General features: G+C 61.6%; 56 protein-coding genes and 1 riboswitch (1 of these 57 cut by a window edge). Of the genes, 46 read left to right on the top strand and 10 right to left on the bottom strand.

From position 1 onward, the window contains the following. The 5 genes from DXC99_RS03000 to DXC99_RS02980 form a co-directional block, all read left to right on the top strand. Nucleotides 1–513: the 3' portion of a PTS sugar transporter subunit IIC gene (locus DXC99_RS03000; protein ID WP_117563755.1), read on the top strand. The gene continues 273 nt to the left of window position 1, outside the view; 513 of the gene's 786 nt are visible here — the last part of the coding sequence; the start codon falls outside the window, past its left edge; it ends in the stop codon at nt 511–513. Nucleotides 514–515: 2 nt separating this feature from the next. Then, nucleotides 516–1,349 (top strand): PTS system mannose/fructose/sorbose family transporter subunit IID, encoded by an 834-nt coding sequence (locus DXC99_RS02995; RefSeq protein WP_117563754.1) that lies wholly within the window; start codon nt 516–518, stop codon nt 1,347–1,349. Between the two features lie 26 nt (nt 1,350–1,375). Next, a complete protein-coding gene (locus DXC99_RS02990; protein ID WP_117629220.1) occupies nt 1,376–1,774 on the top strand; it encodes a PTS sugar transporter subunit IIA in 399 nt (132 codons plus the stop codon). A 12-nt stretch (nt 1,775–1,786) separates the two neighbouring features. After that, on the top strand, nt 1,787–2,911 hold the full coding sequence (locus DXC99_RS02985) for a glycoside hydrolase family 172 protein (RefSeq protein ID WP_172676343.1): 1,125 nt from the start codon (nt 1,787–1,789) through the stop codon (nt 2,909–2,911). A gap of 79 nt (nt 2,912–2,990) precedes the next feature. Then, nucleotides 2,991–3,875, top strand: coding sequence for an ROK family protein (locus DXC99_RS02980; RefSeq protein ID WP_199408853.1), 885 nt, complete (start codon nt 2,991–2,993; stop codon nt 3,873–3,875). Nucleotides 3,876–3,991: 116 nt separating this feature from the next. Here the strand turns inward: DXC99_RS02980 and DXC99_RS02975 are convergent, their stop codons facing one another. Continuing rightward, nucleotides 3,992–4,228 carry a hypothetical protein gene (locus tag DXC99_RS02975; RefSeq protein WP_117629219.1) on the bottom strand — a complete coding sequence of 79 codons (237 nt, stop codon included), beginning with the start codon at nt 4,226–4,228 and terminating at the stop codon, nt 3,992–3,994. Between the two features lie 665 nt (nt 4,229–4,893). On the opposite strand from DXC99_RS02975, the gene DXC99_RS02970 reads away from it, so the two are divergent. Then, nucleotides 4,894–5,973: a Gfo/Idh/MocA family protein gene (locus DXC99_RS02970; protein WP_117629218.1), complete on the top strand. Its 1,080-nt coding sequence runs from the start codon at nt 4,894–4,896 to the stop codon at nt 5,971–5,973. A gap of 3 nt (nt 5,974–5,976) precedes the next feature. Further along, on the top strand, nt 5,977–6,723 hold the full coding sequence (locus DXC99_RS02965) for a DeoR/GlpR family DNA-binding transcription regulator (RefSeq protein WP_117629217.1): 747 nt from the start codon (nt 5,977–5,979) through the stop codon (nt 6,721–6,723). 117 nt (nt 6,724–6,840) lie between these two features. Here DXC99_RS02965 and DXC99_RS02960 read toward each other — a convergent pair whose 3' ends face one another. After that, a complete protein-coding gene (locus tag DXC99_RS02960) occupies nt 6,841–7,500 on the bottom strand; it encodes an RluA family pseudouridine synthase (RefSeq protein ID WP_233502584.1) in 660 nt (219 codons plus the stop codon). Nucleotides 7,501–7,515: 15 nt separating this feature from the next. Beyond that, complete coding sequence (locus tag DXC99_RS02955) at nt 7,516–10,011, bottom strand: U32 family peptidase (protein WP_117629216.1); 2,496 nt, start codon at nt 10,009–10,011, stop codon at nt 7,516–7,518. A 298-nt stretch (nt 10,012–10,309) separates the two neighbouring features. Here DXC99_RS02955 and DXC99_RS02950 point away from each other — a divergent pair, with 298 nt between their 5' ends. After that, nucleotides 10,310–10,687 (top strand): Rid family detoxifying hydrolase, encoded by a 378-nt coding sequence (locus DXC99_RS02950; protein WP_117629215.1) that lies wholly within the window; start codon nt 10,310–10,312, stop codon nt 10,685–10,687. 122 nt (nt 10,688–10,809) lie between these two features. Here DXC99_RS02950 and DXC99_RS02945 read toward each other — a convergent pair whose 3' ends face one another. Continuing rightward, complete coding sequence (locus tag DXC99_RS02945; protein WP_233505654.1) at nt 10,810–11,466, bottom strand: transcriptional regulator; 657 nt, start codon at nt 11,464–11,466, stop codon at nt 10,810–10,812. 351 nt (nt 11,467–11,817) lie between these two features. Here DXC99_RS02945 and DXC99_RS02940 point away from each other — a divergent pair, with 351 nt between their 5' ends. From DXC99_RS02940 to DXC99_RS02910, 7 genes are all read left to right on the top strand, one after another. Further along, on the top strand, nt 11,818–13,212 hold the full coding sequence (locus DXC99_RS02940) for a uracil-xanthine permease family protein (RefSeq protein WP_055285183.1): 1,395 nt from the start codon (nt 11,818–11,820) through the stop codon (nt 13,210–13,212). 195 nt (nt 13,213–13,407) lie between these two features. Beyond that, on the top strand, nt 13,408–14,763 hold the full coding sequence (gene ssnA, locus DXC99_RS02935) for a putative aminohydrolase SsnA (RefSeq protein ID WP_117583057.1): 1,356 nt from the start codon (nt 13,408–13,410) through the stop codon (nt 14,761–14,763). Nucleotides 14,764–14,911: 148 nt separating this feature from the next. Then, nucleotides 14,912–17,911 (top strand): putative selenate reductase subunit YgfK, encoded by a 3,000-nt coding sequence (gene ygfK, locus DXC99_RS02930; protein ID WP_117629214.1) that lies wholly within the window; start codon nt 14,912–14,914, stop codon nt 17,909–17,911. Between the two features lie 11 nt (nt 17,912–17,922). Then, the gene (locus DXC99_RS02925; protein WP_117629213.1) at nt 17,923–18,402 is read left to right on the top strand and encodes a 4Fe-4S binding protein; all 480 of its coding nucleotides are present in this window, start codon (nt 17,923–17,925) and stop codon (nt 18,400–18,402) included. Nucleotides 18,403–18,414: 12 nt separating this feature from the next. Further along, nucleotides 18,415–21,192 carry a selenium-dependent xanthine dehydrogenase gene (gene xdh / locus DXC99_RS02920; RefSeq protein ID WP_117629212.1) on the top strand — a complete coding sequence of 926 codons (2,778 nt, stop codon included), beginning with the start codon at nt 18,415–18,417 and terminating at the stop codon, nt 21,190–21,192. A 334-nt stretch (nt 21,193–21,526) separates the two neighbouring features. Then, nucleotides 21,527–22,138, top strand: a complete 612-nt coding sequence (locus DXC99_RS02915) for an ATP-binding protein (protein ID WP_233505653.1) — start codon at nt 21,527–21,529, stop codon at nt 22,136–22,138. 458 nt (nt 22,139–22,596) lie between these two features. Beyond that, a complete protein-coding gene (locus tag DXC99_RS02910) occupies nt 22,597–23,331 on the top strand; it encodes a 3'-5' exonuclease (protein ID WP_158551621.1) in 735 nt (244 codons plus the stop codon). A gap of 110 nt (nt 23,332–23,441) precedes the next feature. Here DXC99_RS02910 and DXC99_RS02905 read toward each other — a convergent pair whose 3' ends face one another. Continuing rightward, nucleotides 23,442–23,864, bottom strand: coding sequence for a hypothetical protein (locus tag DXC99_RS02905; RefSeq protein WP_117629210.1), 423 nt, complete (start codon nt 23,862–23,864; stop codon nt 23,442–23,444). Between the two features lie 8 nt (nt 23,865–23,872). After that, nucleotides 23,873–23,963, bottom strand: a riboswitch (SAM riboswitch). Between the two features lie 268 nt (nt 23,964–24,231). Here DXC99_RS02905 and DXC99_RS02900 point away from each other — a divergent pair. Beyond that, nucleotides 24,232–25,554: an ATP-binding protein gene (locus DXC99_RS02900; RefSeq protein WP_117629209.1), complete on the top strand. Its 1,323-nt coding sequence runs from the start codon at nt 24,232–24,234 to the stop codon at nt 25,552–25,554. Between the two features lie 37 nt (nt 25,555–25,591). On the opposite strand, the gene DXC99_RS02895 is transcribed toward DXC99_RS02900, so the two are convergent. Then, nucleotides 25,592–26,578 carry a hypothetical protein gene (locus DXC99_RS02895; RefSeq protein ID WP_117629208.1) on the bottom strand — a complete coding sequence of 329 codons (987 nt, stop codon included), beginning with the start codon at nt 26,576–26,578 and terminating at the stop codon, nt 25,592–25,594. A 123-nt stretch (nt 26,579–26,701) separates the two neighbouring features. Further along, complete coding sequence (locus tag DXC99_RS02890; RefSeq protein ID WP_117629207.1) at nt 26,702–27,355, bottom strand: transcriptional regulator; 654 nt, start codon at nt 27,353–27,355, stop codon at nt 26,702–26,704. Nucleotides 27,356–27,632: 277 nt separating this feature from the next. On the opposite strand from DXC99_RS02890, the gene dpaL reads away from it, so the two are divergent. The 5 genes from dpaL to hydA all read left to right on the top strand — a co-directional run bounded on the left by dpaL (nt 27,633) and on the right by hydA (nt 34,016). Next, nucleotides 27,633–28,847, top strand: coding sequence for a diaminopropionate ammonia-lyase (dpaL, locus tag DXC99_RS02885; protein WP_055252227.1), 1,215 nt, complete (start codon nt 27,633–27,635; stop codon nt 28,845–28,847). A 237-nt stretch (nt 28,848–29,084) separates the two neighbouring features. Continuing rightward, complete coding sequence (locus DXC99_RS02880; protein ID WP_099432046.1) at nt 29,085–30,470, top strand: YgeY family selenium metabolism-linked hydrolase; 1,386 nt, start codon at nt 29,085–29,087, stop codon at nt 30,468–30,470. 201 nt (nt 30,471–30,671) lie between these two features. Next, the gene (gene ygeW, locus DXC99_RS02875) at nt 30,672–31,874 is read left to right on the top strand and encodes a knotted carbamoyltransferase YgeW (protein WP_055252229.1); all 1,203 of its coding nucleotides are present in this window, start codon (nt 30,672–30,674) and stop codon (nt 31,872–31,874) included. A gap of 150 nt (nt 31,875–32,024) precedes the next feature. Continuing rightward, entirely contained in the window at nt 32,025–32,639 is a 615-nt protein-coding gene (locus DXC99_RS02870; protein ID WP_158551618.1) for a nucleotidyltransferase family protein, read from the top strand. Nucleotides 32,640–32,648: 9 nt separating this feature from the next. Next, complete coding sequence (gene hydA, locus DXC99_RS02865) at nt 32,649–34,016, top strand: dihydropyrimidinase (RefSeq protein ID WP_117583044.1); 1,368 nt, start codon at nt 32,649–32,651, stop codon at nt 34,014–34,016. A 79-nt stretch (nt 34,017–34,095) separates the two neighbouring features. Here hydA and yqeC read toward each other — a convergent pair whose 3' ends face one another. Further along, nucleotides 34,096–34,833, bottom strand: a complete 738-nt coding sequence (gene yqeC / locus DXC99_RS02860; RefSeq protein ID WP_117583043.1) for a selenium cofactor biosynthesis protein YqeC — start codon at nt 34,831–34,833, stop codon at nt 34,096–34,098. Nucleotides 34,834–34,935: 102 nt separating this feature from the next. Here yqeC and yqeB point away from each other — a divergent pair, with 102 nt between their 5' ends. The 23 genes from yqeB to DXC99_RS02745 all read left to right on the top strand — a co-directional run bounded on the left by yqeB (nt 34,936) and on the right by DXC99_RS02745 (nt 49,566). After that, nucleotides 34,936–35,730, top strand: a complete 795-nt coding sequence (gene yqeB, locus DXC99_RS02855) for a selenium-dependent molybdenum cofactor biosynthesis protein YqeB (protein WP_117583042.1) — start codon at nt 34,936–34,938, stop codon at nt 35,728–35,730. 9 nt (nt 35,731–35,739) lie between these two features. Continuing rightward, nucleotides 35,740–36,783, top strand: a complete 1,044-nt coding sequence (locus DXC99_RS02850) for an XdhC family protein (RefSeq protein ID WP_117583041.1) — start codon at nt 35,740–35,742, stop codon at nt 36,781–36,783. Between the two features lie 325 nt (nt 36,784–37,108). Continuing rightward, nucleotides 37,109–37,666, top strand: coding sequence for a 50S ribosomal protein L5 (gene rplE, locus DXC99_RS02845; RefSeq protein ID WP_006235260.1), 558 nt, complete (start codon nt 37,109–37,111; stop codon nt 37,664–37,666). 79 nt (nt 37,667–37,745) lie between these two features. Continuing rightward, complete coding sequence (locus DXC99_RS02840) at nt 37,746–37,931, top strand: type Z 30S ribosomal protein S14 (protein ID WP_022094280.1); 186 nt, start codon at nt 37,746–37,748, stop codon at nt 37,929–37,931. Between the two features lie 119 nt (nt 37,932–38,050). Further along, nucleotides 38,051–38,449, top strand: coding sequence for a 30S ribosomal protein S8 (gene rpsH, locus DXC99_RS02835; RefSeq protein ID WP_006235262.1), 399 nt, complete (start codon nt 38,051–38,053; stop codon nt 38,447–38,449). A gap of 33 nt (nt 38,450–38,482) precedes the next feature. Then, nucleotides 38,483–39,019, top strand: a complete 537-nt coding sequence (gene rplF, locus DXC99_RS02830; protein ID WP_006235263.1) for a 50S ribosomal protein L6 — start codon at nt 38,483–38,485, stop codon at nt 39,017–39,019. A 75-nt stretch (nt 39,020–39,094) separates the two neighbouring features. Further along, on the top strand, nt 39,095–39,463 hold the full coding sequence (rplR, locus tag DXC99_RS02825; RefSeq protein ID WP_006235264.1) for a 50S ribosomal protein L18: 369 nt from the start codon (nt 39,095–39,097) through the stop codon (nt 39,461–39,463). 14 nt (nt 39,464–39,477) lie between these two features. Beyond that, nucleotides 39,478–40,002 carry a 30S ribosomal protein S5 gene (rpsE, locus tag DXC99_RS02820; RefSeq protein WP_055252236.1) on the top strand — a complete coding sequence of 175 codons (525 nt, stop codon included), beginning with the start codon at nt 39,478–39,480 and terminating at the stop codon, nt 40,000–40,002. Between the two features lie 2 nt (nt 40,003–40,004). Further along, a complete protein-coding gene (gene rpmD, locus DXC99_RS02815) occupies nt 40,005–40,187 on the top strand; it encodes a 50S ribosomal protein L30 (protein WP_006235266.1) in 183 nt (60 codons plus the stop codon). Between the two features lie 3 nt (nt 40,188–40,190). Next, nucleotides 40,191–40,640: a 50S ribosomal protein L15 gene (rplO, locus tag DXC99_RS02810; RefSeq protein WP_006235267.1), complete on the top strand. Its 450-nt coding sequence runs from the start codon at nt 40,191–40,193 to the stop codon at nt 40,638–40,640. Next, nucleotides 40,634–41,920: a preprotein translocase subunit SecY gene (gene secY / locus DXC99_RS02805; RefSeq protein WP_035137447.1), complete on the top strand. Its 1,287-nt coding sequence runs from the start codon at nt 40,634–40,636 to the stop codon at nt 41,918–41,920. Before rplO ends, secY begins: the two co-directional genes overlap by 7 nt. Before the next feature lie 18 nt (nt 41,921–41,938). After that, complete coding sequence (locus tag DXC99_RS02800) at nt 41,939–42,565, top strand: adenylate kinase (RefSeq protein ID WP_055252238.1); 627 nt, start codon at nt 41,939–41,941, stop codon at nt 42,563–42,565. Continuing rightward, nucleotides 42,562–43,350 carry a type I methionyl aminopeptidase gene (map, locus tag DXC99_RS02795; protein ID WP_006235270.1) on the top strand — a complete coding sequence of 263 codons (789 nt, stop codon included), beginning with the start codon at nt 42,562–42,564 and terminating at the stop codon, nt 43,348–43,350. Before DXC99_RS02800 ends, map begins: the two co-directional genes overlap by 4 nt. A 148-nt stretch (nt 43,351–43,498) precedes the next feature. After that, the gene (gene infA / locus DXC99_RS02790) at nt 43,499–43,717 is read left to right on the top strand and encodes a translation initiation factor IF-1 (RefSeq protein WP_035137443.1); all 219 of its coding nucleotides are present in this window, start codon (nt 43,499–43,501) and stop codon (nt 43,715–43,717) included. A 150-nt stretch (nt 43,718–43,867) separates the two neighbouring features. Then, a complete protein-coding gene (gene rpmJ, locus DXC99_RS02785; protein ID WP_006363204.1) occupies nt 43,868–43,981 on the top strand; it encodes a 50S ribosomal protein L36 in 114 nt (37 codons plus the stop codon). A gap of 14 nt (nt 43,982–43,995) precedes the next feature. After that, on the top strand, nt 43,996–44,370 hold the full coding sequence (rpsM, locus tag DXC99_RS02780) for a 30S ribosomal protein S13 (RefSeq protein WP_022094275.1): 375 nt from the start codon (nt 43,996–43,998) through the stop codon (nt 44,368–44,370). Between the two features lie 14 nt (nt 44,371–44,384). Continuing rightward, on the top strand, nt 44,385–44,789 hold the full coding sequence (rpsK, locus tag DXC99_RS02775; protein ID WP_006235274.1) for a 30S ribosomal protein S11: 405 nt from the start codon (nt 44,385–44,387) through the stop codon (nt 44,787–44,789). Between the two features lie 19 nt (nt 44,790–44,808). Continuing rightward, nucleotides 44,809–45,405 (top strand): 30S ribosomal protein S4, encoded by a 597-nt coding sequence (gene rpsD / locus DXC99_RS02770; RefSeq protein WP_006235275.1) that lies wholly within the window; start codon nt 44,809–44,811, stop codon nt 45,403–45,405. 32 nt (nt 45,406–45,437) lie between these two features. After that, on the top strand, nt 45,438–46,379 hold the full coding sequence (locus DXC99_RS02765) for a DNA-directed RNA polymerase subunit alpha (protein ID WP_006235276.1): 942 nt from the start codon (nt 45,438–45,440) through the stop codon (nt 46,377–46,379). 30 nt (nt 46,380–46,409) lie between these two features. Further along, nucleotides 46,410–46,877: a 50S ribosomal protein L17 gene (gene rplQ / locus DXC99_RS02760; protein WP_006235277.1), complete on the top strand. Its 468-nt coding sequence runs from the start codon at nt 46,410–46,412 to the stop codon at nt 46,875–46,877. Nucleotides 46,878–46,969: 92 nt separating this feature from the next. Beyond that, a complete protein-coding gene (gene truA / locus DXC99_RS02755; protein WP_117629206.1) occupies nt 46,970–47,794 on the top strand; it encodes a tRNA pseudouridine(38-40) synthase TruA in 825 nt (274 codons plus the stop codon). A gap of 203 nt (nt 47,795–47,997) precedes the next feature. Beyond that, entirely contained in the window at nt 47,998–48,996 is a 999-nt protein-coding gene (locus tag DXC99_RS02750; RefSeq protein WP_158549267.1) for a glycosyltransferase, read from the top strand. Between the two features lie 132 nt (nt 48,997–49,128). After that, a complete protein-coding gene (locus DXC99_RS02745; RefSeq protein WP_006235280.1) occupies nt 49,129–49,566 on the top strand; it encodes an arginine repressor in 438 nt (145 codons plus the stop codon). A gap of 184 nt (nt 49,567–49,750) precedes the next feature. Here DXC99_RS02745 and DXC99_RS02740 read toward each other — a convergent pair whose 3' ends face one another. After that, the gene (locus tag DXC99_RS02740) at nt 49,751–51,967 is read right to left on the bottom strand and encodes a transglycosylase domain-containing protein (protein ID WP_117629204.1); all 2,217 of its coding nucleotides are present in this window, start codon (nt 51,965–51,967) and stop codon (nt 49,751–49,753) included. A 162-nt stretch (nt 51,968–52,129) separates the two neighbouring features. On the opposite strand from DXC99_RS02740, the gene DXC99_RS02735 reads away from it, so the two are divergent. Together DXC99_RS02735 and tyrS are read left to right on the top strand one after the other, a co-directional pair. Next, nucleotides 52,130–54,106, top strand: a complete 1,977-nt coding sequence (locus DXC99_RS02735; RefSeq protein ID WP_158551615.1) for a U32 family peptidase — start codon at nt 52,130–52,132, stop codon at nt 54,104–54,106. Between the two features lie 97 nt (nt 54,107–54,203). Further along, entirely contained in the window at nt 54,204–55,415 is a 1,212-nt protein-coding gene (gene tyrS, locus DXC99_RS02730) for a tyrosine--tRNA ligase (RefSeq protein WP_117629202.1), read from the top strand. A 416-nt stretch (nt 55,416–55,831) separates the two neighbouring features. Here tyrS and DXC99_RS02725 read toward each other — a convergent pair whose 3' ends face one another. Beyond that, nucleotides 55,832–56,959 carry an IS110 family transposase gene (locus DXC99_RS02725; RefSeq protein WP_117629201.1) on the bottom strand — a complete coding sequence of 376 codons (1,128 nt, stop codon included), beginning with the start codon at nt 56,957–56,959 and terminating at the stop codon, nt 55,832–55,834. Nucleotides 56,960–57,109: the final 150 nt, after the last annotated feature.

Below are 57,109 nucleotides of genomic sequence, written 5' to 3'. Positions count from 1 at the left end.
GCGGACACGGGCCTCGCCATCGGCCTGCCGGTCGGCATGCTCGGCATCCAGCTCGACGTCATCGTCAAGATCCTCAACGGCTTCGTCGTCGAGAAGTCCCAGAAGTTCTGCGACGAGGGCAAGTTCAAGCAGATGAACGCCATCCTGTGGGTCTGCCCCGTGCTCTTCGGCCTGTGCGCCGCCCTGCCCGTCTTTGTCTCCGTGACCCTCGGCCAGCCCGCCGTCAACTGGCTCCTCGAGGTTATGCCCCAGTGGTTCCTTTCCGGCCTCACCCTCGCCGGCAAGATGCTCCCGGCCGTCGGAATCGCGATGCTGCTGCGTTACATGCCCACCGGCAAGTACTTCCAGTACCTGCTCGCCGGCTTCTTCCTCTCGGCCTTCCTGAACGTGCCCATCATCGGCGCCGCCATCGTCGGCTTTGCCCTCGCGATCGCGTTCTACCAGCGCGCCGAGAGGGACACCGAGCTCGCCGCCCACGCTTCCGCAGACGCCTTCATCGGAGAGGATGAGTAACCATGGAAAACGAGAACATCACCGCCGTCGCCAAGGGCAAGCCCTCCGGCTACAAGGTCACCAAGAAGGACCTGCGCAACGCGAACTGGCGCTGGCTCATGAGCGTGTGCACCTTCAACTACCAGACCCAGCAGGGCGCCTCAGTCGCCTACGCCCTCTCGCCGGTCCTGAGGAAGATCTACACGAACGACGAGGACTATAAGCAAGCGCTCAACAACCACTTCCGCTACTACAACACCCAGCCTTGGCTCGCCGCCATCATCCTTGGCGCCTGCGTGGCCATGGAGGAGCGCGACGGCCTAGCGGCGGCGGACGCCGTCCAAGACCTGAAGATCGGCACCATGGGACCGCTCGCCGGCGTCGGCGACTCCCTGCTCATGACCATGATCCCGACCATCATGGGCTCCATCGCCGCCTACATGGCCATCGAGGGCAACCCCGTGGGAGCCGGCATCTGGTTCGCGCTCATCCTGGCCATCTTCTGGGTCCGCATGCACGCCCTCGAGTTCGGCTACAAGCAGGGCGTGAAGCTCGTCACCGACTTCAGCGAGAAGCTTCCCAACCTCACTGCCGCCGCCTCCGTGCTCGGCCTCACCGTGGTCGGCTGCCTCATCGCCTCGGTCATCGGCGTCACCTGCCCGATTAGCTTCAGCTTCGGCGACGTCGCGATGGAGATCCAGCCGCTGCTCGACAAGATCCTGCCTGCCATGATCCCCGCCGCCATCACGGGAAGCGCGTATTACCTTCTTACCAAGAAGAACGCGAGCATGACGGCCCTCATCCTCGTGGTGATTGTCCTCGCGATGGTCGCCTCCGCCGCCGGCATCCTCGCTTAGCTTCGACCCAAGAGATTGGTGAATCAATGAGAAAGATAGTTGTGGCGAGCCATTCCCTTCTCGCCCAGGGCTTCAAGGACACCCTCGAGTTCCTTACGGGTAAGGGCGACGCCGTCAACGCCGTGTGCGCCTACGTGAACGACAACGGCGAGGGGCTCGACGCGGCGGTCGAGGCGGCTCTTTCGGGCACTGACGAGGTCGTCGTCCTTACCGACGCGTTCGGCGGCAGCGTGAACCAGCGCTTCTCCCGCTTCGCCTCCGACCGGATCCACGTGATCGCGGGTGTCAACCTCCCGCTCGCCATGACGGTCGCGCTCGCGCGCCCCGACGAGAAGCTCGACTTCGATGCCCTCGTCAACGAGGCGCGCCAGCAGATCATCTACGTGAACGGTGTCAGTTCTGCCGAGTGCGACGACGACGAATAGAGGAGGTCGACGATGAGAGAGTTCCTTAAGGACGTGTGGATGCACGGCGGTGAGGAAAGCCGCGCCATCACCCCCGAGAACATCACGGGCGAGAAGGGCCGCGCCGCCATGTCGGCCAGCCACCTCGGCGTCGGCCGCAAGGGCTCGTGCTGCGTGCCCCTTGAGTCCGGCGAGACCATCACGCTCGCGGACATCGAGGGCCCCGGCATCATCCGCCACATCTGGATGACCGTCCCCGACAAGACCGCCGCCGGCAGCTTCGTCATGCGCGACCTCGTGCTGCGCTTCTACTGGGACGACGAGGAGACCCCCTCGGTCGAGTGCCCTGTCGGCGACTTCTTCTGTAACGGCTTCGGTGAGCGCGCCATTGTCAACTCAATGCCCATCTGCGTGAACCCGACGGGCGGCATGAACTGCTACTTCGAGATGCCCTTCAGGAAGCACGCCAAGGTCACGCTTACGAGCGAGCACCCCGGGTTCATTAAGTACATCTTCTACACGTTCAACTACGCGCTCACCGACGTGCCGGACGACGCCATGTACTTCCACGCTCGCTTTAACCGCGAGCGCAGCACCCGCAGGGGCGTCGACTACACCGTGCTCGACGGCGTGCGCGGCAAGGGCTACTACGTCGGCACCTACATGGCCCTGTGCGCCCTGGAGCGCTATTGGTGGGGCGAGGGCGAGATGAAGTTCTTCCTCGACGGCGACGAGGAGTTCCCCACGGTCACCTCGACGGGAGCCGAGGACTACTTCGGCGGTGCCTGGGCCTTTCTCGACAGGCCGCCCCACGCGCTGCCCGAGGCGCAGTGCTTCAACACGCTGTTCGCCGGCTACCCGTACCGCTCGACGCGCGACGCCACGCGCGACCGCTTCAGCGCGGGCAAGCCGAACCCGAACCCGATGCTCGCGACCAACGACGACGCGCTGCCCAGGCACGGTCTCTACAGGTGGCACCTTCCCGACCCGATCTCGTTCAAGGAGGACCTGCGCGTGACATTCCAGGACCTCGGCAACGACGACATCAAGCTCTACGAGCGCGAGGACGACATCTCCACCGTCGCCTACTGGTACCAAAGCGAGCCGCACGCCGTGCTCGCCCCGTTTGCCGCAAGGCAGGACCGCGTGCCCAGGTAGGGTCGCCTCGAAACATGCCAACGTTATGGGCGCCCGCGGTTGACCATGGCTACGGGCGCCCCTTTGCAAGGAGGATCACATGAGCGAAAAGCAAATGAGGCTCGGCGCCCTCGAGGCCGGCGGGACCAAGATGGTCTGTGCCGTGGTGTCCGGCGACGGCGAGGTCCTCGACCGTATGGAGACCCCGACGCTTGCGCCCGCCGAGACCGTCCCGCAGATGATCGAGTGGTTCGCCGCCCGCGATGTGGACGCGTTGGGCATCGGCGCCTTCGGCCCGACCTGCGTCGACCCCGCCGACGAGCGCTACGGCTCCATCCTGCAGACCCCCAAGCTCGCGTGGCGAGGCTATGGTCTTCGCGCCGCGTTCGCCGACGCCCTCGGGATTCCGGTGGCCTACGACACGGACGTGAACGTTGCCTGCCTCGGCGAAGTGGTCTTCGGCTGCTGCAAGGGGCTCGAGGACGCCGTCTACGTGACCATCGGCACCGGTGTGGGCGCGGGCGTCATGTGCGCGGGCAGGCTCCTTCACGGCATGCTGCACCCCGAGGCCGGCCACATGCTGGTAAGGACCCGTCCCACCGAGGAGGGACGCTGCGTCTGCCCGAGCCACGCGAACTGTCTCGAGGGCCTCGCCTCCGGCCCCGCCATCGCCGCGCGCTGGGGAAAGCCCGCGGCCGAGCTCGCGGACAACGATGAGGTGTGGGCGCTCGAGGGGGATTATCTGGGGCAGATGTGCGCGAACCTCGTGCTCATGTACTCGCCTCGCCGCATCGTCCTCGGCGGCGGCGTGATGCACCAGGAGCAGCTCTACGGCATCGTCCGCAAGAAGACCCTCGAATATCTGGGTGGCTACATCCAGACCGCCGAGCTTAAGGACATGGAGAGCTACATCTGCGCCCCGGGCTGCGGCGGCGACCAAGGAATCCTCGGCGCGGCCGAGCTGGCAAGAAGGGCGCTCGCGTAACTTGCGCTCTCTCCGCCATACAACGCGTTAAGAAAAGACGAGCGCTTCTTGCCAATTGAGCGGCAAGAAGCGCTCGTCTTTTGCATTTGTTTTTGGGGCAGGACGCCCCGCCTCCGCTAGAGTCCCTGGACCGCCACACCCACGAGGTTTGGACCGGTGTGGACAAGAAACGCGGGGCTGATGTCGGAGCGGACGACCTCCACCGCGTTGGCCACGCGCTCGCACAGGGCCTGCTCCATGCGGTCGTAGAGGTCGGCGTGGGCCGAGGTGCAGCTCGCGGCAAAGCGCACCTTGGGGTGCTTCTCGACGATGGCGGCGATGAGCTTGATCTCGGTGCGCTGCGGTGCTTGCACAGCCATTTCGTGTGCGCGAGGCTGTTGGCTTTCTGGGCCACAGCAATCACCTTCCCCCTAGCATGATGACCTGAACAATCCTCATGCTAGGGGGAAGGTTTTTGTCGCGTAGCGGAAATTGGCCTCCACCCGCTGAGCGGGTGGCTTTCTATGCCGCGCGTGCCGTGCGGCACGGACTAAAGTCCATGAATAAAAACGAGGAAGGCCACGTCCGGCCTCCCTCGCAAAGAGTCTCTGATTGCTCCCACTCATTGGGGACAGACTTACATGAGTGATTGCACTTATTGGGGACAGACTTAAATGAGTGCTCTTGAAATGCCGGCGCCTGGGGACGTTCTTTTTCTGTCTGCAGTTTGGGACGTTCCTTTTCTGTCGGCAGTTTGGGACGGTCCTTAGAGCTGCAGCGCGCCATGAGCGACGAGGCGAAGCGGATCATCCTGTCTTTCGAGTTCTAAGCATAAGCCCCTGTCTCTGAGCAATGACCGGTTCGCATTTGTGCGCATTTACGTGCGTGGGATTGCGTGAATATGCGTATAGATGCGCCGTTTACGGGATAAAAATGACCGTTTAGCGGTGAGATACGCAAAAACGCGCACAGAAGCGCGTGTTTGTGCGAATATAGAGCTGTCAGAAAGCAAGGCGTTCTATGACACAGGAGGCACATAATGGCAGATTCCAAGCAGGCTCCGCTCGACGCCGCGGCAGCCGCCAAAGCAGCGTTCGCTTCGGTCCAGGACAAGCCGTTCCCCGACGATATTTTTACGGCTCCCGAGCTCCATTGGGCCGTCATCGGTTGCGGCGTTATCGCCAACCAGATGGCTCAGTCCCTTGCTCTTGCCGGTCGCAAGCTTGCGGGCGTCGCCAACCGTACGCCGTCCAAGGCTCAGGCTTTTGCCGAGCAGTATGGCATCGAGAAGGTCTACGACACGGTTGAGGACCTCTACGCCGATCCTGGCATCGACGCCGTCTACATCACTACCCCGCACAACACTCATATCACCTATCTGCGCGCTGCCCTGGCAGCCGGCAAGCACGTGCTCTGCGAGAAGGCCATTACCCTCAATTCCGCTGAACTCGATGAGGCCCGTGCCATTGCCGCCGAGCACAACGTGGTCCTTATGGACGCTACCACGGTGCTCCACATGCCCTTGTATCAAGAGCTGCGTCGCCGCATGGATGCCGGCGAGTTCGGCCGCATGAACCTCGCTCAGCTCAACTTTGGTAGCTACAAGGAGTACGGCGACCTGACCAACCGTTTCTACAATCGCAACCTTGCCGGCGGTGCCATGCTCGATATTGGTGTGTATGCCCTGTCCGTCATGTGCCTGTTTATGGCGAGCCAGCCCGCCGAGGTCGTGTCTCTAGGCAACACCTGCGAGACTGGAGTCGATGTTGCGGGCGGCATCGTCTGCCGCAATGCCGAGCAGCAGCTGGGCGTCGTGAGCCTTACGCTTCACTCCAAGCAGCCCAAGCGCTCGGTCATCAGCTTTGACAAGTGCTACATCGAGGTCAACGAATATCCGCGTGCCGATCACGCGACCATCGTGTGGACTGCGGACGGCCACCGCGAGGAGGTCCACGCAGGCACCGAGGCTTACGCCCTGTGTTATGAGATGGCCGATCTTGAGAAGGCCGTTGCCGGCGACGACTCCAAGCGCGAGCTTCTGGATTATGCTTCTGATGTTATGGAGCTTATGACCAAGCTTCGCGCCGATTGGGGAGTCGTGTACCCCGAGGAGGAGTAAGCGATGCTTGCGGAAGATAGGCTCAACGCAATCGTGTCGATGGTGCAGCAGACGGGCTCGGTTACCGTACCGGAGCTTGCTGAGGCCCTGGGCGTGACGGCGTCTACCATTCGGCGCGACCTGCAGACGCTCAATCGCGCACACCGTATCGCCAAGGTGCACGGTGGGGCGACGAGCCTTGAGCGCGCGCACGTGACGCGCGACCTAACGCTTAATGAGCGCAGCGATCTCCATAACGACGACAAGGAACGTATCTGCGCCCGTGCGGCGGCGCTGGTGGAGCCCGAGAGCTTTGTGTACATCGACTCGGGCTCGACGACGCTCAGGCTCATCGAGCATCTTCCACACCTTGAAGGTGTCACCTATGTGACCGATTCCGTGCTCCATGCTCAACGCCTTGCTTTGCGCGGCATGCGTACCGTGGTGCTGGGTGGCGAGCTCAAACCCGAGACCGAGGCGCTCGTTGGCCCCGATGCCTTGGCAACCTTAGACCGCTACAACTTCAACTGTGGCTTTTGGGGCTCTAACGGCATTGCCGCCGAGCAGGGCTTCACGGCGCCCGATATCGAGGAGGCGCAAGTAAAGCGTATCTCGATGCGCCATACGGCCAAGCGCTTCGTAATCTCGGACGCCAGTAAATTTGGCATGGTGGCGCCCGTCAAGTTCGCGGACTTCCGTGACGCAACGATTGTTACCGCAGGCGATGTCCCTGCCAAGTACCGGGCAATGGACAACGTCGTCACGGTCTAGCAACAGGGGACCGGCTAAGGGCCAAAACCACCGCGAAGGGGCAGGAACCTTTGTGGTGGTTTTGACGTTTGCCCAGATAAAACCTGCCAAAATAAACCTGTCCCTTTTCGGCAGGTTTTAGGGCTCCCAGGGGCAGGGGGCTTCGATGTGAATGTGCTCGCCGGTTACGGGATGCGTGAAGGACACGCTGTGGGCGTGGAGCATCAGGCCGCAGGGGCGCGGCGTTCCGTACAGGTCGTCGCCAACCAAGGGATGATGCTCGCTCGCCAGATGCACACGGATTTGGTGCTTGCGGCCGGTGAGCAGCTCGACATCGATATACGAGCGCGTGGGCAGGCCACGACGGCTCTTAAGACGCTTGAGCACCTTCACGCGCGTTTGAGACGGCTTGCCGCTGGCGCCGACGCGCATCTTTCGGCTGTCGTGACGGTCGCGGGCGATGGGCTTGTCGATGAGCTTTTCGTTCCAGTCGATCTTGCCCTCGGCGAGCGCCAGGTAGTGCTTTTCGAAAGCGTGGTCGATGACCATCTGGTCAAAGGCGGGCTGCGTCTGCTTGTCGAGCGAGAACAACACCACGCCGGTGGTGTCGCGGTCCAGGCGGTTGAGCGGCTGCATGTCGGTCGCGGCAAAGCCGTCGCCCATCGCCAGCAGCAGGTCGCTGGCGTAGTCGGTGAGCGTGCGCTCGCCGGTGCCGTCGCCGTGGACGATCATGCCGGCAGGCTTGTCGATGGCCATGAGCCAGGCGTCGCAGTAGAGGACTTGAGGTTCTTCGTTCACGTGTAAGCCTTTCGGTTAGCTGATTCCCACAAACATGCAGCCCGAGGTGGCGCCGCGCAGGCGGGCGGCCGGCTTGCGGCCGGCTTGAGCCGCCTCGACAGCGCGACGGACGCGAGCGACGGCACGGCCAATCTCATCGGCCTCGAGCAAGGTTCCGTCGACCATAAGACGGCGCACGCCGGCATCGAGCAGCTGCGGAACTTGCGGCGTGAGGTCGATGGGGTAGGCGTCGTACAGGCGTGAGCGGCCGTGGATGTCGGTACGCACCGGCATGACCTTGCCGTCGATATTCTTGAGCGAGAGCTTGCGGGCACGCAGGCGGCAGTTGGCACAATCGTGGATGCAGCCGTTGGCAACCTGCAGAATGCAATGCTCGCTTGTCATGACGCGCGGGCGGCCAAAGACGGTGATGCCCAGAGCCGCGGGCGCGGCGGTGCCGAGCGAGATAATCTCGTCGAGCGTGATCTCGGGCGAGAGCCAAAACGCACCGGCTCCGCGCTCGGCAAGCGCCTCCATGCAGGGCGTGTTGTGCACCGGCAGGCAAGAGCGAATCTCGGCCGTGGCGCCAACCTGGGCGGCCAGGGCAAGCTCAGAGATGTTGCCAATAGCGACCGTGGCGCCGGCAACAACCCATGGGTCAACGCGGACGTGGTCAACGGCGCGGCAGACCTCATCGAGCACGGGTACGATGCCCTGCTCAAACGTATCGGCGGGGGAGAGCTTGGCCGCATCGAGCGCGTCGGTGGTCATGTAGATGCGCGTTGCACCCTCCGCCCGCGCTGCCTCGGCGGCCTCGAGCGAGGTGACGGTGGCGCAGATCTGCGGCTCGTCGCGGTAGTGCTCGGGCGCGGGGCGGGAATCACTGGTGACAATCGCCGGCAGCTCGAGCGTTTTCGCGCGCTCCGCGTACGGCGCCAGAATGGCCTCTTCCAGCGCCTTGCAAGCGGCGGCGCGCACCTTATGTACGGCGGAGAAACCCATGCCACAGCCCTCATCGAGCGCCACCTCAAAGCTCGCAGCCTCAAAGGGAGAGGAACCCATGCGGCCGACGTGCTCAACCAGATCGGACGCCTCGACCGCACGGGTCTTGGCGGCTTCGACGGTAAAGCCCGTGGCCGTGGCCGTAAGCGAAGGGTCGTCGCAGCAGGTGAGCGTAACGGTAAACGGCTCGCCCAGACGCGCCACGACGGACACATCAACAGCTCGGCGGCGCAGCACATCGCGCTTGAGCGCGGCGCCGGCGGCGTCGATGGCACGCTGACTGCGAATCACGCGGACGCGGCAGCCCTCGGGCATGCTGCGGGGTACGCGACATTCGATGACTTCACCGGCTGCGGCATCATCGGCGGCAATGGTGGTCAGGAACTGGTCAAACTCGTTATCGTGGCGAAGCTCCAGCAGGTCGCCCTTGCCCACGGGCTCAAACAGCTCAATACGGGCGATGGCGGCGCGGCGACGGCGGTCGTCGGGCTTGAGGCCGCGCACATCGCGGTTGGCCGGGCGGCTGCCCAGCACCGTGCCCACGATCTGTCCGCGGTTGTTGGAACGCTCATAGCTCATCATCTCGTCGCCCGAGGTGCCGTCCTGATAGGCGTGCGTAAAGTCGCGGTTAAAGCAGCGCTTGAGCTGGCGCTGACGGGCGGCTTCCTCGTCCTTAGAGGTCGAAACATCGGCCAGCATATCGTCAATCTGATGACGATACACGTCGACGATGGAATACACGTAATCGGGAGCCTTCATGCGGCCCTCGAGCTTGAGCGATGCGGCGCCGGCGTCATACAGACGGCGAACAAGCTGCGAAGTGTTGGTGTCGCGCGGGCACAGCGCGCGCTCGCGACCGGCAGGGGAGAGCGAGCGGCCGTTCTCGTCGATCAGCTCGTAAGGCAGGCGACAGGGTTGAGCGCACATGCCGCGGTTGGCCGAGCGGCCCGCCATGGCAAAGCTCGAAAGCAGACACAGGCCAGAGTAGCAAAAGCAGATGGCGCCATGGCTAAAGACCTCAAGGTCCACATCGGGCGCGGCATCGTGAATGGCGGCAATCTCGTCGATGGAAAGCTCGCGCGAGAGGGTCACGCGGTCGGCGCCCTGCTCGCGGCACCAAAGGGTTCCGCGGTCGTCGTGGATGTTCGCCTGGGTCGAGATATGCGTCTCGATGCCGGGCATGGTGCGCTTGACCTCAAAGAACAGGCCCCAGTCCTGGATGATGAAGGCGTCGGCGCCCAGCGTGGAGCAGCGATGGATGAGCTGCAGCGCATCGCTCATCTCGGACTGCTTGATGACGATGTTGACCGTGACGTAGACGCGCGAGCCGGCTAGATGCGCGGCGCGGCAGGCCTGCTCAAAGGCCTCGTCGGTAAAGTTGGTGGCCTTGCGGCGTGCGTTGAAGCTGCCCATGCCGCAGTAGATGGCGTCTGCCCCGGCGGCGAGTGCGGCAGCAAAGGGCTCGGGCCCTCCGGCGGGCGCCAAAAGCTCGGGTCTGCGGTTGGTGGTTCGACTGGCGGTTGCGGTCATATCCTGCCTTTCAAAATGCTCAGATACTCAAAAGTATAGTGGTGCCGTCGCGGCAGGCGATGCCCGTGCTCTAAGCGGGATAAAGTCTTCAGCAGCTTGGACTGGCTGCTCCACATGAGAACCGTTCAGCGGTCCGGGGAAACCGTTGGGCGATAAAATATTCTCGCAGCGTGATAATAATCTTGCATCGCGCGGAAACCTTGAGTACTATCCCAATCAAGCGCGGTGTTCAGACCGAACTGTGCCTCCCGGTGTGAACGCCGCGCTCCCGTTCCCTTTTACTTGTAAGGAGAAAAACATGAGCAAGACCGTCGTGTCTTCCGATAACGCACCCGCAGCCATCGGCCCGTATTCCCCCGGTATCCAGACTGGCAACATGGTGTTCCTGTCCGGCCAGCTGGGCATCGATCCCGCGACCGGCAAGCTGCCCGAGGGTGTCGAGGCCCAGGCCAAGCAGTCCCTCGCCAACGTCGAGGCTCTGCTGACCGCTGCCGGCGCCACGTTTGCCGATGTCGTCAAGACCACGGTCTACCTGGCCGACATCGCCGACTTTGCCGCCGTGAACGTGATCTACGCCTCCAAGTTCGAGGCCCCGTTCCCCGCGCGCAGCGCTTTCCAGGTTGCCGCTCTTCCGGCTGGCGGTCTGGTCGAGATCGAGGTCGTCGCCGCTCTCTAAGGCGTTGGCCACAACTAAACATGACATGCAAAAAGACCCTGCAGCGCGTGCGAGCTGCAGGGTCTTTTGTCAAGCGATGCGACAAAAATGATCCGTTTCCCTTCGTCCCCAAGGGATCACGTTTAGCCCTCCTTGCGGACTTTTTGCAGGTAGCGGTACACGCTGGGCTCCGAGATGCCCAACGCGGTGGCAGCGCAGGCCACGGCGCCCTTGAGCATGAACACCCCGTTGCCGTTGAGGTGGCGAATGACGTCCACGCGGTCGTTCTGACCAAGCGACGCTACATCCAGCCCGCGCGCGCTCAGCAACTCGGCAATGCTGCGGTCGATGAGCTCCTGGGTGGACTCCGAAAGGCTTTCGACCTCGATAGGGGCGGGCTCCGTGCGCGTCGGCGCTGCGTCGAAGCACGCCATGAGCTGCTGCGCCATGGCGTTGATGGAGCGTACGGTCGAGAGGTCGGTGTTGACGCAGAGCATACCGACGATCTCGTCATCCTCGCGGATAAAGAACGTCGCGGACTCCAACGTCTTGCCGCCGGCACCGCGCCCCTCGTAGCCCGTAATAAACGGCAGGTCGCGATACTTGGGGTCGTGCATGATCTTGAGCGCCAGATCGGTGGCGGGACCGCCGATCTTACGGCCGCTCACGATGCCGTTGCGAATATCGACGATGGCGTGGTCGGGATCCGAGAAATCGTGCAGCACGATTTCGCTGTTCTTACCGAGTATCTGCTCCAGGAAATCGACCATCGGCAAAAAGCGGCGTACGGTCTCGTTCACGGGCAACTCCTTTGGGTGAAATCGGAAATGTTCATAACAATTTTTTCTCATGGTAACACGTGTCTATTGACTCGCATATTCGCAGGTACATTGCGTAATACAGACGAACGGTATGATTTTGGCGGTAAACGGTTGACCAAAAGAAAAGTTAGATGTTATTTTGACAAGACACTTTCCTGACCTGCGGAAATGCATTGTCTCAGCTCAAGAATAGTCTGATAACAAAAAATTATTATTGAGAATGAGAATCATCTTTAATACGATATGCAACGAAGGCACAACCTCAACCCCGCACTGCGTCACAATAGAGCGTTAGATGCGAAAACAACTATTTCGAGGATTGGTGGTCAAATGACCCAGGAGACGGTTACGAACGGCACTGAAGCCCTGTTCACTCGTGAAGGCATGCCTCCCGTTAAGGAAATGATCCCGTGTGCCCTTCAGCACGTACTGGCATCGTTTGCCGGCATCATCACCCCGGCTGTCATCATGGCCGGCGTCTACGGCTTTAATAGCCAGCAGAGCACCGACATCATCCAGGTCGCGCTCATTCTTTCGGCGATCGACACGGCCCTTCAGGCCTTTGCCCCCTTCCGTCGCATCGGCGGCGGCCTGCCCATCGTCATGGGCGTTTCGTTCGCGTTCCTCCCGGCCCTGCAGGCCATGGGCGCCTCGGGCTTTAGCTTTGGCGCGCTGTTGGGCGGCGAGATTGTCGGCGGTGCCGTCGCGGTCCTCTTTGGTCTGGCCTACAGCAAGATCAAGTGGCTGTTCCCACCCGTCGTGACCGGTACGGTCATCTTCTCCATCGGCGTTTCGCTGTATCCCACGGCCGTCAAGTATATGGCCGGCGGTATGGGTACGCCACTGTGGGGCACCCCGCAGGCCTGGTGCGTCGCTCTTATCACCTTCGCCGTGGTCTTTGCGCTCGCCAACTTTGGCAAGGGCACGCTCAAGCTGGGATCCGTGTTCTTTGGCATGATCGTTGGCATGATCGTCTCCATCCCCTTTGGCATGATCGACTTCTCAAGCGTCGCCACCGCTCAGGTCTTCGCCCTTCCCAAGCTCATGCCCTATGCGCTCGAGTTTGATCCCGAGGTCTGCATTACCCTCGCCGTCGTGTTCCCCATGGTTGCCATCCAGGTTATCGGCGACGTCTCCGCCGCCTGCCTGGGCTCCATCGACCGTATGCCCACCGAGCGCGAGCTCTCCGGCGCTATCGTGTCCCAGGGCCTCACCTCTATGGTCGGCGGCCTGCTGGGCGGTCTTCCCACCAGCGCCCTTGGCCAGAACGTGGGCATCATCTGCTCCAACAAGGTCGTCAACAAGTGGGTCTTTGTGATCATCGCGGCCGTCTTTGCCATCGCCGGTCTGTTCCCGCAGCTCTCTGCCGTCCTTTCCGCTATCCCGCAGCCCGTCATCGGCGGCGCGACCGTCGGCGTCTTTGGCACCATTACCATGAACGGCGTGCGCATGTTCACCCGCGAGGGCCTCACGCAGCGCACTACCACCATCGTCGGTACCTCCGTCGTCTTTGGCCTGGGTATCTGGATGGCCAGCGGTTGCCTTGCCGGCGAGGGTATGCCCGCCTGGGTGTCCACCGTCATCGGCTCCAATGCCGTAACCCCCACCGCCATCATGGCCATCGTCCTTAACCTGATTCTTCCGCAGACGCCGGTCGTGGCTCAGCACATCGATGCTGCCAAGGACGCTGCCGTGGATCTGGTCTTGCCCGAGAGCAAGAAGTAACCAATTCGGTGCTATTCGTCGGCGGACGCATCGCCTCGTCCGCCGACGTCATGCGGCGTCAAGCCGCACTTCAAAGGGTTTGTCCCTTTGGTGAAGCGTTGACGGGAGAGGGCCCGTTTCCGGTGTAGGCCGGCGCTTCGCACTCCGCCATGTCAGAGGTGTCAAACCCCGCCTCTGATGTTGAAGGGAGCATCCATGCTTCTGGTCGCTAACGGTTCCGTTTTTACCCGCAACGCTCAGACCCCGTTTATTCCAAACGGTGCGGTCGCCATTGACGGAGATACGATCGTCGAAGTGGGCCCCGAGTGCGAGCTCAAGGTCAAGTACCCGGATGCCGAGTACGTCGACGCCCAGGGCAACCTCATCATGCCCGGACTCATCAATTGCCACACCCACATCTACTCGGGTCTGGCTCGCGGCCTTGCCATTAAGGGCTGCAACCCCACCAACTTCCTGGAGAATCTTGAGCAGCAGTGGTGGAAGATCGATGACAACCTGACGCTCGACGGCACCAAGGCCAGCGCCTATGCCACGATTCTGGACTCCATCCGCGATGGCGTCACAACGATCTTCGATCACCACGCGAGCTTCTGCGAGATCCCAGGCAGCCTCTTTACCATTAAGGATGCAGCTCAGGAGCTGGGCATGCGTTCGTGCCTGTGCTACGAGGTCTCCGACCGCCGCGGCCAGGAAAAATGCGACCAGGCCATTGCCGAGAACGCCGAGTTTGCCCAGTGGGCCGCCAAGGAGCGTCGCGATAACGACAATCACATGATCGCCGCCATGTTTGGCGGTCACGCCACCTTTACGCTTTCGGACGAGACCATGGACAAGATGGCCGAGGCCAACAACGGCCTGACCGGCTTCCACATCCATGTGTGCGAGGGCATGAATGACGTGTGGGACTCCCGTCTCAACCGTGGTGGCATCAGCCCCGTCGAGCGCCTGCTGCAGCACAATCTGCTGGGTCCCGACACCATGCTCGGCCACTGCATCCACGTGACGCCCGCCGAGATGGATATCGTCAAGGAGTCCGGCACCTGGCTGGTCAACAACCCCGAATCCAATATGGGCAACGCCGTGGGCTGCGCTCCCGTGCTCGAGTTCTTCCGCCGCGGCATCCCCGTGTGCATGGGCACCGACGCCTACACCCACGATATGCTCGAGAGCCTCAAGGTCTTCCTGATCATTCAGCGCCACAACGCCGCCATGCCCAACGTGGGCTGGTGCGAGGCCATGACCATGCTGTTCGAGAACAACGCCAAGATGGCGAGCAAGTACTTCGATCGCAAGCTCGGTGTGCTCGAGGCCGGTGCTGCCGCCGACGTCATCGTTATGGACTACAAGCCCTTTACGCCGCTGAGCGAGGAGAACATCGACGGCCATATGCTCTTTGGCATGATGGGCAAAAATTGCCGCACCACCATCATCAACGGCCGCGTCCTGTACAAGGATCGCGAGTTCGTTGGCATTGATGAGGACAAGATCAACGCGTGGACCATGGCCGAGTCCAAGAAGCTCTGGAGCACGCTCAACGATCGCGCCTACTAATTACAAGTAGATTTGCGCGCGTCAGATGTTTCGCCGCATCCGACGCGCGTATAGGCGACCTCCGCGGGGTCGCCGGCGCTGTGCTAGCGCTACACCGTATTTGCGCCCGCCGCGCGGTCTCGCCGGGCGTTACAGAGAGGAGCTCACTATGAGCGACATCATGAGGCCGATCCCGTTTTCGCAGCTGATGAACTGGATCATCGAGGAGCACAAGACTCAGGGCGCCGTCTTTGGCGTGCGCAAGATGGCCACGACCAACCAGGAGGGCGCGCTTCCCATTTTTGACGAGCGCATCGAGACTCCGTTTGGCCCGGCCGCCGGCCCCAATACACAGCTTGCCCAGAACATCGTGGCCTCTTATGTGGCCGGTTCTCGCTTCTTTGAGCTCAAGACCGTCCAGGTTATGGACGGCGAGGAGCTTTCCCGTTGCGTCAACAAGCCCTGCATCGTGGCGCAGGACGAGTGCTACAACTGCGAGTGGTCGACCGAGCTCGAGGTTCCGCAGGCCTTTGCCGAGTACGTGAAGGCATGGTTCGCCTGCCACCTGATCGCTCGCGAGTACGGCCTGGGTAGCCCGGACGGCTTTGTCTTCAATATGTCCGTGGGCTATGACCTGGAGGGCATCAAGAGCCCCAAGGTCGACGCCTACATCGAGGGCATGAAGGACGCCAGCGGATCTGACGTCTGGAACGAGTGTCGCACATGGGCGCTCGCCAATCTGGACCAGTTTGAGCATGTCGATGCCGCGTTTGTCGAGTCCATTCCGGCGCGCGTCTCCAACTCTATCACCGAGTCTACCCTGCACGGTTGCCCGCCAGCGGAGATCGAGCGCATCGCGACCTATCTGATCACCGAGAAGGGCCTCAACACCTACATCAAGTGCAACCCCACGCTGCTGGGCTATGAGTTTGCCCGCCAGCGTCTGAATGAGCTGGGCTTTGACTACATCGTCTTCGACGATACGCACTTCCGCGAGGACCTGCAGTGGGCCGACGCCGTGCCCATGTTCGAGCGCCTGATTGCCCTGTGCGCCGAGCGCGGCCTGGAGTTTGGCGTCAAGCTGACCAACACGTTCCCCGTCGACGTGACGAGGAACGAGCTGCCTTCTACCGAGATGTACATGTCGGGCCGTTCGCTGTTCTCGCTGACCATCGAGGCTGCTCGCCGCATTACCGAGCAGTTCGATGGCAAGCTGCGCATCAGCTACTCCGGCGGCGCCACGGCCTACAACATCCGCGCCCTGTATGACGCCGGCATTTGGCCCGTCACCCTGGCGACCGACGTGCTCAAGCCCGGTGGCTACGAGCGCTTTAGCCAGATGGCCGGCGAGTTTGCCGACCTGGACGGCAAGCCGTTTGAGGGCATCTCGCTCGAGGCCGTGACCGCGATCCAGGCCGACTCGCTCACCAACCCGCTCTACAAGAAGCCGCTGCGCCCGCTGCCCGACCGCAAGGTCGCTGGCAAGAGCCCGCTTTCCGACTGCTTTACCACGCCGTGCCGCACGGGCTGCCCCATCCAGCAGGATATTCCCGCCTACCTGGCGGCTGTTGACGAGGGCCGCTACGAGGACGCGCTCAACATTGTCATCGAGCGCAACGCCCTGCCGTTCATTACCGGCACCATCTGCCCGCATCCCTGCGGCCGTGCCTGCGAGCGTGCGTTCTACGAGCCCGAGGGCGCCCAGATCCGCGCCAGCAAGCTCAAGGCCGCCCGCGAGGCCATGACCGCCGTGCTGCCCAAGCTGCGCTCCCAGGCTATTGCCAACGACGGCGAGCGCAACGTTGCCGTTATCGGCGGCGGCCCGGCCGGTCTGGCGACGGCGTTCTTCCTGACGCGCGCCGGCGTGCCCGTCACCATCTTTGAGGCCCGCGATTCGCTCGGCGGCGTGGTCCGTCACGTGATTCCCGAGTTCCGTATTGCGAGCGACGATATCTCCCACGACGCCGAGCTTTGCCTGGCCTTTGGTGCGAAGGTGCAGCTCAACGCTCGCGTGGAGTCCATTGACGAGCTCAAGGCCCAGGGCTTTACCGACGTGGTCGTGGCCACCGGTGCCTGGATGCCCGGGTCTGCAGGCTTGGGCGAGGACGCCGAGCTCGACGTGCTGGAGTTCCTCGAGGCCGCCAAGAAGGGCGAGAAGCTCGAGCTGGGCGAGGACGTCGTGGTCATTGGCGCCGGCAACACCGCCATGGACGCGGCCCGCGTGGCCAAGCGCATGGCTGGCGTGAAGAACGTGCGCCTGGTGTATCGCCGCACCAAGAAGCAGATGCCCGCCGACGAGGAAGAGCTCGATCTTGCTCTTGCCGACGGCGTTGAGTTCTGCGAGCTGCTGGCACCCAAGACACTCAACGGCGCCGTACTGACCTGCGACGTTATGGAGCTGGGCGAGCCGGATGCAAGCGGCCGTCGCAGCCCCGTCGCCACGGGCGAGACCGTCGAGCTTTCCGCCACTACGGTAATCTGCGCCGTGGGCGAGGGCATCGATGCCAGCCTGTACGATGCCGCGGGCGTCGAGCACGACCGTTGCGGCCGCCTTGCCGCCACCTCCACCGGCGTCGAGGGCGTCTGGGCTGCAGGTGACTGCCGTCGCGGTCCGGCCACCGTGGTCGAGGCTATTGCCGACGCCGCCGAGGTCGCCCGTGCCATCGCTGGCGTGGACTTTAACAAGTACGCCGACCAGAATGCTCAGGCCGGTCGCGAGGACGCCTGCTACGAGCGCAAGGGGTCGCTGTGCCGCGACAAGCGCAATTGCACCAAGACCCGCTGCCTGGGCTGCGGCTCGGTGTGCGAGGTCTGCTGCGACGTGTGCCCCAACCGCGCCAACGTGGCAATTAAGGTGCCGGGCCTGGCCAAGCATCAGGTCGTCCATGTCGACGGCATGTGCAACGAGTGCGGCAACTGCGCCGTGTTCTGCCCCTACCAGGAGGGTCGTCCCTACAAGGACAAGCTCACCCTGTTCTGGAGCGATCAGGACATGGAGAACTCCGAGAACGAGGGCTTCCTGGCCGTGGACGAGGACCACTTTAAGGTTCGCGTCGCCGGCACGGTCCGCACCGTCTCGGTCGATGCCGTCAACACCGGTCTGCCCGAGGCCGTCCGCCTGACCATCAAGGCCGTGCGCGACAGCTATCCGTATCTCCTTAAGAAATAGGCGAGTCTCTTATGGCCAAATCCATTCAACATAACGTGGCCTACGTTGCCTGCGGAAGCGGTTGCGCCTCCGCAGGCGGCGACGCCCGCTGCAGCGAAGGCTGCATTGGCTGTGGCGCCTGTGTCGCGGCCTGCCCCCACGGTGCCATTGCGCTGGTCGATGGCATCGCCCGCGTGGACCGCTCCAGGTGCACGGGCTGTGGCCTGTGCGGCATGGCGTGCCCGCAGCGCGTGATTGCCTTCGTTCCCGGCTACCAGAACATCCTGGTGCGCTGCAACAACACCGACAAGGGCGCCATTGCGCGCAAGATCTGCGACACGAGCTGCATCGGTTGCGGCATGTGCGTCAAAAAGTGCCCTGCCGGCGCTATCCGCATCGAGGACAACTGCGCCCATATCGACGGCGCGGACTGCCTGTCGTGTGGCATGTGCGCTGTCGTCTGCCCGCATGGCGCCATCCACGACCGCACCGGCATCGCCGCCGGCGTGTAGAAGGGAATCACCATGGCACAGGAATTCACTTTTACCGTTAACGGCGTCGAGCGCACGACGACCCAAAACAAACCGCTGCTGCGCTACCTGCGCGACGACCTGCACATCCATTCCGCCAAGGACGGCTGCTCCGAGGGTGCTTGCGGCACCTGCACCATTCATGTGGACGGTGCGGCCGTCAAGGCCTGCGTGCTGACCACCGCCCTTGCCGCCGGCCGCAACATCGTGACTGTCGAGGGCCTGCCCGAGGACGTGCGCGAGGCCTTTGTGTACGCCTTTGGCGCCGTGGGCGCCGTGCAGTGCGGTTTTTGCATCCCCGGTATGGTCATGGCAGGCGCGGCGCTGATCGCCGAGGACCCCGAGCCCACCGAGGAGCAGATCAAGTACGCCATCCGCGGCAACGTCTGCCGCTGCACCGGCTACAAGAAGATCATCGAGGGCATTTCGCTGGCCGCTGCGGTGCTCCGCGGCGAAAAGCAGATCGACGAGGATCTGGAGCGCGGAGACGACTACGGCGTGGGCAAGCGCGCCTTCCGTATCGACGTGCGCAAGAAGGTGCTCGGTGAGGGCAAGTATCCCGACGACATCGACGAGCTCGATCAGCCGGGCCTGACCTACGCCAGCGCCGTGCGCTCCAAGTATCCGCGCGCCCGCGTGCTCTCCATCGATACCTCCAAGGCCGAGGCCCTGCCCGGTGTGGTGGGCATCTTGCGCGCCGAGGACGTGCCGGTCAACCAGGTCGGCCACCTTATCCAGGACTGGGACGTCATGATCGCCCAGGGCGATATCACCCGCTGCGTGGGCGATGCCATCGTGCTGGTGGTTGCCGAGGACGAGGCGACGCTCGAGAAGGCCAAGAAGCTCGTAAAGATCGATTACGAGCCGCTGGAGCCCGTGCGTAACATTGTCGAGGCCAGGGCTGCCGACGCCCCGCGCCTGCACGACAGCTTCTTTGCCTTTGGCAACACGGTGGAGCTCAAGGACAACGTGTGCCAGAGCCGTCACGTGACGCGCGGCGACGCCGCCAAGGCGCTGGCAGAGAGCGCGTTTACCGTGACACAGCGCTTTACCACGCCCTTTACCGAGCATGCCTTCTTGGAGCCCGAGTGCGCCGTCGCCTTCCCGTACAAGAACGGCGTCAAGGTGCAGTCGACCGACCAGGGTGCCTACGACACGCGCAAAGAGTGTGCTCACATGTTTGGCTGGGACAGCGAGCCCGAGCGCGTGGTCGTCGAGACCATGCTCGTGGGTGGCGGCTTTGGCGGCAAGGAGGACGTTTCGGTCCAGCATCTGGCCGCGCTTGCTGCCTATAAGCTCCAGCGTCCTGTGAAGTGCAAACTCACGCGTGCCGAGTCGCTCGCGTTCCATCCTAAGCGCCATGCCATGGACGGTACCTTTACGCTGGGTTGCGACGCCGAGGGCAACTTTACCGGCCTTGATTGCGAGATCAACTTTGATACCGGCGCCTACGCTTCGCTGTGCGGCCCGGTGCTCGAGCGCGCCTGTACGCACGCCGTTGGCCCCTACAAGTACCAGAACACCGACATTCGCGGCTTTGGCTACTACACCAACAACCCGCCCGCCGGCGCGTACCGCGGCTTTGGCGTTTGCCAGTCCGAGTTTGCGCTCGAGAGCTTGATCGACTTGCTGGCAGAGAAGGTCGGCCTGGACCCGTGGGAGATTCGTTACAGAAACGCCATCGAGCCGGGCGAGGTTTTGCCCAACGGCCAGATTGCCGACTGCTCCACGGCGCTGAAGGAGACGCTGCTTGAGGTCAAGGATGCCTACTATGCGCATCCCGGACACGCCGGTATCGCTTGCGCCATGAAGAACGCCGGCGTGGGCGTGGGCCTGCCCGATGCCGGCCGCTGCAAGATTCGCGTCGAGGATGGCCGCGCCGTGGTCTACGCCGCCACGTCCGACATCGGCCAGGGCTGCAACACGGTCTTTTTGCAGGACGTTGCCGAGGCGTGCGGTCTGCCGCTGAGCTGCATTGCCAATGGCGAGTGCTCCACCGAGAACGCTCCCGACTCCGGCACCACGTCTGGCTCGCGTCAGACGGTCGTGACCGGCGAGGCCGTGCGCGGCGCCGCCTTCCTGCTGCGCGATGCCATGGTTGGCATCGAGGCCGGCAAGCCTGCGCCTACCGCCCCGGTGAGCGCCCATGGTGATGGCGTCAAGATCGAGTACGACGACGGTCGTGCCTATCAGCTGCGCACGCAGGAACTCGTCGCCGGCCAGGGCATGCATCCTCAAGATCCCGCGGCCGCCATCAAGGCGCTCGAGGGATGCGAGTTTGGCTACGTGTATCTGGAGCCGACCGACAAACTGGGCGCCGACGTCCCCAACCCCAAGAGCCACATCTGCTACGGCTTTGCCACGCATGTGGTCATTCTGGATGATGACGGCCGCGTGAGCGAGGTCTATGCCGCGCACGATTCCGGCAAGGTGGTCAACCCCATCTCCATCCAGGGTCAGATCGAAGGCGGCGTGCTCATGGGTATGGGCTATGCGCTTACCGAGGATTGGCCGCTCAAGGACTGCGTGCCCCAGGCGAGGTACGGTACGCTCGGGCTGTTCCGTGCGCCCGAGATTCCGGATATCCACGCCATCTACGTGGAGAAGGACGAACTGCTGCCCGTGGCATATGGCGGCAAGGGCATTGGCGAGATCGCAACGATCCCCACGGCGCCCGCCGTGCAGAACGCCTATCGCGCGTTTGACGGCAAGCTGCGTCCGGATCTGCCCATGGTGGATACGCCCTACAGCCGCGCCCGTCACCGCGGGTAGGGTAGGGCGTGGACGGCCATTACTGACGGGCTGTCCATGCTCAGCATCAACTGCATATGCTGCGCCTTTGGCCCCGGCTCCATCGCGAGCCGGGGCCTTTTGCTTGGAGCGGAGGCAGCATCCCGTAATTCGGGCAATCCGGTGGTCAGGGGTTGAGCGAGCGTTGCGCTAAGGATGCCAAGCGTAAAACCTTCAATGAAAATAGCGTAAAAACTGCATCTGTCATGGCGTAAAAACTACATTGAAAGTAGCGTAAAATCCGCATTGAAAATGGCGTAATTTCGCATATCGCGTGATCGCCCGAGCTTGCACAGGCCTTTTGCGAGCTCTTGCCATGAACGAGAGCCAGGCCGTCACGTACAAGACGCTCATAAAGGACGCCTCGTACGGTGAGGCGGGCCCCGACGAGAGGACCATCGCTGCGTACTTGGACCTCTTCAACAGGCTCAAGCTGACCGAGGACCTGTGCGGATGGGAGCCGCCTATGCGCTCGAAGGCCCGCGTTCGCGTGCGCCCCAAGCGCTACTTCTGCGACCCGTCACTTGCGGCGGCGTTGCTGGGGGCTACCCCTGAGCGGCTGCTTGGCGATATGCAAACGCTGGGGATGCTCTTTGAGAACCTCGTTCTGCGCGACGTGCGCGTGTTCCTTTCCACCTACGGCGGTGTCGACAACAGTGTCCATTATTTCCGAGATGAGAAGGGCCTTGAGGTCGATCTGATCGTTGAGCACGACGGGCGCTGGGGAGCCATTGAGGTCAAGCTGAGTGATGCGAAAGCAGACGATGGAGCGAGAAATCTCAAGGCGCTGGAGAGGAAAGTGCTCTCCAATCCTGCCGCCCAGAATGCCGCGCCGGCGTTTTTGGCGGTCGTGGTTGGAAAGGGGAGCATTGCCTACACACGCGACGACGGCGTGGCGGTGATCCCCGTGGCGGCTCTTGGGGCGTAGTGGTTTTGCGGGCGTGCCGTGCTTCCTTTACCGAAAATCCATTTGGTAAACCAGATGCTCGCGGATAGAATAAAGTCGACGGCAGCCCAAGTTCTGGAGAGCTGGGCAGCGCCGTTGCTTGGTCAAGAGGTCAGTGCCTTAATGGCAGTGACTTGTTATGCTTCGAATGCTGCTTGAGTGCCTCGGAAAGTTCGATAAGCGCCGTGAAGAGCAAGACCAAAGCAACCAAGAGCTCTGTGAGCTCTGATGGGCCCGGGATGACCGCTGATTCAAGTCACCGGGCCTAAATCTTTTTCATGCATTTGAATAGAGCGGGCAACTCCCTTGGGGGCCGTCTGTGTGGCGAGTGCCTGGCGCATGGCATTGCGTCCCGCTTTCATGTCCGCGCGGGCGTCTATCCTTACGGCAATGTAGCCGCCTATGTAGCAAACGGCAGGCAACGGAGAAAGGCCCTAACCGTGTCAGCTGAAAAGACGCCGTGTATCTCGGCTATCGATACGACGAACTTTGCGCGCCAGATTGTGCTGGACTTTGAGTTTGCGCCGGTGCCAAAGCAGCGCCAGCGCCGTGGACTGCGCAACGAGATTATCGAGGTCGGCGCCGTCAAGCTCGATTACCGCGGCAACGTTATGGGCGAGTTCTCACAGTTTGTGCAGACGGAATTTACCGAAGGCGTTGCGTATCCCGTCCGCGAGCTTACGGGGATATCGGCCGTGGACACCGCGATGGCCGATCCGCTCTACGTGGTGATCAAAAGGCTCAGCGATTGGATCGGTCGCTACTCCGCCCAGGTGGTCTGTTGGAGCGGGGCGGATCGTCGACAGCTTTTGACCGAGTGCCAGGCAAAGCATATCGATCTTTCCGTATTTCCTACGGACTGGGCCGACCTGCAGGCGTTTTACACCTCGATTATGGATGTGGGCAGCCACGGGTGCGTCTCTTTGAGTGACGCGGTGACGTGGTTTGGCATCGAGTTCGACGAGTCGACGGGCCATGCCCACAGCGCTCTGGCCGATGCACGCGTGACCGCCAAGCTGCTCAAGCAGATGATGGAGGGGGACTATCGCGTGAGTCCGCACGCCCAGGAGATCCGCCAGCGGTGGGGGATGGGCGAGCGAGCCCAGACGTGCCTCTCCAGCAAGTGCCCCGAACTGGGCGACCTGCTGCTGAAGCTGAAGGCGGAGGGGAGGTAGGCCTTTTGAGAACGCCATTCGGTTTGGCATGGCGGGGCTGTAAGCGCGACTCCGCCCTGCTGTTTGAATCGAAGCGTCAATCAGTATGACGAGCTGTCTGGTCTGTCTGCCTACACCCTCGCGATTCCGCGCGCCGCGCTCAGCAGCTCGTATTCCCTCTGGCTCCATTGGTGCAGCTCGGCCGCGTCGACGGCATCGCGACACAGATCCAGGAATACCTTGGCGCTCTCGCAGAAGCACTCGCGAGCAAAGTCACCCGAGCCGTCCGCGATGCACTCGCCGTCGGCAAACAGCTTCCAACTCGACGGCTCGCGCGAGTCGTCTCCAAGCAGCTTGATCTTCAACACATGTGGATTGCCAGCAGCACAGAGCTCTTCCTCGAGCTTCTGAACCGTAAAGCGCATCTGGTGGGAGAGGCTGTTCTTGACCATGGCCGAGGCATAGCCTCTCGGCTCGTCCAGAAGATGTATTTGTTTTGGCTTGGCTGCCAGGTTGTGGAAGTTGCGCTCGCTGCGCACAGAGAAATTGTCCATACGGACTCCTTTCATCGATGTTGGCAGGGCCACCGTGCCTCTTGGCCGGTTGGCGTCGGGATCGTGGAGCCAACTCTCTACCCCGACTCTGGATAAAACGCGCCCGCTCCTTGCGGACAAGAGGAAGTCTATCAGCGCGCGCGGACACAAATCAAGCGCCGCCTGCGAAATGATGTACAGACGGCGCTTGATTGCGCGGCAATTATTCGGCAAACATCCGGAAAAGTGTCGAAATCAGCCGTAAAATAGTACGAAAAAGTGTCAAATTCGAGCCGCCCAAATTACGGAAAAGTGTCGAAATAAGCACCTAGCAACCACGGAAAAGTGTATCCTAGTGCTAAAACAGCACGTAATAAGGGGTACGCTTATGCTACAGAGAAAAGCGAAAGCACAGTTTGAATCTTGGCTTGCCTCGTCGCCTAACAAGGCTCTTTTGGTCAAGGGCGCCCGACAGGTGGGAAAGTCATATTTAGTCAGCGTCTTTGCAAACGAATCGTTCGAAAATGTCGTGACGTTCGACCTTATCGCCGACGCGTCCGTGCGCGATTCGTTTTTGGCGGCAAAAAGCGCGGATGACCTGCTCATGCGCATGTCTATCGCTGCGACGCAGCCGATGGTTGCGAACAAGACCGTTGTGGTTATCGACGAGGTGCAGCGATGCCCCAACGTGGTGACGTTTATCAAATACCTGGTCCAGCGCGGCGACTTTCGATACATCCTTACCGGATCGCTCCTTGGCGTTGAGCTCGAGGGCATCGATTCCCTGCCGGTGGGGTATGTCGAGCAGGTCCAGATGTACCCGCTCGACTTTGAGGAGTTTTGCTGGGCAAATGGCGTTGGTGCCAGCGTGTTTGACATGCTCAGGGGCTGTCTAAAGGATGAAGGGGAGCTCCCCGGCTATCTGTATGACCGCTTGCTCAATCTGTTCCATCAGTATGTGGTGGTGGGAGGCATGCCCGATGCGGTCAATTCCTTCTTGGCGACGCGCAATGTCGACGAGGTTCGAAACATCCATCGTGATCTTCACGCCCTGTATCGCGATGACATCGCAAAGTACGCTCCGCCTGAGCTACGCTTGGTTATTCGCGATATCTATGATCTGATTCCCAGCGAGGCCGGCTCCAAAAACAAGCGATTCAAACTGTCATCGATTAACGGTGTCAAACGTTTTTCGCAGGTGACAGATCATTTTCTCTGGCTATCGGAGGCGGGTGTCGCGCTTCCCGTGTATAACATAACGGCGCCCGTGGCACCCCTTTTATTGGGGGAGCAACGAAATCTGTTCAAGCTGTTTTACTTGGACACCGGAATGCTCATGTCGTCGTATTCCAAAAGGGTCGCCCAAGGCGTTTTTGATGGGGAGGCGGAAGACGCCTTTGGCATGAACATGGGGGCGGCGTTTGAGGGCTTCGTTGCCCAAGAGCTCAAAGCCCACGGATTCAGATTGCGCTACTTTACGTCTAAAAAAGTCGGCGAGCTCGATTTTGTGGAGGAGACGCTCGATGGGGAGGTCCTTGCCATCGAGGTCAAGTCGGGCAAGAGCTTTAAGTCCCATGCGGCGCTTGACAACGCGCTCGCGACGAAGGGCTACGGAATCGATCGCGCCCTGGTACTTGCGGAATGTAATCTTCACCGCGATGGTGACGTGCTGTATCTGCCCATCTTTATGGCAGGGCTTTTGGAGCCGTAACATGCCGCCGGCTCTTCCGGCCCTCCCTTAACCCTCGCTACTCGTCGTCTCCGTCGTTGGGGTCGCCCTTGAGGGTGTTGATGTCCAGATACTCGTTATCGTCCTCTTTTTGCTGGGTCTCCGACTCCGCTTGGGTGGGGCCGGAGAACAGCCGGAATCCCTCAAACGCAATGACACCGAGCAGGGCAATGACAATGGCGATAAAGGCAACCTTGACTGCCTGCGGAAATTCCGAAAAACGCAGCGCCTTTTCCTCGGCATAATAATCGGCGAAGCGCTCTTCGCCCGTGCTTTTGGTATACGCCGGCGCGGACGCGGCCTCCGGGTCATATTCCGGTGCAGGCGTGGCAGCGTACGGATCGTTGAGATAATCGCTCGATGCGGTGCCATAATCCTCGGTCTCGATGCGATCGGTGCCAGCATAGCCATCGGAATAATCGGAATATGCCGCACCGCCCTCATAGTCCGCGGCGCTCGTGTTGGCGGCAAAAAGCGGGTTAACTGGAACGTCGAGCGCCGGCATGTCGGTAGAGGTCTCATCCAGATCGGCTGCAGCCCAGGAATCGTAGGCAACCTGATGGGCAACGGGCTCATCGAGCCTTGTGACCGGAGGCTTGCGTGCCGCAGGAACAGGCAACTGCTGGGCGCTGTACATAACGGTGCTGTCGGCCGATTTGCCCTGCGTCGCTGCAGCGAGAAATGCCGCCGTCTCGGACGGGTCGCTTGCGGGGCGGGGAGTGGGTGTGGGCGCCGAAATGGGTGCGGGCGTAGACGCGGGCGTCGAAACAGGCGGCTGCGCAGGAGTCGGCGCAGATGCGGGCTTAGGCGCAAGTGCGGGATTGGGGCTTGACAGGCGAGCCCCACCGCCCATGAGTTCGTCGGCGGTCCACGGGCGATCATCCATCACGTCGTCAAGGCTCAGCGAAAACAGGTCGTCTTCACCCTCATCGAACATGCGGTGCACATGTCCACCAATTGCCGGAATCAATCCGCGACCGGTGCATGATGCCTTGCTCAACGCCATTCTGTTCCACCCTTTCGAAATACTAATGACATCGATTATATGGAACTTTCCAAGCGGCTCGGTCTTGGATTCATGCTTTCCAGAACTCGCGCCCAAAAGGGGAGGGGCAATCCAGGCGAGTGCCTACTTGTCGCCTGCTGCCGCCTTGGCCTCATTGAGGTAGCTATAGAAGCTGTATTTGGAGATGCCAAAGAACTCGCAGGCGCGCTCGCTCGACTTGGAAATGAGGAAGGCGCCGCGACGGTCGAGGTAGCCAATGGCACGAATGCGCTCGTCTTTGGTCATGAGCGCCGCGGGCTTGCCCACAAACTGCTCGCACTCGTGCAGCAGGTCCTCGAGCAGGTCGCCGATGTTCTTGGTAATGGGCTCGGGCTCGGTGTAGCCCGTGCCGCCGGTGCCGGTAAAGGCATCGAGCGAGCGCTCAAAAGCCTTCATGAGCGTAATGTCAAAGTTAATGCCCAAAATGCCGACGGGCTTGCCCTCGTCGTTGCGGATAAAGATCGTCGACGATTTGAGCAGCTTGCCATCGGCGGTTTTGGTGAGGTACGGCTCGCGGTCGTGCACGTCGGCGGTGCCCTCATGCATGGATTCAAGCACAATATGGCTGGGGCCGTCACCCAGTTTGCGCCCGCTGACGTGGCCGTTTTCGATCACTACGATGGAGCGGTCCACGTCCTCGGTCTCCAGGTCGTGGACGACGATTTCGCAGTTGGGGCCAAATTGGAGCGCCAGGCCGTGTGCAAGGCGCTTATAAAACTCAATCTGTGCGGGGGTCATGGGTGCCTTCCTAAAAATTAGTTTGGGCTCACTTTGCCATAAACCACACTTGTTCGCAAATAACGAAAGCGTCGCTGCGTTATGTGACCGTTCGGCGGCGAAAAGGTACCGATTACGGCAACAAACAATTTGTTATGTTTTCCAATCAAAAAGTGTGATAGAACAGTGCTAACAAACTTTTTGTTTGGCATCCACATAAAAGTTCAGCCGTGTGAATGGGATCGGGCTGAAACGCGTATGCGGGGGCCGGCAAGAGAGAACTTAAGGAGTTCACCGTATGGCCGATAAGATCCAGTGGGCGGGCAACACGATGCCCAAGAGCGATGACAAGCACTTGGGAATCATGAGCCTCGACCACGTGAAGAAGGCCCGCGCCTTCCACCAGTCGTTCCCCCAGTACACCGTCACTCCGCTTGCCCGCCTGGATGGCCAGGCCGCGCGCCTGGGCCTGTCCAACCTGTGCGTTAAGGACGAGAGCTATCGCTTTGGCCTCAACGCCTTTAAGGTCCTGGGCGGTTCGTTTGCCATGGCCAACTACATTGCCGACGAGACCGGCAAGGACGTTGCCGAGTGCACCTTCGATTACCTGACCTCCGATCAGCTTGCCAAGGACTTTGGCCAGGCCACCTTCTTTACCGCCACCGACGGCAACCATGGCCGCGGCGTGGCATGGGCTGCCAACAAGCTGGGCCAGAAGGCCGTCGTGCACATGCCCAAGGGTTCCACCAAGCCCCGCTTCGATAACATTGCCGCCGAGGGCGCCACGGTGACCATCGAAGAGGTCAACTACGACGAGTGCGTGCGCATGGCCGCCGCCGAGGCCGACGCCTGCGAGCGCGGCGTCATCGTTCAGGACACCGCCTGGGAGGGCTACGAGAAGATCCCGTCCTGGATCATGGAGGGTTACGGCACCATGGCTTCCGAGGCTGCCGAGCAGCTGCGCGAGATGGCTATCAACCGCCCGACGCACGTCTTTGTCCAGGCTGGCGTGGGCTCGCTGGCCGGCGCCGTGGTGGGCTACTTCACCAACCTGTATCCCGATAACCCGCCCACCTTCGTCGTGGTTGAGTGCGCACCGGCCGCCTGCCTGTACAAGGGCGCTGCCGCCGGCGACGGCGACCCGCGTATCGTGGACGGCGACATGCCCTCCATCATGGCCGGCCTGTGCTGCGGCGAGCCCAACATCCTTGGCTGGGATATCCTGCGCAACCACACCACCGCCTTCGTGTCCTGCCCCGACTGGGTCACCGCTCGCGGCATGCGCACCCTGGGCGCTCCCGAGAAGGGCGACCCGCGCGTCATCTCCGGCGAGTCCGGCGCCGTGACCACCGGCCTGGTCGAGACCCTCATGCTCGATCCCGAGTACGCCGAGCTCAAAGAGCTCATCGGTCTGGACAAGACAAGCTCCGTGCTCTGCTTCTCCACGGAAGGTGACACGGACCCGGATCAGTACCGTCGCATCGTCTGGGAGGGCGAGTACCCCACTTGCTAGCAGACTGACCTGTCCGGAGGCAGCCGGAGGACTTTACTCCCTGCTCGGACAGTCCTGCTCGCACGGAGAGCACATTAAGTGCTCTCCGGCTCGTGCGGAACTCGCGACGGAGCAAAGTCCTCCGTCCGCCTCCTATGGTTACTTGCTTGTGGGGTGCTCAACCTCACGCCGCTTGGCACAAGTGATCTATCTGAAATATCTACCTGTAGGTAAACCCTTGTAGAAAGGTTGACTGTTATGACTAAAGAACTCGATTTTGATGCCATTAAGGCTGCGGCTGAGTCCCATCGTGCTGATATGACGCGTTTTCTTCGCGCAATGATTAGCCACCCCTCTGAGTCTTGCGAGGAGGGTGAGGTTGTCGCTTGCATCAAGGCCGAGATGGAGAGCCTTGGCTATGACGAGGTCAAGGTCGACGGCCTGGGCAACGTTATGGGCTTTATGGGCGAGGGCGACAAGATCATCGCCATCGACTCCCACATCGACACCGTCGGTATCGGCAACATCGAGAACTGGGATGCCGATCCCTATGAGGGCTACGAAACCGACGAGATCATCTACGGCCGCGGCGGCTCCGACCAGGAGGGCGGCATGGCTTCTGCTACCTATGCTGCCAAGATGATGAAGGACATGGGCCTCATCCCCGAGGGCTACAAGATCATGGTCGTCGGCACCGTCCAGGAAGAGGACTGCGACGGCATGTGCTGGCAGTACATCTACAACAAGGACGGCATTAAGCCCGAGTTCGTCATTTCCACTGAGCCCACCGACGGCGGCATCTATCGCGGTCACCGCGGCCGCATGGAGATCCGCGTCGACGTTCACGGCACCTCCTGCCACGGTTCCGCTCCCGACCGCGGCGACAACGCCATCTACAAGATGGCCGACATCATCGCCGACGTCCGCGCCCTCAACAACAACGGCTGCGACGAGTCGACCGACATCAAGGGCCTCGTCAAGATGCTCGACCCCAAGTACAACCCCGAGCACTTTGAGGACGCCCGCTTCCTGGGCCGCGGCACCTGCACCGTCAGCCAGATCTTCTACACCAGCCCCAGCCGCTGCGCTGTCGCTGACTCCTGCGCCATCTCCATCGACCGTCGCATGACCGCCGGCGAGACCTGGGAGTCCTGCCTGGACGAGATCCGCAACCTGCCGGCCGCCAAGAAGTACGGCGACGACGTGAAGGTCTCCATGTACATGTACGACCGTCCGTCCTGGACCGGCGAGGTCTACGAGACCGAGGCTTACTTCCCCACGTGGATCAACAAGGAGACCGCTCCGCACGTCAAGGCCCTCGTCGACGCCCACAAGGCCATGTTCGGTGACGAGCGCATCGGCTGCGAGCCCAGCATGGACAAGCGCACCGGCCGTCCGCTGTGCGACAAGTGGACCTTCTCCACGAACTGCGTTTCCATCCAGGGCCGCTATGGCATCCCCTGCGTTGGCTTTGGCCCGGGTGCCGAGTCTCAGGCTCACGCTCCCAACGAGGTCACCTACAAGGACGACCTGGTCACCGCTGCCGCCATGTATGTTGCTGCTTTGAACCTCTACGATCCGAGCCAGGCCGATGGCGACGCTACCGTGTTCCGCGCTGGTCTGACCAACAACAAGATCGACTAGTCCCATTCCTCGATCTTGTTGAGCCGGGGACAGCCTGTGTCCCCGGCACCCCCTGTTGACTTGGGGCCCGCGGTCGTTATCTCCCATGCTTCCTCAACGGTAGCGGGTCCTCGTCATAGCGCTCTGCATGTTCTAGCCACACGCGCATGCCGGAGCACATCTACTCATTGCGATCGTTTCATCTATGGAAAGGATATTTACATGGACGCCAAGTTTACCGAGCTCGTCGAGCAGCTGAACGGCCTCGATTTTAAGGGCATGTACGGCAGCGACTTCCTGCACACCTGGGATAAGACCACCGATGAGCTCAAGGCTCTCTACATCGTTGCCGACGCCCTGCGCGAGCTGCGTGAGAACAACGTTTCGTCCAAGATCTTCGACTCGGGCCTGGCCGTCTCCCTGTTCCGCGACAACTCCACCCGTACGCGCTTCTCCTTCTCTAAGGCCGCCAACCTGCTCGGCCTCGAGCTGCAGGACCTGGACGAGAAGAAGTCCCAGATCGCTCACGGCGAGACCGTCCGCGAGACCGCTACCATGATCTCCTTCATGGCCGACGTCATCGGCATCCGCGACGACATGTACATCGGCAAGGGCGACGCCTACATGGCCGAGGTCTCCGAGTCTGTCCAGCAGGCCTACGAGGACGGCGTTCTGGATCACCGTCCCACGCTCATCTCCCTGCAGTCCGACTCCGATCACCCCACGCAGTCCTCTGCCGACATGCTCTACCTCATCAACGAGTTTGGCGGTCTTGAGAACCTCAAGGGCAAGAAGGTTGCCGTCACCTGGGCCTATTCGCCCTCTTACGGCAAGCCGCTGTCCTGCCCGCAGTCGCTGATCAGCCTGCTGCCCCGCTTTGGCATGGACGTCACCCTGGCCCACCCCGAGGGCTACGACCTCATGCCCGAGGTCGTCGAGCGCGCCAAGGGCTATGCCGCCGAGTCCGGCACCACCTTTAAGCAGGTCAACACCATGGCCGAGGCCTTCGAGGGCGCCGACATCGTGATCCCCAAGAGCTGGGCTCCGTTTGCCGCCATGGAGAAGCGTACCAACCTGTACGCCGAGGGCGACGACGCCGGCATCGCAGCGCTCGAGAAGGAGCTGCTCGCTCAGAACGCCACCCATCAGGACTGGTGCTCCACGACCGAGCTCATGGAGAAGACCGCCAACGGCCAGGACACCATCTTTATGCACCCGCTGCCCGCCGACATCTCCGGTGTCTCCTGCGAGCACGGCGAGGTCAACGCCGACGTCTTTGACATGCACCGCGTGGGCATGTACAAGGAGGCCAGCTACAAGCCGTACGCCATCGCAGCCATGATGTTCCTGCAGAAGGTTGCCGATCCCGCCGCTACCCTCAAGGCCCTCGACGAGCGCAACACCGCCCGTTGGTTCCAGGCCTAAAGCCGCGCTGGGGTAAGCCATGTAAAGGGGGCGCTCTGCCAACCGGCGGGGTGCCCCTTTTTGCATCGTGGGCGTGCGGGATAAGCGCTTTCGATGTAGATGCCCCGCGACGCGAGTTATGGGTACGATGGCTTCAGGGGAGGTATCGCCATGAAACTTGGTTGCGTCATTATGGCTTCGGGCGAGGGCAAGCGGTTTGGCTCTAACAAGATGCTTGCCGATATCTATGGCAAGCCGCTGATTGCCCGGACCATTGATTCGGTTCCCCGGGGCTTTGACGTCGTGGTTTCGACGCGTTGGCCCGAGGTCGCCCAGATTTGCGAGGACAAGCATTGCCCGTGTGTGCTGCACGATGGCAAACTGCGCAGCGAAAGCGTCCGTGCGGGCCTTTCGTGGGGAGTCGAACGCAACTGGAAAGGCTGCCTCTTTTTGCCGGGCGACCAGCCGCTTGTGAGTTCGGATTCTTTTGAGGGTATGGTTCGTGCGTTTGACGAGCGTGACCGCAATCATCCGGTGCGTCTTGCGTGCAACGGCGAGCCTTCGAGCCCGGTGCTCTTTCCGGCGGAATTGTTCGATGCACTTATGTGTCTTGAGGGTAAGGACGGCGGCGGTTCGATCCTCAAGGACCGTACCGACGTGGTGCTGGTCGAGGCGCGTGCCTACGAGCTGTGGGACGTCGATACCGTCAAGGGACAGCGACGCATAACGGAGCATATCGCCGCCTGCTCGTATTTTGATCGCGTGGCCAACTGCATCAATCAATAAGGAGCAATTATGATCATCATCAAAAACGGCGCACTCGTGACGCCCCAGGGGCTTCGCCGCGCCGATCTTGCCATGGATGGCGATAAGATCGTGCGGATTGCCGCGGCGATTGAGCCGGCCGAGGGCGATACCGTCGAGGATGCTGCGGGCTGCTGGGTGTTCCCGGGCTTTATCGATGGGCACACGCACATGCAGTGCTGGACCGGCATGGATTGGACAGCCGATAGCTTTGAGACCGGCACGCGCGCGGCTGCCTGCGGCGGCACGACGACCATTGTGGACTACGCGACGGCCGATCGCGGCGTGACCATGCCCGATGCCTTGGTCGAGTGGCGTCATCGCGCCGACGGCACCTGCACCGCCAACTATGCCTTCCATATGGCGCTTGCCGAGTGGAATGAGCGCAACCGCGCCGATCTTTCGGCCATGCGCGAGGCGGGCGTGTCGTCGTTTAAGACCTACTTTGCCTACGACCATCTGCGCCTGGACGATGCCGAGACGCTCGAGGTGCTGGAGGAGCTCAAGCGCGTGGGCGGTATCCTGTGCGTGCATTGCGAGAACGGCACGTTGGTCAACGCGCTGCAGAAGCGCGTGTTTGAGCAGGGTATCCACGGGCCCGAGGGCCATGCGCTCAGCCGTCCGGACGTGTGTGAGGCCGAGGCCGTGAGCCGCCTGCTGTATCTGGCGCACTTGGCCGGGGACGCTCCGGTCAACGTGGTGCACCTTTCGACCAAGCTGGGGCTCGAGGCCATTCGCGCTGCCAAAGCGCGCGGGCAGAAGAACATCTATGTCGAGACATGCCCTCAGTATCTGATGCTCGACGACACCTGCTATCTGGAGCAGGGCGAGGACGGCTTTGCGGGCGCCAAGTACGTGATGAGCCCGCCGCTGCGCCATGCCGGTGACCGTGCCGCGCTGCGCGAGGCGCTTGTGGCTGGCGAGATCGATACTATTGCGACCGATCATTGCAGCTTTAACCTGCACGGGCAAAAGGACCGAGGACGCGATGATTTCCGCGCGATTCCCAACGGCGGGCCCGGCGTGGAGCATCGTCCCGTCGCGATTGCCACGAGCTTTGAGGGACAGCTGGGCCCCGAGGACCTCTGCCGCCTGATGAGCGAGAACCCGGCGCGCGTGTTTGGCATGTACCCGCGCAAGGGCTGTCTTGCCGAGGGCTCCGATGCCGACGTGTGCGTGTGGGATCCCAAGGCGCGCTGGACGATCAGTGCCGCGATGCAGCATCAGGCTGTGGACTACACGCCGCTCGAGGGTTTTGAGGCACATGGCCGCGCCAAGGCCGTGTTTGTGAACGGCGTGCTGGCCGCGCGCGACGGCGAGCCCACCGGAGCCCAACCCGGCCGCTACGTGCCCCGCTAACGGGAAGACCGCCGGGGTAGCTAATTTGGGAGATGATTTTTTGGGACGGGGTAGCAAAAAGAGCCCCGTCCCAAATTTGCTACCCCTGGAGGCTGGTGGCGATGAGGGGGCGGTTGAGGGCTGCCTCGAAGCGATCTGCCATTGTTGGGTCGGCAAGCGTGTCGGCTTGGTTGAGCATGATACGGGCATTGTTGAGGTTCAGCATCTGCAGCTCGGCATTGAGCACCTGGGCGACGCGCTCTGGGGTGGCAGCGTCGGTGGGCTCGCAGCCGCAGCGCTCGCAGAAGAGCTCGGGGCGGTGGACGGCTTCGTTGATGGGCTTGCCGAGCCCCGAGGCGCCGACGACCCAGACAACGTTTGCCGTGGCGGCGGGAATTACCGGCTCCCAGGCGGCGTGCGCCTTGAGCGGGAGCCGCTTGCTGCCGTCCGCCTCGGCCAGGACGTAGTCAAAGCGCTGCGCCAGCTGGTCGAGCGGCGCGGCGGGGGAGGAGAGCTTGCCCGTCTGGGGGTCCAAGACACCTGCTTGGCAGATCCTTCCCCGCACAAGCCCCGCGCAGGCCTCGCAGGTGCAGCCTGGGGCGTGTAGGGCACCTGGCTTCCAGGGCGCGGCGTCCAGACGACGGCTCGATCCGTCCCACGGCACGCCGGCGACGGGAAACATATGCGTGGTGGTGCAGAGGAGCACGCGGCCGCCAGCGCGCATAAGCTCAAGGCTCAGCGTCTTGAGCAAGGTCGACTTGCCGCCGCTGCCGATAATCGCGGTAATGCCCGGCTCGATCCTGAGCGCCGAGGCAAGATTACCGTTAACCGTTTCCATATGTTCACCGCCGTATAATACTGTGATAATAAATAATCATCAGAGCAGCGGTCGAACCGCTTTTGCTCTGCTCAAACCGTAGCACAGGGAGGTGCCCCGGGAATGCTCGTTTATGTTCGCGGCGCCGGCGATATCGCCACGGGCGTCGCTGCCCGTTTGGTGCGCTCCGGCGTGTCGGTCGTTATGGCCGATATCGCGGTTCCCACGTGCATCCGCCGCACAATTAGTTTTTGCGAGGCCATTCGCCTGGGCGAGGTCGAGGTCGAAGGCATTCGCGCTCGCTTGGCGCAGACGCCGGCTGAGGCGCTTGAGATTACCGAGGCCGGAGACGTCGCCGTTGTGGTGGACCCTCAGGCCAAGATGCTCGGCGAGCTGAAACCCGCGGCTGTGGTCGACGCGATTTTGGCCAAGCGCAACTTGGGCACCACGCGCGACATGGCGCCTGCCGTCATTGCCGTGGGGCCGGGCTTTACCGCGCCGGTCGATTGCGACGCCGTGGTCGAGACCATGCGCGGGCATTTTCTCGGCCGTGTCATTACCCAAGGTTCGCCCCAGCCCAACACGGGCGTGCCGGGTGTCATCGCCGGCTATGGCAAGGAACGTGTTATCCACAGCCCCGCTGCCGGTGTGTTTAGGTCCGACCATGCGATCGGCGATATCGTGAGCGCCGGGGACGTGATTGGCTACGCGGGCGATACGCCCATGTGCACGCAGATCGATGGCTGCTTGCGCGGCCTTTTGGCCGACGGCGTTCAGGTGACCGAGGGCTTTAAATGTGCCGACGTCGACCCGCGCGGCGATGCCAGCTATATCAACTATATTTCGGACAAGGCGACGTCGGTCGGCGGCGGCGTGCTCGAGGCGCTCGCCATGCTCACCGGTGTATTCCAGGGATAGGAAATTGCAATGGAAAAGCTCGATGTGGTGAATGCTGCGCTTGGCGCTCTGAAGGCCGGTAAGACGTGCGAGCTGGTGGTAGTTGCCGGCACGGCAGGGTCATCGCCGCGCGGCGTGGGCGCCTGGATGGCCGTCTTTGCCGATGGCAGCCAAGCAGGTACCATCGGCGGCGGCAAGATCGAGCTCTTTGCGCTGAACGAGGCGCGCGAGCTGCTGGCCGCAGGGCAATCGCGTCTGGTCCGCTACACCATGGGCGGCGAGAACTCCGATACCGGCATGATCTGCGGCGGAGCCATCTGCCTGTGCTATCTGCACCTGGATGTATCGCAGGTGCTGTTGTTCCAGTCGGTTGCCGACGTCTTGGCGTATCGACGCATCGGCGACTTCGTCATCGACTTTGAACCGTTTATCGCAAACGCGCTCGAGGGCGATGTGGCCGAGTACCATGGCGGGGCATCGCGCCATACCATTGCGGGCTGCCCCGAGCTTTCGCTGGTGGAGGAGGGGAGTAAGGTCACCTACACCAACGCCGCCTCCGAGATTCCCCCGGCGCACATCGAGACGCTCTGCCCCGAGGGCCTGACCTACATCTTTGGCTGCGGACACGTGGGCGCTGCGACGGCGCGCGTACTCACGGCGGCGGGCTTTGCCGTTGTGGCGTGCGATGACCGCCCCGGCACGCTGACGCCCGAATGGGTGCCCGGTGTCTACGATCGTCGCCTGGTCGATTACAAGAACCTGAGCAAGCAGTGCCCCATCGGCCCGCGCGACTTGGTGGTCGTGGCCACAGCAGGCCACAAGTCCGATATCGACGTGGTGATTCAGGCCATGCGCGCTAAACCCGCCTATCTGGGCTGCTTGGGCTCGCGCCGCAAGACGGCCTTTGTGCGCGCCCGTTTGGAGCAGGAGGGCTTTACGCAGGACCAGATCGACGAGCTGCACCTGCCGATCGGCGTTGCCATCGAGGCCGAGGATCCCGAGGAGATTGCCATCTCCATCGCCGCCGAGATGATCCACCTGCGCCGCACCAAACTCGTCCCCCGCAAGCGCTAGTCGCATCCCCATCAATAAGTTGCGGTGAAATGCGGGCTGTTTAAGCCAGTTAAGCCGTCAAACAGTCCCTATTTCACCGCAACTGTCATTTTCCTCCGTCGCATGCGGATCGGTTTGTGCGGGGGAGTTGTGGAGTTGTGCAGGCAGACGAGGTTTTTCTGGAAAAACGCTCCCGATGCGCGTATAGTACCGATTGTTTTGTCGGCTCCTGCTGTGTCGAGTCCAAACCGCGTAATGCCATGAGCGGCGCGGATGCAGCCAGGAGGCACGAGGACAACCCATCGTGGCCACGCCCCGTGCTTAAAACCCCAAGAAGGAGTGAACAATGGCAGAAGAGAAGTATGTGCCGCGTCTGAAGACCAAGTACAACAACGAGGTCAAGCAGCAGCTTCAGGACAAGTTCCAGTACGAGAACGTCATGATGATCCCCAAGTTTGAGAAGATCGTCGTGAACATGGGTGTCGGCGAGGCCGCTACCGATTCCAAGGCCATCGACGGTGCCGTGCGCGACCTGCGCGCCATCACCGGCCAGCAGCCGATGATCACCCGTGCCCGCAAGTCCATCGCTACCTTCCGCCTGCGCGCTGGTATGCCGATCGGCTGCAAGGTTACCCTGCGTGGCGACCGTATGTGGGAGTTCTTCGATCGTCTGACCTCTGTCGCAATCCCCCGTATCCGCGACTTCCGCGGCATCTCCGCCAAGAGCTTCGACGGCCGTGGTAACTTCTCCATGGGCGTCACCGAGCAGCTCATCTTCCCCGAAATCGACTTCGACTCCGTCGATCACCAGCGTGGTATGGACATCACTTTCGTGACCACCGCCAACACCGATGAGGAGGCCAAGGCCCTTCTGGACGCCTTCGGTTTCCCGTTCAAGAAATAGGTTCACCTGCCCTATGAGCGCCGTTCCCAGAAGGGGGCGGCGCTTGGGGCGAACAATACTCTATGTGAGGAGGATATAAGTGGCTAAGACATCGATGATCGTCAAGTGCAATCGCAAGCAGAAGTTCTCTACTCGTGAGTACACGCGCTGCCAGCGCTGCGGCCGTCCGCACTCTGTGTACCGCAAGTTCGGCCTGTGCCGTGTCTGCTTCCGCGAGCTTGCACTCAAGGGCGAGCTTCCCGGCGTTAAGAAGGCCAGCTGGTAAGTCACTACCAGCGTTTCAAGCATCAGTTTGGAACAGGGAAAACGCGCTAAAAAGGCTTTGCCGTTAAGGGCGGCGAAGAACCAAGAGCACGTGTTCATCAAGAACGAAGGAGAATCTGTATGAACCTTACAGACCCGATCGCAGATATGCTTACGCGCATCCGTAACGCTAACTCTGTGAACAAGGCCACGGTCTCCATGCCGAGCAGCAAGAAGCTCGTCGAGATCGCTCGTGTTCTGCACGAGGAGGGCTACATCGAGGGCTACGATGTCGAGGACACCGTTCCCCAGAAGACTCTGCACATCACGCTTAAGTATGGTCCCAAGAAGGCTAAGGTCATCAACGGCATCCGCCGCATTTCCAAGCCGGGCCTGCGTAAGTACACCGGCGTTGCCGACATGCCCCGCGTCCGCGGTGGCCTTGGTACCGCCATTATTTCCACCAGCCATGGCGTCATGACCGACCGCGATGCTCGCAAGCACAACGTCGGCGGCGAGATCATCGCTTACGTCTGGTAATTCGCTCGGTAGGTAGAAGGAAAGGAGATCACCGTGTCTCGTATCGGTAATAAGCCTGTCCAGATTCCCGCCGGAGTCGAAGTGGCAGTCAACGGCAACAACGTTGTCGTCAAGGGCCCCAAGGGCCAGCTCGAGCTCGATGTCTTTGAGAAGCTCGCTATCAACGTCGAGGACAACGTCCTCACCGTTTCCCGTCCCGACGACGAGCGTGAGACCCGTGCCCGCCACGGCCTCACCCGCGCCCTCATCCACAACATGGTTGTTGGCGTTTCCGAGGGCTTCGAGAAGAAGCTCGAGCTCGCCGGCGTCGGTTACCGCGTGCAGCAGAAGGGTAAGAACCTCGAGTTCTCCCTGGGCTTCTCGCACCCCGTGATCGTCGAGGCTCCCGAGGGCATCACCTTCGAGGTTCCCGACAACACCCACGTGAACGTCAAGGGTATCAACAAGCAGCAGGTCGGTCAGATCGCCGCTGAGATCCGCGGCCATCGTCCTCCCGAGCCTTACAAGGGCAAGGGTATCCACTACGTTGGCGAGCACATCCGCCGCAAGCTGGGTAAGGCCGCCAAGTAGTCGTAACCGACTCACTCGCATAAGACCAGCACCCCGTCAGGTGCTGGCAAGATCAACCTTTTTAGGAGTTTACGTATGAACAAGCATAAGGCGAAGCTGGAAGGCCTCAAGCGTCGTCAGCGTCGTGTTCGCGGCAAGGTCTCGGGTACCTCCGAGCGTCCGCGTCTTCGCGTGACCCGTACTAACGCCAACATCTATGCCCAGATCATCGACGACAGCAAGGGCTCCAGCCTGACGCTCGTCTCTGCCTCGACCCTCGAGGCCGAGTTCAAGGGCACCCACACCTCGAACAAGGAGGCTGCGGAGAAGGTCGGTCAGCTCGTTGGCAAGCGTGCCATCGAGGCCGGCATCACCAAGGTCGCCTTCGATCGCGGTGGCCGTATCTACCATGGCCGCGTCAAGGCCCTCGCCGACGGTGCTCGTGCCGCCGGTCTCGAGTTCTAGGAGGTATGTAGCACATGGCTCGTAATCAGAAGCAGCAGCGCGAGGCCTCCGAGTTCGAGGAGCGCGTCGTTTACATCAACCGCGTGTCGAAGACCGTCAAGGGTGGTCGTCGCATGAGCCTCGTCGCTCTCGTCGTCGTTGGCGACGGCAAGGGCAACGTCGGCGTTGGTATGGGCAAGTCCGCTGAGGTGCCCCTGGCCATCTCCAAGGCGTCTCTCGATGCCAAGAAGAACATGTTCCACGTGCCGGTGACCGAGCAGGGCACCATCCCGCACGAGGTTCTCGGCCACTTTGGTGCCGGCCGCATCATCATCAAGCCCGCTGTCGAGGGTACCGGCGTTATCGCCGGCGGCGCTGTGCGTCCCCTCTTCGAGCTTGCTGGCATCAAGAACGTCCTGTCCAAGTCCCTCGGTACCGACAACGGCCTCAACATCATCAAGGCTGCCGTCGAGGGCCTCAAGGAGCTCTCCAGCCCTGAGGACGTCGCGGCTCGCCGTGGCCTGACGGTCTCCGAGATGTTCGTCGGTAAGGAGAACTAAGCATGGCTGACACCATCAAGATCAAGCAGGTCCGCAGCACCAACGGTTGCAAGCAGGACCAGGTCCGTACTGTCCGTGCCCTCGGTCTCCACAGGATCCGCGAGGTTCGCGAGATTGCTGACAACGAGTCCGTCCGCGGCATGATCTTCAAGGTCAAGCACCTTGTCGAGATTGTAGAGGAGTAGCAAATGCAGCTTCACGATCTTACTCCCGCGCCCGGTTCCACCAAGAACCGCAAGCGCGTCGGCCGTGGCAATTCTTCGGGTCACGGCACCACTTCTGGCCGCGGCCAGAAGGGCCAGGGTTCCCGCTCTGGTGGCACCAAGGGTGCCGGCTTCGAGGGTGGCCAGACTCCGCTGGCTATGCGCCTGCCCAAGCTTCCGGGCTTCCGCAACCCCCGTCGTATCGAGTACACCGCTGTTAACGTTGAGCGTCTCGAGCGTAAGTTCGAGGACGGCGCCGTAATCGACGGTGCCGCTCTTAAGGCCGCTCGCATCACCAAGAGCGAGTTCGAGCCCGTCAAGGTGCTCGGCAATGGTGAGCTCACCAAGAAGTTCACGGTCAAGGTCGACAAGGTCAGCGCTTCTGCGCAGGCCAAGATCGAGGCCGCTGGCGGAAAGGTCGAGCTGCCGTGCTAAATGGTCTTAAGAATGCTTTCCGCATCAAAGAATTGCGCGAAAAGATTCTTTTTACCATAGCTATGCTCGTCGTGTACCGCATTGGTGCGCACGTTCCTGTGCCCGGCATTCCCTTCCAGGGGATGCTGGGCCTTTTCTCGACCGATAACAATTCGGTCGCCGCAGGTGCTATGGCCCTCCTGAATCTTTTCTCTGGCGGCGCGTTGAGCTATGTGTCGGTGTTTTCGCTGGGCATCATGCCTTACATCACCAGCTCGATCATCCTCCAGATGCTCCAGGCCGTCGTGCCTTCCCTGCATGAGCTTGCCCGCGAGGGCGAGGTCGGTCAGACCAAGATTACGCAGTATTCGCGTTACCTCACCCTGGCTCTGGCAATCCTCAACTCCGTGGGTTACCTCTTCCTCTTTAAGAGCTTCGGCATCAGCTTCAATGGCGCCGGCGCTCCCGAGATCATCTTCGACCTCATGATCGTCGGTACGCTCACCGCAGGCGCTATGCTGATCATGTGGATTGGTGAGCTCATCACCCAGCGCGGTATCGGCAATGGCATGTCGCTGATCATCTTTGCGAACATCATGGCCGGCCTTCCGCAGGCTATCTTCTCCAGCACCGAGGGTAATGCCGGTGGCATCATCACCATGGTGATCATCTGCGCCATCATCCTGCTGGTTATCCCGCTGATTGTTTTCCTTGAGCGCGGCCAGCGCCGCATCCCGGTCTCCTATGCCAAGCGCGTCGTGGGCCGTCGCATGATGGGTGGCCAGACCACCTACCTGCCCATCAAGGTCAACACCGCGGGCGTCGTGCCGATCATCTTTGCCTCGGCGCTGCTGTACTTCCCGGCTCAGATTGCCGTGTTCTTCCCCGGCATCGGCTGGATTCAGGCAGTTGCCTCTGCGCTTTCGACCGGTTGGCTCAACTGGGTGCTTAACGTTGTCCTCATCGTGTTCTTCGCGTACTTCTACACCTCCATGGTGTTCAACCCCGATGACACGGCCGACAACCTTAAGAAGCAGGGTGGCTTTATTCCGGGCGTCCGTCCGGGTAGGGCTACCGCGGCCTACATCAAGAACGCGCTCAACAAGATCACGCTTCCCAGCGCTGTCTTTTTGGCGCTCATCGCCATCGTGCCTTCGATCATCTTCTCCTTCACGGGTAACCATCTGATCCAGGCATTTGGCGGCACGTCCATCCTCATCATGGTCGGCGTCGTGCTCGACACGGTCGATAAGCTCGAAGGCCAGATCAAGATGTATGATTACGATGGATTCTTTAAATAGGCTAGAGGAGGATTGCTCATGAACCTCGTATTGCTCGGAGCTCCGGGTGCCGGTAAGGGCACCGTCGCGCAGGAGCTCGTCGCCGAGTTTGGCGTCGCTCACATTTCCACGGGCGACCTGCTGCGTGCTGCCGTCAAGGGTGGCACCGAGCTTGGTATTCAGGCTAAGAAGTACATGGACGCTGGCGAGCTCGTTCCCGACCAGCTCGTGATCGACCTTGTCAAGGAGCGCCTTGCTGCCGATGACGCCCAGCAGGGCTTCATCCTCGACGGCTTCCCGCGCAACACCGCCCAGGCTGTGACGCTCGACTCCGAGCTCTCCGCCATGGGTCGCGAGATCGACTGCGCCCTTCTGGTCGACGTGGCCCCCGAGGTCATCATCGATCGTCTGTCTTCGCGTCGCACCTGCCGCGCCTGTGGTTACACCGGCACCGCTGCCGATGCTACCTGCCCCAAGTGCGCCGGCGAGATGTATCAGCGCGACGACGACAAGCCCGAGACCATCAAGAATCGTCTCGACGTCTACGAGAAGTCCACGAGCCCGCTCGTCGACTACTATCGTGGCCAGGGTCTGCTCAAGTCGGTCAACGGCGACCAGGCTCGCGAGACCGTGTACGGGGATGTCAAAGAGGCTCTCGGTCTATGATCAAGATTAAGTCTGCAACGCAAATCGAGCAGATGAAGAAGGCAGGAGCGCTATCTAAGATGGCGCTCCGCCACGTTGGAGCCATGGTGCGCCCCGGTGTTTCGACTTTTGAGCTCGATCAGCTTGCGGAGCAGATTATCCGCATGCATGGCGGCACCCCGGCCTTTAAGGGTTACGGCGGGTTCCCGGGGACCATTTGCGCATCGATCAATGATGCCGTGGTCCACGGTATTCCCAACCCCGACATGATCCTGCGCGATGGCGATATCATCTCCATCGATACGGGAGCCGTTGTCGACGGTTGGGTCGGCGATAACGCTTGGACGTTTTTCGTCGGCACCCCCACGCCCGAGGCTAAGGCCCTGTGCGAGGTCACGCGCGATTGTCTTAAGGCTGCCATCGAGCAGGCTGTTCCCGGTAACCATATCGGGGACGTCGGTTATGCCGTTCAGTCCCTCGCCGAGTCTCACGGTTACGGCGTGCTTCGTGACTATGTGGGCCATGGCATTGGCCGCGTGATGCACGAGGACCCCAACGTTCCTAACTATGGAAAGAAGGGGAGGGGCGTTCGCCTCCAGGCCGGCATGGTCATTGCCATCGAGCCGATGGTTACGATGGGTTCCAACCATGTGAGCACGGGCTCCGACGGTTGGATTGTTACGACCAACGACCACCTGCCCGCCGCGCACTACGAGAATACCGTCGCCATTACCAATGACGGTCCGGTGATTCTCACCACGGATGCCCAAGGTGCTTGGTGTTCCTTGCAGGGCGGTGAAATGTAGGGGCCGCGTTCAAACACGTCGGCATCTACATTTCTGAAAAGTAACAAGTTCCGCTTAGTTGTGGAGCCATTACGAAGATATTACGATACGTGCATGCGTATTGTAGAATACTCAATCGCTGTCGTTTTCTAGAGAAAGATGATTGCTTGTGAAGAAGGAAGACGCAATTGAGCTCGAGGGTACGGTAAAGGAGCCGCTGCCCAACGCCATGTTTAAGGTCGAGCTCGAGAACGGTCATTCGGTTCTGTGCAACATTTCTGGCAAGATTCGAATGAATTACATCCGTATTCTCCCCGGTGACAGGGTTGTCGTGGAGCTTTCCCCGTACGACCTGACCCGTGGCCGCATCACCTATCGCTACAAATAGCGGCACGCATACACGCACTCCACTTCCGGCTGCAGGCTTAGCTCAACCTACGGTCGGATTGTGTGTGAAGACCAGCCATAGTTTTAAACGCCTGCGGCTGGGCGAGTAGATAGTAGGGAAGTAGTTTGAGCGCTACCGAAAGGAAGAACGATGAAGGTACGTCCTTCGGTCAAGAAGATGTGCGATAAGTGCAAAATCATTAGGCGCCATGGCAAGGTCCTCGTCATTTGCGAGAACCCCCGTCATAAGCAGCGTCAGGGTTAAGAGAGGAGACTACGTTGGCCCGTATTAATGGTGTCGACCTCCCGCGTGAGAAGCGCGTTGAGATCGGTCTGACCTACATTTACGGCATCGGCCGCACCACTGCGACGAAGATCTGCGTCGAGTGCAACGTTAACGTGGATACGCGCGTTAAGGACCTCACCGAGGATGAGGTTAACGCCATCCGCGATTATATCGATAAGAACCAGATCATGGTTGAGGGCGACCTCCGCCGTGAGCGCAACCAGAACGTCAAGCGCCTTATGGACATCGGCTGCAACCGCGGCCTTCGTCACCGCAAGGGCCTCCCGGTCCGCGGCCAGCGCACCCACACTAACGCTCGTACCCGCAAGGGCCCGAAGCGTCAGATCGGTGCTAAGAAGAAGAAATAAGGAGCGCTAGATAGATGGCTACTGCTAAGAAGAACGTTCGCGCTGCCCGTCTGAAGCGCGCGGACCGTAAGAACATTTCCGTGGGCCAGGCTCACATTCGTTCTACGTTCAACAACACGATCGTTTCGATCACCGATCCCCAGGGCAACGTCATTTCCTGGAAGTCGGCTGGCCAGGTGGGCTTCAAGGGCTCCCGTAAGTCCACGCCGTTCGCTGCCCAGATGGCTGCCGAGGCTGCTGCCAAGCAGGCCATGGAGCACGGTATGAAGAAGGTTTCCGTCTTCGTCAAGGGCCCCGGCTCCGGTCGTGAGACCGCCATCCGCTCCCTCCAGGCTGCTGGCCTCGAGGTCTCGAGCATCCAGGACAAGACCCCCATTCCGCACAACGGCTGCCGCCCCAAGAAGCGTCGCCGCGTGTAACTGAAAGGATCGTATCAATATGGCAATCGACAGGACTCCTGTTCTTAAGCGCTGCCGTCAGCTCGGGATCGATCCCGCTGAGCTCGGTTACAGCAGCAAGAAGGAATCTATCCGTCAGCCCAAGCGCCGTCGCAAGGAATCTGAGTACGGCATGCAGCTGCGCGAGAAGCAGAAGGTCAAGTTCATCTATGGCGTTCTGGAGAAGCAGTTCCACGGCTACTTCAACAAGGCCCGCAAGATGAACGGCGTCACCGGTGAGAACCTCATGATCATCCTTGAGTCTCGCCTCGACAACGTCGTCTTCCGTCTTGGCTTCGCCCGCACCCGCAAAGAGGCTCGTCAGTCCGTCCGTCACGGTCACTTCACCGTGAACGGCAAGCGTGTGGACATCCCGTCCTACCGCGTCAAGGCCGGCGACGTCGTCGCTGTCGGCGAGAAGTTCCGTGACCTCCTCCCCATCAAGGAGGCCCTGATTTCCTCCGAGCGCTTTGAGGTCCCTGGCTGGCTCGAGGTCGATATCGAGAAGCTGTCTGGTAACGTGCTCGCTCTGCCGACGCGTGAGCAGATCAGCGGTGATATCAACGAGCAGCTCATCGTCGAGCTCTACTCTAAGTAGTCCATCCGGGCTGCTGAGGCTGGAGGTAATACATGTCAGAATTCATTAGGCCTCAGGTTCAGGTCGAAGAGATCAACGAGACGTCTGCTCGTGTCTCCGTCGAGCCGCTCGAGCGTGGTTACGGCGATACGCTGGGTAACTCCCTTCGTCGCGTTCTTCTGTCCTCGCTCGAGGGTGCCGCCGTCGAGGCTATTCAGATCGATGGTGCGCAGCACGAGTTCATGACCATCCCTAACATGGTCGAGGATGTCACCGACATCGTCCTGAATGTCAAGGGTCTTGTCTTCAGGGCTCTCGGCACGACCGACGAGGCGACCGCCACCATCTCGGTTGACGGCCCCTGCGAGGTCACCGGTGCGGACTTCTTTATTCCGTCCGAGTTTGAGCTGGTCAACCCCGAGCAGCACATCGCTACGCTCACCGAGGGTGGCCATCTCACCATGAGCATGCGCATCGGCTATGGCCGCGGCTATGTCTCTGGCGAGGCCAACAAGCGCGACAACGATCCCATCGGTGTGATCCACGTCGACTCGCTGTACTCGCCGGTTTCCCGTTGCGCCAAGCTCGTTGAGGCTTGCCGTGTCGGTCAGCACACCGACTACGACCGCCTTGTCCTCGAGATCGAGACCAACGGCTCCATCGCCCCGCGCGACGCCGTGGTCCAGGCTGCCAATATCATCAATCAGCATATGGCCGCCTTTATGAACCTTGCCGAGACCCCCGAGGTTGAGGAGGAGGCTTCGATCTTCGCTCCCGAGGTCACCAACGACAACGCCGAGCTGGACAAGCAGATCGAGGATCTGGACCTTTCCGTCCGTTCTTACAACTGCCTTAAGCGCGCCAGCATTCACTCGGTCCGTCAACTCGTTGAGTTCTCGGAGAACGATCTGCTCAACATCCGTAACTTCGGTGTTAAGTCGATCGAGGAAGTGAAGGACAAGCTTGAGTCCATGGGCCTGAGCCTGAAGGCTTAATGCTTCGCATATTTGAGGAGAAACTAGACCATGCGTCACAACGTTAAGAAGGGCCTGAAGCTCGGCACCGATGCGAGCCACACCAAGGCCATGAAGAAGAGCCTTGCTAAGGCCCTCTTCGAGAACGACCGCATCAAGACCACCGAGACCCGCGCTAAGGCGCTGCGTTCGGTCGTCGATCCGATCATCACTTGGGCCAAGAAGGGCGACCTGCACTCTCGTCGTCTGGCTATCGCCAAGCTCGGCGATAAGCAGCTCGTTGCCGAGATCTTCGACAAGGCTGCCCAGGGCATGTGGCAGGACCGCAACGGCGGTTATACCCGCATCATGAAGCTCGGCAACCGTAAGGGCGACAACGCTCCTATCGTTATCATGGAGCTCGTCACCGAGCCTTGCACGCCTAAGGCCAAGAAGGCTGCTCCGGCCCCCAAGAAGGCCGCTGCTCCCAAGAAGGTCGAGGCCGTCGAGGAGGCTCCTGCTGAGGAGACCGCTGAGTAGACAATCCGTCTGCATAGGCTATATTCGAGGGGTACGTTCGCGTACCCCTCTTTTTTTGTCGCGATACCGTTGATTGTTTGTTGGGAGCGCCCATGACCGCGCCGTCTGATTTCAATTCGATTCCTGAGCTCGATGCCACGCTTGTATTCTGTGTTGCCTATGATGGCTCGTCCTATAGCGGATTTGCCGAGCAGCCGGGCCAGACGACCGTTGCGGGCGAGTTGCGCCGCGCTATCGAGACGCTGCTGCGCCGCCCGATCGATCTGACGTGTGCGGGTCGTACCGATGCCGGCGTGCATGCGGTGGCCCAGTACATTAGCGTGCCCGTAACGGACGCTGAGCTTGCTCTGACGCGCCGTAGGTGGCTGAGGGCTATGGATGCCCTCCTGCCCAAAGATATCGCCATAAACGAGGTCTACAAGGCCCGTAGGGGCTTTTCTGCCCGCTTTGACGCGCGGTCCCGTACGTATACGTACCGTATTGCCGATCGCGATGCGCGCCCCGTGCTCTCGCGCGGTGCGGTGTGGTGGCATCGCTATCCCCTCGACGTCGATGCGATGGCGGCCGCCTGCCCTGCGCTTTTGGGCGAGCAGGACTTTAAGAGCTTTTGCAAGGTTGCCTCTGCTGTGGGCAAGCCCACGCACCGCTGCGTGATGCGTGCGGAGTTTGGCCACGAGGTCGCTTTTGGCGAGGATATCCTGACCTTCACTATCGAGGGCAATGCGTTTTTGCACTCGATGGTGCGTACCATTGTAGGAACGCTCGTGGAGATTGGCATGCATCGTCGCGATCCCCAGTGGATGCGCGAGGTTATTGACGCCCGTGACCGAACCGCTGCGGGTCCCACGGCGCCTGCCTGCGGCCTTACGTTTATGGGTGTGGATTACGGCCCCGACGAGCTTGTCGTTCTCGACTAGGGGAGTGCTCGGCGCGTCTGTGCCTTGCACATACTATGTGTGAGCTGCGCGTGTGCAACATCTGTTCTTGGCGTGCAACATGTTAGGCGGCTCGTTGCTTTTATAGCTCGGGTGTACCATGAACGACAGTTTGATTTGGTGCTATCGAGAGGATGGAAAACTTGGTTCGACGTTGTTCGCATCCGCGACTTTCGGTGATCCTTGTGGTAGAAGGTTCGCCCAGCTATGCGATGCGTGCGCTCGAGAGTATCCAGAACCAAGACCTCTATGATTTGCAGATTGTCGTTGTCTGCCGCGATGCTGTGCCCGGTGTGCGCCATTCGCTTCAAGTTGCTGCCGACAGGGACATCCATATTGATTTGATTGACGTCGAGGACGCGAAGCGCGGCGCTTGTCTTCGTGCCGGTTTTGATGCCTCGCGCGGCTCTCAAATCATCGCCATGAACGCCGATGAGTGGTTTGCTCCGCAGGCCCTTTCCAAGATGGTCGATATCGCGTGCGATACTGCGGCAGACATTGTGCTCCCCTCGGTGTCGCTCGATCGATACGATGCGCATCGCGAGCGTCATTCGCGCGTCTTGGATGCTGCCTCTATTGCCATAGAAGACGAGTCTTCTATGGTGACTGGGCTGCCCCAGTTGATTTTAGGCGGCTTGGTTGCTCAAGTCTCTGGCGTGATGTACAGCCGTCCACTGTTTGAGGCATGTCTTTTGTGCGATAAGACGTTTCGCACGGTTGGGTTTATGGCGTGCGCGCTCTCGCAGGCACAGCGCGTCTCCGGATGCGGCGACGCTTGTTTCCACGCGGCGGCGCCTAAGCTTACAGATGCCTTTGATCCCACCATGTATGCCAAGGTATCCGATGACGCCCGGGCGCTCGACGAGCTTGCGGACTCACTCTCGGAAGCAGATAGCGGTGGTCGGCTCAAGCTGGCAAGCCAAAAGTTCTACTTTGCCGGACTGGTCGCCTGCATCGAGAATTTGTGTCTGAGCCCGCATGGAGTGTCGTCAATCGAGCGTTCCGCCCGCATGCGTGATATGCTCGAGGCGCCTCGAACCCGTCAGATGGTCGCCGCGCTCAAGGATAACCATCGGGGACTCGGTCTGTTGTTTGGGCCGATCGCCAGCGCCAAGCCCGCGCGCTGCGTGATGTGTACGCATCTGGCAGCTTTTCTTAACCGGACGGGCGCAAAAACCGCCTAAACGGCTCATTACGAAACAAACTTGCATAGAATTGTTTCGAAATGCGTTCTTATACACAAAAGCCTTCAAATAGCGTTAAACTATTCAATCACTGATTGATTGTCTCCGCCATCTTTTGGAGAGAGGGTTTGTATGGCTAAAAAACGCAATGGGCGCCAGGATGCCATTAGAGATATTGTGCGCAATAAGGATGTCCGCACGCAGCGCGTGCTGGTCGATGAGCTCCGTGCTATGGGCTTTGATTGCACGCAGGCGACTGTCTCTCGCGATATTGCCGATATGGGGCTGCGTAAGCTCCCTGAGGGCATCTATGTTCTGGCAGAGGACCTGCACCTGCAGCGTATGGTTTCCGAGCTCGTAACGGGCGTTCTGCGTACCGATAATCTGGTTATGATCAAGGCTCAGCCTGGCACGGCTTCCGGCATCGCCGCCGCCGTTGATGCGGCAGAGTTGCCCGATGTGCTTGGCTCGCTTGCCGGCAACGATACGATTTTGGTTATTGCCCAGACGGCCGAGGACGGCGAGCGCCTCGAGGCGCTGATCAATAAGCTGAGCAATTCTCGCAAGTAGGTGTGCGGGCCGCGCGCTCGGCATTGCGTGCGCTGACATAGTGGCTTGTAAGGGGCATCGACGTTGGTCGGTACCCCTTTTTGTTTGCCGGTATAAAGACCGCCCACCAGGTCGCTTCAAACTAAAAGGCCCCGAGCAGTTCAATAAGCTGCTCGGGGCCTTGTTGGCTTTAGTCGCGTACTTCTTAGCCGACCGTATCGTCAGGCGTGGGCGAGGGGTCGGGAGTGGGCGTAGGCGTAGGCGTGCCGCCATCGCCGCCGGTCGAGCCACCAGTGGAGCCGCCCGTCGAGCCACCAGTGGAGCCGCCCGTCGAGCCACCGGTCGTACCGGTGCCGCCGGTGGTGTCGCCGCCCGTGGTCTCGGTGGTCGTGGTCGTCGTGGTAGTTGTTGTGGTGGTTTCCTCTTCCTCTTCGTCCTCGTCCTTGTCGTCGTTCTCCGACTTCTTGGTGTTGTTGGTGCCGTAGAACTTCCAGACGCTGTTGTTCTTGTAGGTGGGCGCCGTTCCGGTCGCAAACTCCTCGCGCTCGGTACCGGTCAGAACGGTGTTCATAAACCGCTTAAAGACAGGCAGGTTGGTGCTGTCGCCCAGCAGGTCCGTGCCGTACTTTTGGATGGGGATCTCGCCCGCGGAATAGCCGGTCCACAGGGCGCACGCCAGCTGCGGGGTATAGCCGCAGAACCAAAGGTTGGTGGTGTTGTCGGTGGTGCCCGTCTTGCCGGCATAGGGCTGGTTGACACTCAGGGCGCCGGCAGCACCCGTACCGCTGCCCTTCATGACGCCGGACAGAACATCGGTGACCGCGGCGGCCTCGCCCTCGGTAAGCACCTGTGAGGGATTGTCGGTGTGCTGGTACAGCACCGAACCGGTACGAGAATCAATCTCGGTGATGGCGATCGGCTGGCGATAGTAGCCGCCGTTGGCAAACGTCGCGTAGGCGGCGGCCATCTCGAGTGGCGAGATCGAGCCGGTGCCGAGCGTCATGACGGGAACGTCCTCGATGTTGTCCTTGGCGGGGTCGATGCCGAGCTTTTTGACGAGCGAGATGATCTTGCTGTTGCCGACGGCTTCCGCCACCTGGATGTAGCCGGTGTTGGAGGAGTATGCCGTCGCCTGCTTAAGCGTGATGTTGCCGTAGCTCTGGTTGGCGTAATTTTGGACCTCGGTCGTGGTGCCCTTGGCCTTGAGCGGCGAGTTGCAGTTGAGGGTGACGTTGGGGTTCATGCCGTTTTGGATGGCAGTTGCCAGCGTAAAGGCCTTAAAGGTGGAGCCGACGGGACGCTTGGCCGTGGCATGGTTTACGTGGTTCTCGTCGGCGTTGTAGTCGTAGCCGCCCACCATGCACTTGATGTAGCCGGTCTTGGGGTCGACGACGACCATGCCCATGTCCAGGCCGTCAAGCGAGAGCGTGTCGAGCTGCTCGCGGACGGCATTCTCTGCCACCTGCTGCATCGTGGGGTCGATGGTGGTCTTGACGGTCAGGCCGCCCTTAAAGAGCACGTCGGTCGAGAACTCCTGCTCCAGCAGCTGCTTGACGTAGGAGACAAAGTAGGGCTGCGAGTATACGTCGACGCCGCTGCCCGAGATTTCGGTCACATTGAGGGTGATGGGCTCGGCCTGTGCGGCATCGTGCTCCTCCTGGGTGATGTGGCCCAGGCGCAGCATGTTGTCGAGAACCTTGTTGCGGCGAGACAGTGCCAGATCGGGATTGACCGTGGGGTCGTACTGCGAAGGCGAGTTGGGAAGGCCGATGAGTAGCGCGGCCTCGCTCAGGGTGAGGTCGGCGGCGCTCTTGGACAGATAGGTCTCGGCTGCGGCCTCGATGCCGTAGGCGCCGTGGCCGTAATAGATGGTGTTGAGGTACATCATGAGGATCTCGTCTTTGGAGTACATGTCCTCCATCTTGATGGCGATGTAGGCCTCGCGCACCTTACGCTCAATGGTCGAGTCGAATTGCTCCTCCTGCAGGATGGTGTTGCGCACAAGCTGCTGGGTGATCGTCGAGGCGCCTTCGTGCCCGCCGCCGAGGGTTGCCACCGCAGCACGCGCGATACCCCACAGGTCGATACCGCCGTGCTCGTAGAAGCGCTCGTCCTCGACGTCAACGGTGCCCTGCAGCACGTAGGGGGAGACCTCGTCCTTGGTGATGGACTTGCGGTTTTGCGTGTAGAAGCTCGCGATCTTGTTGCCGTTACAGTCGACGATCTCGGTGGGCTCGCTCACCAGATACGCGTTGGCGTCGGTGTAGTCGGGCAGATCGGACAGCCAGCGGTTGACGTTACCGACCATGCCGATGCCAAACGCCACGCCCGCAATCAGCAGAAAGCCCAAAAACGAGAGCAGGATTATGGGCAGGGCGTGCGTCTTTGAACGGCTGTGTCCCTGTCGTTGGCGAGGACCCATATATTGACCTCCAGGTATGTCGTGCCAGACGGTGGATGTGCCGTCGGGGCAGGATGGACATAAGTTATTACACGATAAACCAAACGGGGCGCGCGAGGCCTCGTGTATGCTGGAAGACGGCATTTTTCAGAGTGAATGCATACCTTGGTAAGGAGTTTGTCGATGGCGATTCGGACGATGGGGCCGAGCGGACAATACGAGACTGGATTGGATGTTGTCAGTGCGGCGCTGCCCGAGCTGCTGGCGCCGGCGGGCGGACTCGACCAGATGCTTGCGGCTATCGCCGCGGGTGCCGATGCCATCTATGCGGGGTTGGGCGGCTTTAACGCCCGTGTGAGCGCCCATGGCTTTACGGATAACGAGTTTGCGCGCGGCTGCGCCGTGGCGCATGCCCATGGCGTGCATGTGTACGTAACGCTCAACGTGTTCGTGTTTGACGATGAGTTGTCCGACGCGGTGGCGTTGGGAGCTCATGCACTGGAGCTGGGCGCCGATGCTCTGATTGTCGCCGATGCCGGGTTGGCCTGCGCGCTGCGCGCGGCGATTCCCGGGGTCGAGATTCACCTGTCCACGCAGGCGGGCGCTCATAGCGAGGGTGCCGTGCGGCTTGCCGCCGATGAACTGGGGGTCGAGCGCGTGACGACGGCACGCGAGCTGACGGTCGACGAGATTGCGGCGCTCTGTGCCACGGGCGTGCCCATCGAGGTATTCTGCCACGGTGCGATTTGCATCGGCTATTCGGGGGCGTGCGAGTTCTCGGCCCTGCGGCGTGGGCGCTCGGCGATGCGCGGCGACTGCACGCAGCCGTGCCGTCTGGCGTACGACCTAGTGGACGAGGCGGGGCAGAGTGTTGTTGCCGTCGAGGGAGACCGCCTGCTTTGTCCGCGTGACTATCTGGGTATCGCGCACCTGCCCGAGCTTGTTGCCGCCGGCGTGGCATCGCTCAAGATCGAGGGACGCATGAAGAATCCCGATTACGTATTCAACGTGGTGAGGGTGTGGCGTCGGGCACTCGATATGCTGTGCGACGGCGCGTGGGACTCCGGTGCCGTGGAAGAGCTTGAACGCGAGCTGGGAAGGTCGTTTAACCGTGGGTTTACCGATGCTTACCTGCGGGGTCGTTCGGGTGCCGAGCTCATGAGCTTTGAGCGCGCGATCAACCAGGGCGTGCGCGTGGGGCGCTTGGTCGCTGTGGGCCACGAAGAGGTGACCGTTGAGCTCGATGCCGCCGTGGCGGCGGGTGACACGCTCGAGATTCGGTTCTATCCGGGTGTCGACGCGCGTCCCGATGTGCCCAAGCGCTGGCCGCAGGTGCCCTGCCCGGTGGATGCCGCAGCGGGGAAGCGCGTCGTCGTGCATTGCAAGCGTAAGGTGGACGCGGGCTGCGAGGTCTATCTGATTCGCAGCGCCGGCGTGTTGGATCAGACGACGGCGGTGTTGGAGCGCATGCGGGCCGAGGCGGATGCGATTGCGCCCGTTGCGCGTGCCGTTGAGGTGCTGCCCTTTGAGGACGCTGCGGTGGATGGCGGCGCGTCGACGGAGTTGGCGGGGTCGGCGGGGCCGGTAAAGCGCGAGGATTTTGCTCGTATGGTCTTTGCCTGGGAGCTGATGGATGTGGGTCCGCGCGATGAGCGAGATCTGTCCGATACAACGGTGGTGCTCGACGAAGTGTGCCGCGCGGGCGACGCCGAGCGGACTCGGGCGCTTATGCAGCGTGCCGGGCGCGTCGTCTGCCGCAATCTGGGACAAGTGGCGATGGCCCGCGAGCTGGGCACAACGTTTGACGTGGCGGCGCCGGTGTTCTGTGCCAATCGGGCCACGCTTACCTGGCTGCGCGGACTCGGTGCGGGGCGGGTGTGCTTGTCGGCCGAGTTGCTCGGCAATGATGCGGAGCGTGTTGCCGAGCTTGCCGCTTGCCCCGGTGTCTTGGGGCCTGTCGATGCCGACCGTCCCGAGCTCATGGTGTGCGAGCACTGCTTGCTGACTGCCGAGGGCGCCTGCGCCACGGATGCAACGGGGCAGGTCCGTTGCCGTGACTGCTCGCGCCGTCAGCAGGCGCGCTTTTTGGTCGAACGTGACGGCACGCGTTTGCCGGTCGTTATCGACGCGTGCGGCAGGACGAGGATTTTCCTGTCGTAGGTGCCGCGTCGCGCTGTTTTGGTTATTATTAGTGGGTTTATGAACTTCCAGCACCGCCGTATCCGGTGAGGGTGCTATAGCAAAAGGAGGATACCCAATGCTGTCTGTTGACGAGCAAATGCGTATCATCACCTCGGGTGCAGCGCAGATCGTCCCCGAGGCCGACCTTCGCAAGAAGCTTGAGAAGGGCGAGCCCCTCAACATCAAGCTCGGCGTCGATCCCACCAGCCCCGACCTGCACCTGGGCCATGCCGTGCCCCTGCGCAAGATGCGTCAGTTCCAGGACCTGGGCCACAACGTCACCCTTATCATCGGCAACGGCACTGCGCTGATCGGCGACCCCTCGGGCAAGAACTCCACCCGCCCGCAGCTTTCGCAGGAGCAGATCGAGGCCAACGCCGAGACCTACGTGAGCCAGGCCATGAAGATCCTGGACCCCGAGAAGACCACCATCGTGCACAACGGCGACTGGATCCTTTCGATGGACCTGGCCGGCCTGCTGCAGGTGTGCTCCAAGTTCACCGTCGCCCGCATCCTTGAGCGCGACGACTTTACCAAGCGCTACCAGTCCCAGACGCCGATTGCCCTGCACGAGTTTCTGTACCCCGTGATGCAGGCCTTCGACTCCGTTCAGATCAAGGCCGACGTCGAGATGGGCGGCACCGACCAGCTCTTCAACCTGCTCGCCGGCCGCGAGCTCATGGAGAAGATGGGCATGGAGCCGCAGATCGCGCTTACCATGCCGCTGCTCGAGGGCACCGACGGCGTGCGCAAGATGTCCAAGTCCTATGGCAACTACATCGGCCTGACCGACGCTCCCAAGGATATGTTCGGCAAGACCATGTCCATCCCCGACGAGATGATCGGCAAGTACTATCGTCTGGCCAGCTCGCTCGCCCCGGCCGAGGTCGACAAGATCGATGCCGCCCTGGCCGATGGCTCCGCCGACCCCTATGAGCTCAAGCGCGCACTGGGCCGCGACCTGTGCGACACCTACCACGGCGCCGGCGCCGGCGACGAGGCACAGGCCGAGTTCGACCGCGTGTTCAAGGAGGGCCAGCTTGCCGACTTCCCCGAGAAGCACGTTGAGCTGACCGTCAACGACGAGGGTCAGATTTACCTCGCCGGCCTGCTCAAGGACCTGGGCCTTTCGGCCAGCGCCGGTCAGGCCCGCCGCGACATCGACGGCGGCGGCGTCAAGATCAACGGCAAGGCTGTGGCTCCCAAGAGCTACAACATCGATCCGAGCGCCCTCAAACTGGGCGACACCCTCTCCGTGGGCAAGCGCAAGGGCTTTAAGTTGGTTTAGTTACGCGGTTTTACCAACCCGCGTAACCAGTTGACGCTGCAAACCCGCCAGAGCGGCAATCTGCCTTTCAACTGCGGCGGCATGACCAGAAGGTCAATGCCGCCTCGTTTCAAGGCACCTTGCTCGCTCTGGTGCCCGCTCGCTCATATGACCCAATCCGCTGTCAAGGGCCACAATGGCCCCGCCGACCGCTTGCAATCGGTCGGCGGGGCCTGCCTTAAACCCGTCCCGGTCCGCCCCCGGCATGTCATCGACGCCTTCGGCTCAGTCTCATATCCGCGGATACCGCTCCGGCGGCCCGCAATCCTCTCCTTCGGCGGGGTTCCCCAAGTCTGTCGAGGCGCATGCGGAGGGCTCCGCGCGCACAGCGAAATAGGGGGTATCCCCGAAGGCCGCCCGGCTCGCCGGGGCGGGGGCTATGTCCATTCCGCGCCCTCCCGGCACATCGTGCCGAGGGCCCAGAGCCACCTCACGAGCTCGGCCGCGGTGGCCGCGTTGGCCTTCGCCTGGGGCATGCCGCGGGCGAGCATCTCCTCGCGCCGCCGCAGGAGCCGCTCGGATCCCTTCCTCCCGTGCATCCTTATCTCGAGGGGCACGCCCGTGTCCCTCGGCATGAGCTTCGGCTGGTGCCGCGCCGCGGCGTAGCACCATGAACCCTCAACGGCCAGCTTCCTCACGAGCGCGTTGCCCGCGCCGCTGATGCCTCCGAGCCGCACGGAGTCGCCGCTCGACCTCTGGCTCGGCGCGAGGCCGAAATAGGCCGTGACCTGCCTTCCGGAACGGAACCTCGTGAAGTCGCCGACCTCGGCCGAGAAGGCTGCGGCCAGCGCGAAGGCGCAGCCCTTGATCGACTGGAGGGCGGCCGCCTCCGCGGCGATCGGGCTGGCATCCACGGCCGCCCTGTACTCGGAGAGCAGGTCCGCCCGGGCCTCCGCCGCGGCCTCGACCTCGCTCCTCAGGGCGGCGAGCGTCCGAACCCCGCCGTCGTCCTCCGGCCTGACCTTGTCGAGCCACCTCAGGAAGTCGTAGGTCCAGTACTTCCTCGGGTTGCCGGCGGGCGTGGTGCCGCCGTAGGCGAACCCTCGCTTTGCGAGGAAGGCGAGCAGCCGCTGCTTGGCGGTCGCCAGGCGCGCGGTCGCCCCGTCGTAGGCGCCGGCGAGGTCCCTGATGCCCTCGACCTCGGGGGAGGGGACCCATACGGGGGAGATGTCGTGGGCGAGTATCGCCTTGGCCATCCTGGCGGCGTCGTTCCTGTCGTTCTTGGAGGCCGAGTCGGCGGCCGACCTGGGGATCTTCGAGACCGCGGCGACGACACACTCGACGCCGAGCCCGGCGAGCTCCCTCTGCGGGGCGAAGCCGGGGTAGCCGCTCTCGTAGGCCGCGAGCGACGGCCCGGGGAACCCACCCATCCACCCGGCGATCTCGCCCCAGGGGTTGCCGGGGAACCTCCTCGTCACGGCCTCGCCGGTGTCCGCGTCGAGGGCGCAGACGGTGGTCGACCTCAGGTGGACGTCCATCCCGAACGCGGTAGAATACTTTGGCATGGGAGCCTCCCAACCTCGTTGCGGCGCGGCTGCGCCTATGGCACTTCAACATCATTGTCGCAGCCCCGACCCGCGGTCACGAGCGGGGGCTCCTATCTTTTTAGTGCCCTCGGATTGGGTCATAGTGTCTGTCGTTGCCAAGACATCGGC

The organism is Collinsella sp. TF10-11AT (genome assembly GCF_003437565.1).
Taxonomy (GTDB): Bacteria; Actinomycetota; Coriobacteriia; order Coriobacteriales; family Coriobacteriaceae; genus Collinsella.
This window is presented reverse-complemented; position numbering and strand designations above follow the sequence as displayed.

Bases quoted from the DNA above. Each gene is read 5' to 3' on its own strand.
- DXC99_RS02995 (WP_117563754.1), top strand. From the start codon at position 516: ATGGAAAACGAGAACATCACCGCCGTCGCCAAGGGCAAGCCCTCCGGC.
- DXC99_RS02990 (WP_117629220.1), top strand. From the start codon at position 1,376: ATGAGAAAGATAGTTGTGGCGAGCCATTCCCTTCTCGCCCAGGGCTTC.
- DXC99_RS02985 (WP_172676343.1), top strand. From the start codon at position 1,787: ATGAGAGAGTTCCTTAAGGACGTGTGGATGCACGGCGGTGAGGAAAGC.
- DXC99_RS02980 (WP_199408853.1), top strand. From the start codon at position 2,991: ATGAGCGAAAAGCAAATGAGGCTCGGCGCCCTCGAGGCCGGCGGGACC.
- DXC99_RS02970 (WP_117629218.1), top strand. From the start codon at position 4,894: ATGGCAGATTCCAAGCAGGCTCCGCTCGACGCCGCGGCAGCCGCCAAA.
- DXC99_RS02965 (WP_117629217.1), top strand. From the start codon at position 5,977: ATGCTTGCGGAAGATAGGCTCAACGCAATCGTGTCGATGGTGCAGCAG.
- DXC99_RS02955 (WP_117629216.1), bottom strand. From the start codon at position 10,011: ATGACCGCAACCGCCAGTCGAACCACCAACCGCAGACCCGAGCTTTTG.
- DXC99_RS02950 (WP_117629215.1), top strand. From the start codon at position 10,310: ATGAGCAAGACCGTCGTGTCTTCCGATAACGCACCCGCAGCCATCGGC.
- DXC99_RS02940 (WP_055285183.1), top strand. From the start codon at position 11,818: ATGACCCAGGAGACGGTTACGAACGGCACTGAAGCCCTGTTCACTCGT.
- ssnA (WP_117583057.1), top strand. From the start codon at position 13,408: ATGCTTCTGGTCGCTAACGGTTCCGTTTTTACCCGCAACGCTCAGACC.
- ygfK (WP_117629214.1), top strand. From the start codon at position 14,912: ATGAGCGACATCATGAGGCCGATCCCGTTTTCGCAGCTGATGAACTGG.
- DXC99_RS02925 (WP_117629213.1), top strand. From the start codon at position 17,923: ATGGCCAAATCCATTCAACATAACGTGGCCTACGTTGCCTGCGGAAGC.
- xdh (WP_117629212.1), top strand. From the start codon at position 18,415: ATGGCACAGGAATTCACTTTTACCGTTAACGGCGTCGAGCGCACGACG.
- DXC99_RS02915 (WP_233505653.1), top strand. From the start codon at position 21,527: ATGAACGAGAGCCAGGCCGTCACGTACAAGACGCTCATAAAGGACGCC.
- DXC99_RS02905 (WP_117629210.1), bottom strand. From the start codon at position 23,864: ATGGACAATTTCTCTGTGCGCAGCGAGCGCAACTTCCACAACCTGGCA.
- DXC99_RS02900 (WP_117629209.1), top strand. From the start codon at position 24,232: ATGCTACAGAGAAAAGCGAAAGCACAGTTTGAATCTTGGCTTGCCTCG.
- DXC99_RS02895 (WP_117629208.1), bottom strand. From the start codon at position 26,578: ATGGCGTTGAGCAAGGCATCATGCACCGGTCGCGGATTGATTCCGGCA.
- DXC99_RS02890 (WP_117629207.1), bottom strand. From the start codon at position 27,355: ATGACCCCCGCACAGATTGAGTTTTATAAGCGCCTTGCACACGGCCTG.
- dpaL (WP_055252227.1), top strand. From the start codon at position 27,633: ATGGCCGATAAGATCCAGTGGGCGGGCAACACGATGCCCAAGAGCGAT.
- DXC99_RS02880 (WP_099432046.1), top strand. From the start codon at position 29,085: ATGACTAAAGAACTCGATTTTGATGCCATTAAGGCTGCGGCTGAGTCC.
- ygeW (WP_055252229.1), top strand. From the start codon at position 30,672: ATGGACGCCAAGTTTACCGAGCTCGTCGAGCAGCTGAACGGCCTCGAT.
- DXC99_RS02870 (WP_158551618.1), top strand. From the start codon at position 32,025: ATGAAACTTGGTTGCGTCATTATGGCTTCGGGCGAGGGCAAGCGGTTT.
- hydA (WP_117583044.1), top strand. From the start codon at position 32,649: ATGATCATCATCAAAAACGGCGCACTCGTGACGCCCCAGGGGCTTCGC.
- yqeC (WP_117583043.1), bottom strand. From the start codon at position 34,833: ATGGAAACGGTTAACGGTAATCTTGCCTCGGCGCTCAGGATCGAGCCG.
- yqeB (WP_117583042.1), top strand. From the start codon at position 34,936: ATGCTCGTTTATGTTCGCGGCGCCGGCGATATCGCCACGGGCGTCGCT.
- DXC99_RS02850 (WP_117583041.1), top strand. From the start codon at position 35,740: ATGGAAAAGCTCGATGTGGTGAATGCTGCGCTTGGCGCTCTGAAGGCC.
- rplE (WP_006235260.1), top strand. From the start codon at position 37,109: ATGGCAGAAGAGAAGTATGTGCCGCGTCTGAAGACCAAGTACAACAAC.
- rpsH (WP_006235262.1), top strand. From the start codon at position 38,051: ATGAACCTTACAGACCCGATCGCAGATATGCTTACGCGCATCCGTAAC.
- rplR (WP_006235264.1), top strand. From the start codon at position 39,095: ATGAACAAGCATAAGGCGAAGCTGGAAGGCCTCAAGCGTCGTCAGCGT.
- rpsE (WP_055252236.1), top strand. From the start codon at position 39,478: ATGGCTCGTAATCAGAAGCAGCAGCGCGAGGCCTCCGAGTTCGAGGAG.
- rpmD (WP_006235266.1), top strand. From the start codon at position 40,005: ATGGCTGACACCATCAAGATCAAGCAGGTCCGCAGCACCAACGGTTGC.
- rplO (WP_006235267.1), top strand. From the start codon at position 40,191: ATGCAGCTTCACGATCTTACTCCCGCGCCCGGTTCCACCAAGAACCGC.
- DXC99_RS02800 (WP_055252238.1), top strand. From the start codon at position 41,939: ATGAACCTCGTATTGCTCGGAGCTCCGGGTGCCGGTAAGGGCACCGTC.
- map (WP_006235270.1), top strand. From the start codon at position 42,562: ATGATCAAGATTAAGTCTGCAACGCAAATCGAGCAGATGAAGAAGGCA.
- rpmJ (WP_006363204.1), top strand. From the start codon at position 43,868: ATGAAGGTACGTCCTTCGGTCAAGAAGATGTGCGATAAGTGCAAAATC.
- rpsK (WP_006235274.1), top strand. From the start codon at position 44,385: ATGGCTACTGCTAAGAAGAACGTTCGCGCTGCCCGTCTGAAGCGCGCG.
- rpsD (WP_006235275.1), top strand. From the start codon at position 44,809: ATGGCAATCGACAGGACTCCTGTTCTTAAGCGCTGCCGTCAGCTCGGG.
- DXC99_RS02765 (WP_006235276.1), top strand. From the start codon at position 45,438: ATGTCAGAATTCATTAGGCCTCAGGTTCAGGTCGAAGAGATCAACGAG.
- rplQ (WP_006235277.1), top strand. From the start codon at position 46,410: ATGCGTCACAACGTTAAGAAGGGCCTGAAGCTCGGCACCGATGCGAGC.
- truA (WP_117629206.1), top strand. From the start codon at position 46,970: ATGACCGCGCCGTCTGATTTCAATTCGATTCCTGAGCTCGATGCCACG.
- DXC99_RS02745 (WP_006235280.1), top strand. From the start codon at position 49,129: ATGGCTAAAAAACGCAATGGGCGCCAGGATGCCATTAGAGATATTGTG.
- DXC99_RS02740 (WP_117629204.1), bottom strand. From the start codon at position 51,967: ATGGGTCCTCGCCAACGACAGGGACACAGCCGTTCAAAGACGCACGCC.
- DXC99_RS02735 (WP_158551615.1), top strand. From the start codon at position 52,130: ATGGCGATTCGGACGATGGGGCCGAGCGGACAATACGAGACTGGATTG.
- tyrS (WP_117629202.1), top strand. From the start codon at position 54,204: ATGCTGTCTGTTGACGAGCAAATGCGTATCATCACCTCGGGTGCAGCG.
- DXC99_RS02725 (WP_117629201.1), bottom strand. From the start codon at position 56,959: ATGCCAAAGTATTCTACCGCGTTCGGGATGGACGTCCACCTGAGGTCG.